The sequence below is a fragment of the Rhizobium mongolense subsp. loessense genome, from assembly GCF_900099775.1.
Classification (GTDB): Bacteria; Pseudomonadota; Alphaproteobacteria; order Rhizobiales; family Rhizobiaceae; genus Rhizobium; species Rhizobium loessense.
In genome coordinates, this window is the sequence record NZ_FMTM01000007.1 from 1 (window position 1) to 57,048 (window position 57,048).

The 57,048-nt window shown below is 60.1% G+C and carries 52 protein-coding genes, 1 tRNA gene and 1 pseudogene (1 of these 54 only partly in view); 17 read left to right on the forward strand and 37 right to left on the reverse strand.

The window, feature by feature from the left end; genetic code table 11:
- The 8 genes from BLP23_RS21115 to BLP23_RS21150 form a co-directional block, all read left to right on the forward strand.
- A partial coding sequence (locus BLP23_RS21115; protein WP_167363941.1) for a TolC family protein occupies positions 1-546 on the forward strand: 546 nt, incomplete at its 5' end.
- A 164-nt stretch (positions 547-710) separates the two neighbouring features.
- A complete protein-coding gene (locus BLP23_RS21120; protein ID WP_092586783.1) occupies positions 711-1,754 on the forward strand; it encodes a LacI family DNA-binding transcriptional regulator in 1,044 nt (347 codons plus the stop codon).
- A gap of 1 nt (position 1,755) precedes the next feature.
- Complete coding sequence (locus BLP23_RS21125) at positions 1,756-2,778, forward strand: polyamine ABC transporter substrate-binding protein (RefSeq protein ID WP_092586784.1); 1,023 nt, start codon at positions 1,756-1,758, stop codon at positions 2,776-2,778.
- 68 nt (positions 2,779-2,846) lie between these two features.
- Positions 2,847-3,674, forward strand: coding sequence for an ABC transporter permease (locus BLP23_RS21130; protein ID WP_092586785.1), 828 nt, complete (start codon positions 2,847-2,849; stop codon positions 3,672-3,674).
- Complete coding sequence (locus BLP23_RS21135; protein WP_092586786.1) at positions 3,671-4,450, forward strand: ABC transporter permease; 780 nt, start codon at positions 3,671-3,673, stop codon at positions 4,448-4,450. The genes BLP23_RS21130 and BLP23_RS21135 overlap by 4 nt, the downstream gene beginning before the upstream one ends.
- A complete protein-coding gene (locus BLP23_RS21140) occupies positions 4,443-5,465 on the forward strand; it encodes an ABC transporter ATP-binding protein (RefSeq protein WP_092586787.1) in 1,023 nt (340 codons plus the stop codon). Before BLP23_RS21135 ends, BLP23_RS21140 begins: the two co-directional genes overlap by 8 nt.
- Positions 5,466-5,469: 4 nt before the next feature.
- Positions 5,470-6,387 carry a nucleoside hydrolase gene (locus tag BLP23_RS21145; protein WP_092586788.1) on the forward strand — a complete coding sequence of 306 codons (918 nt, stop codon included), beginning with the start codon at positions 5,470-5,472 and terminating at the stop codon, positions 6,385-6,387.
- On the forward strand, positions 6,384-8,171 hold the full coding sequence (locus tag BLP23_RS21150) for an adenine deaminase (protein WP_092586789.1): 1,788 nt from the start codon (positions 6,384-6,386) through the stop codon (positions 8,169-8,171). The genes BLP23_RS21145 and BLP23_RS21150 overlap by 4 nt, the downstream gene beginning before the upstream one ends.
- Before the next feature lie 153 nt (positions 8,172-8,324).
- Here BLP23_RS21150 and BLP23_RS21155 read toward each other — a convergent pair whose 3' ends face one another.
- From BLP23_RS21155 to BLP23_RS21180, 6 genes are all read right to left on the reverse strand, one after another.
- Positions 8,325-9,500: a M20 aminoacylase family protein gene (locus BLP23_RS21155; RefSeq protein WP_092586790.1), complete on the reverse strand. Its 1,176-nt coding sequence runs from the start codon at positions 9,498-9,500 to the stop codon at positions 8,325-8,327.
- An 85-nt stretch (positions 9,501-9,585) separates the two neighbouring features.
- Positions 9,586-11,091: a tripartite tricarboxylate transporter permease gene (locus BLP23_RS21160; protein WP_092586791.1), complete on the reverse strand. Its 1,506-nt coding sequence runs from the start codon at positions 11,089-11,091 to the stop codon at positions 9,586-9,588.
- A gap of 9 nt (positions 11,092-11,100) precedes the next feature.
- On the reverse strand, positions 11,101-11,562 hold the full coding sequence (locus BLP23_RS21165) for a tripartite tricarboxylate transporter TctB family protein (protein WP_092586792.1): 462 nt from the start codon (positions 11,560-11,562) through the stop codon (positions 11,101-11,103).
- Between the two features lie 148 nt (positions 11,563-11,710).
- Positions 11,711-12,694 carry a tripartite tricarboxylate transporter substrate-binding protein gene (locus BLP23_RS21170; protein WP_092586793.1) on the reverse strand — a complete coding sequence of 328 codons (984 nt, stop codon included), beginning with the start codon at positions 12,692-12,694 and terminating at the stop codon, positions 11,711-11,713.
- 199 nt (positions 12,695-12,893) lie between these two features.
- Positions 12,894-14,222 carry a sigma-54-dependent transcriptional regulator gene (locus tag BLP23_RS21175; protein WP_092586794.1) on the reverse strand — a complete coding sequence of 443 codons (1,329 nt, stop codon included), beginning with the start codon at positions 14,220-14,222 and terminating at the stop codon, positions 12,894-12,896.
- Positions 14,219-16,012: a sensor histidine kinase gene (locus BLP23_RS21180; RefSeq protein ID WP_267890098.1), complete on the reverse strand. Its 1,794-nt coding sequence runs from the start codon at positions 16,010-16,012 to the stop codon at positions 14,219-14,221. Before BLP23_RS21180 ends, BLP23_RS21175 begins: the two co-directional genes overlap by 4 nt.
- Before the next feature lie 191 nt (positions 16,013-16,203).
- Here BLP23_RS21180 and BLP23_RS21185 point away from each other — a divergent pair, with 191 nt between their 5' ends.
- Positions 16,204-16,866, forward strand: a complete 663-nt coding sequence (locus tag BLP23_RS21185; RefSeq protein WP_092586796.1) for a sulfite oxidase-like oxidoreductase — start codon at positions 16,204-16,206, stop codon at positions 16,864-16,866.
- Here BLP23_RS21185 and BLP23_RS21190 read toward each other — a convergent pair.
- The 3 genes from BLP23_RS21190 to BLP23_RS21200 form a co-directional block, all read right to left on the reverse strand.
- Entirely contained in the window at positions 16,851-17,489 is a 639-nt protein-coding gene (locus tag BLP23_RS21190; protein ID WP_092586797.1) for a hypothetical protein, read from the reverse strand. The genes BLP23_RS21185 and BLP23_RS21190 overlap by 16 nt on opposite strands.
- A gap of 86 nt (positions 17,490-17,575) precedes the next feature.
- On the reverse strand, positions 17,576-18,292 hold the full coding sequence (locus BLP23_RS21195; RefSeq protein ID WP_092586798.1) for a CbtA family protein: 717 nt from the start codon (positions 18,290-18,292) through the stop codon (positions 17,576-17,578).
- A gap of 12 nt (positions 18,293-18,304) precedes the next feature.
- Positions 18,305-18,514 carry a CbtB domain-containing protein gene (locus BLP23_RS21200; protein ID WP_039846959.1) on the reverse strand — a complete coding sequence of 70 codons (210 nt, stop codon included), beginning with the start codon at positions 18,512-18,514 and terminating at the stop codon, positions 18,305-18,307.
- A gap of 211 nt (positions 18,515-18,725) precedes the next feature.
- On the opposite strand from BLP23_RS21200, the gene BLP23_RS21205 reads away from it, so the two are divergent.
- Positions 18,726-19,283, forward strand: coding sequence for a histidine phosphatase family protein (locus tag BLP23_RS21205; RefSeq protein WP_092586799.1), 558 nt, complete (start codon positions 18,726-18,728; stop codon positions 19,281-19,283).
- A 355-nt stretch (positions 19,284-19,638) separates the two neighbouring features.
- On the opposite strand, the gene BLP23_RS21210 is transcribed toward BLP23_RS21205, so the two are convergent.
- The 3 genes from BLP23_RS21210 to BLP23_RS21230 all read right to left on the reverse strand — a co-directional run bounded on the left by BLP23_RS21210 (position 19,639) and on the right by BLP23_RS21230 (position 23,901).
- Positions 19,639-19,974, reverse strand: a complete 336-nt coding sequence (locus tag BLP23_RS21210) for a hypothetical protein (RefSeq protein WP_092586800.1) — start codon at positions 19,972-19,974, stop codon at positions 19,639-19,641.
- 2,065 nt (positions 19,975-22,039) lie between these two features.
- Complete coding sequence (locus BLP23_RS21220) at positions 22,040-22,237, reverse strand: hypothetical protein (RefSeq protein ID WP_092586802.1); 198 nt, start codon at positions 22,235-22,237, stop codon at positions 22,040-22,042.
- Between the two features lie 1,127 nt (positions 22,238-23,364).
- A complete protein-coding gene (locus BLP23_RS21230) occupies positions 23,365-23,901 on the reverse strand; it encodes a GNAT family N-acetyltransferase (protein WP_092586804.1) in 537 nt (178 codons plus the stop codon).
- Between the two features lie 344 nt (positions 23,902-24,245).
- Here BLP23_RS21230 and ligD point away from each other — a divergent pair, with 344 nt between their 5' ends.
- Complete coding sequence (gene ligD / locus BLP23_RS21235) at positions 24,246-25,289, forward strand: non-homologous end-joining DNA ligase (protein WP_092586805.1); 1,044 nt, start codon at positions 24,246-24,248, stop codon at positions 25,287-25,289.
- A 442-nt stretch (positions 25,290-25,731) separates the two neighbouring features.
- Here ligD and BLP23_RS21245 read toward each other — a convergent pair whose 3' ends face one another.
- From BLP23_RS21245 to BLP23_RS33295, 7 genes and pseudogenes are all read right to left on the reverse strand, one after another.
- Entirely contained in the window at positions 25,732-26,019 is a 288-nt protein-coding gene (locus BLP23_RS21245; protein WP_092586807.1) for a DUF1236 domain-containing protein, read from the reverse strand.
- Positions 26,020-28,130: 2,111 nt separating this feature from the next.
- Entirely contained in the window at positions 28,131-28,361 is a 231-nt protein-coding gene (locus BLP23_RS33280) for a hypothetical protein (RefSeq protein ID WP_139187094.1), read from the reverse strand.
- A 203-nt stretch (positions 28,362-28,564) separates the two neighbouring features.
- Complete coding sequence (locus BLP23_RS33285; RefSeq protein ID WP_139187095.1) at positions 28,565-28,807, reverse strand: hypothetical protein; 243 nt, start codon at positions 28,805-28,807, stop codon at positions 28,565-28,567.
- A gap of 86 nt (positions 28,808-28,893) precedes the next feature.
- Entirely contained in the window at positions 28,894-29,181 is a 288-nt protein-coding gene (locus BLP23_RS21260; protein ID WP_092586810.1) for a DUF1236 domain-containing protein, read from the reverse strand.
- A 310-nt stretch (positions 29,182-29,491) separates the two neighbouring features.
- A pseudogene (locus tag BLP23_RS33290) lies at positions 29,492-29,614 on the reverse strand (IS481 family transposase); the annotation flags it as partial.
- A 136-nt stretch (positions 29,615-29,750) separates the two neighbouring features.
- Positions 29,751-29,972: a hypothetical protein gene (locus tag BLP23_RS21265; protein WP_092586811.1), complete on the reverse strand. Its 222-nt coding sequence runs from the start codon at positions 29,970-29,972 to the stop codon at positions 29,751-29,753.
- A gap of 228 nt (positions 29,973-30,200) precedes the next feature.
- Positions 30,201-30,422 (reverse strand): hypothetical protein, encoded by a 222-nt coding sequence (locus BLP23_RS33295; protein WP_139187096.1) that lies wholly within the window; start codon positions 30,420-30,422, stop codon positions 30,201-30,203.
- Between the two features lie 506 nt (positions 30,423-30,928).
- Between BLP23_RS33295 and BLP23_RS21280 the strand changes: the two genes are divergently transcribed.
- Together BLP23_RS21280 and BLP23_RS21285 are read left to right on the forward strand one after the other, a co-directional pair.
- Positions 30,929-31,255, forward strand: a complete 327-nt coding sequence (locus BLP23_RS21280; RefSeq protein ID WP_092586814.1) for a hypothetical protein — start codon at positions 30,929-30,931, stop codon at positions 31,253-31,255.
- Between the two features lie 466 nt (positions 31,256-31,721).
- A complete protein-coding gene (locus tag BLP23_RS21285) occupies positions 31,722-31,946 on the forward strand; it encodes a DUF982 domain-containing protein (RefSeq protein ID WP_092586815.1) in 225 nt (74 codons plus the stop codon).
- A 34-nt stretch (positions 31,947-31,980) separates the two neighbouring features.
- On the opposite strand, the gene BLP23_RS21290 is transcribed toward BLP23_RS21285, so the two are convergent.
- From BLP23_RS21290 to BLP23_RS21305, 4 genes are all read right to left on the reverse strand, one after another.
- Positions 31,981-32,057: transfer RNA gene (locus tag BLP23_RS21290), tRNA-Met, on the reverse strand.
- A 132-nt stretch (positions 32,058-32,189) separates the two neighbouring features.
- The gene (gene mnmA, locus BLP23_RS21295) at positions 32,190-33,389 is read right to left on the reverse strand and encodes a tRNA 2-thiouridine(34) synthase MnmA (RefSeq protein WP_092587045.1); all 1,200 of its coding nucleotides are present in this window, start codon (positions 33,387-33,389) and stop codon (positions 32,190-32,192) included.
- 162 nt (positions 33,390-33,551) lie between these two features.
- Positions 33,552-34,652, reverse strand: a complete 1,101-nt coding sequence (locus BLP23_RS21300; protein ID WP_092586816.1) for a mechanosensitive ion channel family protein — start codon at positions 34,650-34,652, stop codon at positions 33,552-33,554.
- A gap of 98 nt (positions 34,653-34,750) precedes the next feature.
- Complete coding sequence (locus BLP23_RS21305) at positions 34,751-36,829, reverse strand: putative bifunctional diguanylate cyclase/phosphodiesterase (RefSeq protein WP_324613770.1); 2,079 nt, start codon at positions 36,827-36,829, stop codon at positions 34,751-34,753.
- A gap of 332 nt (positions 36,830-37,161) precedes the next feature.
- Between BLP23_RS21305 and BLP23_RS21310 the strand changes: the two genes are divergently transcribed.
- The gene (locus BLP23_RS21310; RefSeq protein WP_092586818.1) at positions 37,162-38,403 is read left to right on the forward strand and encodes an erythromycin esterase family protein; all 1,242 of its coding nucleotides are present in this window, start codon (positions 37,162-37,164) and stop codon (positions 38,401-38,403) included.
- A gap of 2 nt (positions 38,404-38,405) precedes the next feature.
- On the forward strand, positions 38,406-39,074 hold the full coding sequence (locus BLP23_RS21315) for a phosphoribosyltransferase (RefSeq protein ID WP_092586819.1): 669 nt from the start codon (positions 38,406-38,408) through the stop codon (positions 39,072-39,074).
- A 135-nt stretch (positions 39,075-39,209) separates the two neighbouring features.
- Here BLP23_RS21315 and BLP23_RS21320 read toward each other — a convergent pair whose 3' ends face one another.
- Complete coding sequence (locus BLP23_RS21320) at positions 39,210-39,632, reverse strand: MerR family transcriptional regulator (RefSeq protein ID WP_092586820.1); 423 nt, start codon at positions 39,630-39,632, stop codon at positions 39,210-39,212.
- A 71-nt stretch (positions 39,633-39,703) separates the two neighbouring features.
- On the opposite strand from BLP23_RS21320, the gene BLP23_RS21325 reads away from it, so the two are divergent.
- Together BLP23_RS21325 and BLP23_RS21330 are read left to right on the forward strand one after the other, a co-directional pair.
- On the forward strand, positions 39,704-41,908 hold the full coding sequence (locus tag BLP23_RS21325) for a heavy metal translocating P-type ATPase (RefSeq protein ID WP_092586821.1): 2,205 nt from the start codon (positions 39,704-39,706) through the stop codon (positions 41,906-41,908).
- Between the two features lie 143 nt (positions 41,909-42,051).
- On the forward strand, positions 42,052-42,567 hold the full coding sequence (locus BLP23_RS21330) for a YidB family protein (protein ID WP_092586822.1): 516 nt from the start codon (positions 42,052-42,054) through the stop codon (positions 42,565-42,567).
- Positions 42,568-42,631: 64 nt separating this feature from the next.
- Here BLP23_RS21330 and serA read toward each other — a convergent pair whose 3' ends face one another.
- The 13 genes from serA to ybgF form a co-directional block, all read right to left on the reverse strand.
- Positions 42,632-44,227, reverse strand: a complete 1,596-nt coding sequence (serA, locus tag BLP23_RS21335; protein WP_092586823.1) for a phosphoglycerate dehydrogenase — start codon at positions 44,225-44,227, stop codon at positions 42,632-42,634.
- 84 nt (positions 44,228-44,311) lie between these two features.
- Positions 44,312-45,490, reverse strand: a complete 1,179-nt coding sequence (locus BLP23_RS21340; protein WP_092586824.1) for a phosphoserine transaminase — start codon at positions 45,488-45,490, stop codon at positions 44,312-44,314.
- Between the two features lie 271 nt (positions 45,491-45,761).
- Positions 45,762-46,598, reverse strand: a complete 837-nt coding sequence (locus BLP23_RS21345) for an outer membrane protein (protein WP_092586825.1) — start codon at positions 46,596-46,598, stop codon at positions 45,762-45,764.
- Positions 46,599-46,816: 218 nt separating this feature from the next.
- On the reverse strand, positions 46,817-47,149 hold the full coding sequence (locus tag BLP23_RS21350) for a cytochrome C oxidase subunit IV family protein (protein WP_039846010.1): 333 nt from the start codon (positions 47,147-47,149) through the stop codon (positions 46,817-46,819).
- Between the two features lie 8 nt (positions 47,150-47,157).
- On the reverse strand, positions 47,158-47,880 hold the full coding sequence (locus BLP23_RS21355) for a heme-copper oxidase subunit III family protein (RefSeq protein WP_092586826.1): 723 nt from the start codon (positions 47,878-47,880) through the stop codon (positions 47,158-47,160).
- Positions 47,881-47,890: 10 nt separating this feature from the next.
- On the reverse strand, positions 47,891-48,598 hold the full coding sequence (locus BLP23_RS21360) for a cytochrome c oxidase subunit 3 (protein ID WP_092586827.1): 708 nt from the start codon (positions 48,596-48,598) through the stop codon (positions 47,891-47,893).
- Positions 48,595-50,373 (reverse strand): cytochrome c oxidase subunit I, encoded by a 1,779-nt coding sequence (ctaD, locus tag BLP23_RS21365; RefSeq protein ID WP_092586828.1) that lies wholly within the window; start codon positions 50,371-50,373, stop codon positions 48,595-48,597. The genes BLP23_RS21360 and ctaD overlap by 4 nt, the downstream gene beginning before the upstream one ends.
- A 32-nt stretch (positions 50,374-50,405) precedes the next feature.
- A complete protein-coding gene (locus tag BLP23_RS21370; RefSeq protein WP_092586829.1) occupies positions 50,406-51,230 on the reverse strand; it encodes a cytochrome c oxidase subunit II in 825 nt (274 codons plus the stop codon).
- Between the two features lie 131 nt (positions 51,231-51,361).
- Positions 51,362-51,748 carry a c-type cytochrome gene (locus BLP23_RS21375; RefSeq protein WP_092586830.1) on the reverse strand — a complete coding sequence of 129 codons (387 nt, stop codon included), beginning with the start codon at positions 51,746-51,748 and terminating at the stop codon, positions 51,362-51,364.
- A 232-nt stretch (positions 51,749-51,980) separates the two neighbouring features.
- Entirely contained in the window at positions 51,981-53,333 is a 1,353-nt protein-coding gene (gene glmM / locus BLP23_RS21380; RefSeq protein ID WP_092586831.1) for a phosphoglucosamine mutase, read from the reverse strand.
- 241 nt (positions 53,334-53,574) lie between these two features.
- Entirely contained in the window at positions 53,575-55,506 is a 1,932-nt protein-coding gene (gene ftsH / locus BLP23_RS21385; protein ID WP_022715750.1) for an ATP-dependent zinc metalloprotease FtsH, read from the reverse strand.
- A gap of 98 nt (positions 55,507-55,604) precedes the next feature.
- Positions 55,605-56,954 carry a tRNA lysidine(34) synthetase TilS gene (gene tilS, locus BLP23_RS21390; protein ID WP_092586832.1) on the reverse strand — a complete coding sequence of 450 codons (1,350 nt, stop codon included), beginning with the start codon at positions 56,952-56,954 and terminating at the stop codon, positions 55,605-55,607.
- Between the two features lie 11 nt (positions 56,955-56,965).
- A protein-coding gene (gene ybgF / locus BLP23_RS21395; RefSeq protein WP_092586833.1) for a tol-pal system protein YbgF crosses the window boundary here: on the reverse strand, positions 56,966-57,048 show its end. It continues 943 nt past the right edge of the window; only the last 83 of its 1,026 coding nucleotides appear in the window; its start codon lies beyond the right edge, outside the window — the gene reads right to left on this strand; the stop codon is at positions 56,966-56,968.

Below are 57,048 nucleotides of genomic sequence, written 5' to 3' on the forward strand. Positions count from 1 at the left end.
GGCGTCGCCCAATCGCAGCTTTATCCGTCGATCGCGCTGTCCGGCTCGATCTCGCCGACCTGGGTCAACCCGGCCAGTGGCCGCGGCGGCGGCCTGACCACCTGGTCCTTCGGCCCGACGCTCAACCTGCCGATCTTCGACGGCGGCCGCCTGCGCGCCAATGTCGACATTGCCAAGTCGGACGCCAAGACCGCCTATCTCGCCTGGAAGGCAGCGGTGCTCAACGCCGTCGAGGAGGTGGAAAACGCGCTGTCGGCGGTGCGCCGCGACGCCCAGACGGTGGAAGCGCTGCGCGCCCAGGTCAAGACGACGCAGGAATCGCTGGAACTGTCGACGGCAAGCTACAAGGACGGCGCCTCCTCGCTGCTCGACGTGCTCGACGCCCAGCGCCAGGTGTCGCTGGCCCAGGCGAGCCTGGCGGCGGCCGTGCAGCAGATGGCCAAGGACTACGTCTCCCTCAACGTCGCCATCGGCGGCGGCTATGCCCCGGGCGGCAAGGTCAACTCTGTCTCCGCCACCGTGGCAAAGGGACCCACAAAGAGCTGATAAAGCCATCTCTATGAATGACAAAAGCCCCGGCAACGGGGCTTTTTTTATTGCTTCTCGAAAAATCCCGTGTGCAACACACCCCATCCCACAAAATGGATTCGACAAGCCGGTGCGCTTCAGGTACGCGTGATTAAACGATTAATCAAACGCATCATGAAACCATGGCTCAGTTGCGCCCGGGACCGAACCTCAGCAGGATTGCGACGTCGCTAGGCGTGTCGGTCGCAACGGTGTCGAACGCGCTTTCGGGCAAGGGGCGCGTCTCGGAGCAGCTCGTCGGAAAGATCAGGGAACATGCCGCGGAGCTTGGATATGTTCCAAGCCAGGCGGGTCGGGCGCTGCGCACCGGCCGAAGCGGTGTGCTGGGCCTCGTTCTTCCCGACATCGCAAATCCCCTCTTTCCCAAGATTGCGCAGGCGATCGAATTCGCCGCCGCCTCTGCCGGTTACGGCGTGCTGATCGCCGACTCGCGCGGCAATGTCTCGGCGCAGACCGAAGCAATCAACCGGCTTATCGAACGCGGGGTCGACGGTATGGTGATCGTGCCCCGCCGCGCAACGCGCATATCCGCGGCAAGCTGCCCAGTTGCCGTCATCGACACCGCGTCTACCCCCGGCAACACGGTTGCAGCCGATCACTGGCAGGGTGGCCAACTGATTGCCGCTCACCTCGCTGATCTCGGCCACAAGCGCATCCTCATCATTGGCAACAATCCGGAATCGAACGTGCAGAACGATCGGGCGGGCGGCATCCGTTCAGGTCTTTGTCCGGGCATGAGCGCCGAAACGCTCTGGATCGAAAAGCTTGAACATCAAGCCGGCAGCGGCTGCCCACTCGGTCTTGCAAGAAAGGTCGAAGAGGGCTTCAGCGCCTTTGCCGCCTTGTCCGACCTTCAGGCGCTGAGGGTGCTCACGGAGCTGCAGCGCGACGGCATCGATGTGCCTGCCGAGGCAAGCGTCACCGGTTTTGACGACCTCATCTGGTCTGCGGTCGTGACACCCGCGCTTACCACTGTGAAGATGGACATGGACGCAATTGCCGAGATCGCCGTATCGGCCTTGCTCAACAGCATAAAAACAAACCGCACCCGGGAGGGCGCACTCGTGACCGCCGAGAATGATCGCGTGCCCATGCAACTGATCATCCGCCAATCATCCGGGCCGGCGAAACCGGTTCAAGAAAACCTGCAGATGGAGAACTCATGACATGAAGACATCCCTCATCGCATCGGCAGCGCTGCTCGCGCTTTTCCCGCTCGGCGCCGTGGCGCAGGATCGGGTCCTGACTATTTCCGTCTATGCCTTTGCGCAGGACGACTTCAAGACGCTGGTCTATGATCCCTTCGAAAAGCAATGTGGCTGCAAGCTCGTCGTCGAGACGGGCAACAGCGTCGAACGCCTCGCCAAGATGGAGGCGAACAAGGCAAACCCGGTTGTCGACATGGCTGTCGTCTCGATGGCGGATGCGCTGTCGGCCTCCCGCAAGGGCCTGGTGGAAAAGATCGATCCGTCCAAGCTTACCAACTTCGGCAAGCTCTACGATCTCGCCAAGGACCCGAACGGCGACGGCATGAGCGTCGGCTACACCTTCTATGCCACGTCTATCGCCTATCGCTCGGACAAGATGAAGATCGATACCTGGGCCGATCTCCTGAAGCCGGAATATGTCGGCCACGTCGCTTTTCCGAACGTGACCACCAACCAGGGGCCGCCGGCGCTCTATATGCTCGGCCTCGCGCTCGGCAAGGATACGCCCGACCTCAAGGGACCGATCGAAGCCGTCGGCGAAAAGAAGGATGACATCGTCACCTTCTACGAGAAGTCCTCGCAGCTGATACAGCTCATGCAGCAGGAGGAAATCTGGGCCGCCCCGATCGGCCGTTTCTCCTGGGCGGGCTTCACCAAGCTCGACCTTCCGGTCGCCTGGGCGACACCAAAGGAGGGCCAGACAGGCGGTATGAATGTCATGGTCGTCACCAAAGGCTCGAAGAACCAGGATCTGGCGTTGCAGTTCATGGATTTCTGGCTCTCGACCGACATCCAGACGAAACTCGCCGAAAAGCTGATCGATAGCCCCGCAAACAAGGACGTAAAGGTCTCCGAGGCCGCCGCCAACAACCTCACTTACGGCGAAGACACTGCCAAGAGCCTCAAGCTCATTCCGTCCGCAGCAGCGCTCGACAATCGCGACGCATGGCTGAAGGTTTGGAACGACAAGGTCGGTCAGTAAAGCGCCCATGACACCCGGTTCCGGCTTGCCGGGACCGCCCATTCCGCCGCCGTTGCGAAAGGCGCATCATGTTTCAGAACCGAGCAGAAGCCCTGGCGCTTGCCCTGCCCGCAGCGGTGTTTGCCGCCGTGGTTTTTCTGCTGCCCGTTGCCATCCTGCTATCGGAAGGCTTTCGCCTGGAAGGCACCTGGACGCTTTCCGCCTATGGCGACTTCTTTTCCGGGACGCTGAACCGCACCGTCTTCATCCACACCTTCAAGCTTGGTCTTGAGGTGACGGCCGTTTCGGCGATCATCGGCTATGCCGCAGCTTTCGCCATCGTCAACTTGCCGCCCAAGGGCAAGGGCCGGATGATCGGCCTCGTTACCCTGCCGCTGATGATCTCGCCCGTTGCCCGTACCTATGCCTGGATCGTCATCCTCGGCCGCACCGGTATCGTCAACCAGGCGCTGACCGGCATGGGCCTCAGCGACGGACCACTACGCCTTCTCTTTACTGAAACGGCCGTGTTCATCGGCCTGCTGCAGCTCTTCTTGCCCCTGATGATCCTTTCGCTGATCAGCGCACTCGAAAATATGCCGAAGGATGCGATCCCGGCGGCGCGCGTCCTCGGCGCCAATTGGTTCCAGGTTTTCTGGAAGGTCATCCTGCCGCTCACCCGCGAAGGCCTCGTCGTCGGCGGCACTCTCGTCTTCACCGGTTCGCTGACGGCCTATATTACCCCCGCCGTGCTTGGCGGTTCCAAGGTGCTGATGCTCGAAACACTGCTCTACCAGCAGGTCTCCGTCGCCAATAACTTCGTTTCCGCAAGCGTCATCGCCTTCATGCTGATCGTTATGAGCTTCGCCGCGAACGTTCTGCTGAAGCGCCTGGCAACTGCAAGGAACAAGCGATGACCGCCCGTCTGTTCTCACCGATCGTACTTTTCCTCGTGCTGGCGTTCCTGATCGGGCCATTTCTGATCATCATCGCCGCATCGCTTTCGGCCGGGGATACGCTCGCCTTTCCGCCGCAAGGCCTTTCGCTTCGCTGGGTGATCAAGGTCTTCTCCATCGAGAGCTTCCGCGACAGCTTTTCGATGTCGATGTTGCTTGCAGTCTTCGGAACGCTCGCCGCCCTCGTGCTCGGCATTCCGGCCGCCTACGCTCTGTCGCGCTATTCGCTGCCCTTCGGTGAAACGGTCCGAACCATCGTCTCGCTGCCGATCATCGTCCCGGGCATCATCGTCGGCCTCGCATTGTTGCGTTACCTCGTCGTGCCCTTCGGCTTTAACCTCACACTGGCGCTCTTCTTCGCCCACACCGCGCTCGTCCTGCCCTATGCCGTGCGCGTCGTCTCCGCAAGCCTCAATAATTTGCGCTCAGACATCGAGGAAGCCGCCGTGCTGCTCGGCTCGTCGCGCCTTGGCGCTTTTTTCCGTGTGGTGATGCCGAATATCCGCGGCGGCATTCTTGCCGCCTTCATCCTGGGCTTCGTCACCAGCTTCAACCAGGTGCCGGTTTCGCTTTTCCTGTCCGGCCCCGGCGTCCGCACACTGCCAATCGATATGTTGGGCTACATGGAAACCACTTACGACCCCTCGATCGCCGCGCTCTCCTCGCTGCTCGCCTTCCTTTCCATCGGCATCGTCTTCCTCGCCGAACGTTTCCTGGGACTGTCTCGTTATGTCTGATGCCTATCTTCAACTCGACAAGCTGACGCTGGCCTACGGCGATACGGTCGCCGTGAAGGATCTCGACCTGTCGATCGCCAAGGGCGAACTCGTCGCCCTGCTCGGCCCTTCAGGCTGCGGCAAGACGACGACGATGCGCTCCATTGCAGGTCTGCTCACGCCCGCGTCGGGCCGCATCAACCTCGATGGCGCCGACATCACGCGCGTTTCGGCCAACAAACGCGCCGTCGGCCTCGTCTTCCAGTCCTACGCGCTCTTCCCGCACCTGACGGTCTATGAGAACGTCGCCTTCGGCCTCCGCCTCAAGGGCATCAACGGACAGACCCTCGATACCCGCGTCAACGCCGGCATCAAGTCAGTCGGCCTTTCCAGTTTCGCCTCTCGCAAACCCGCGGAACTCTCCGGCGGCCAGCAGCAGCGAGTGGCGCTTGCCCGTTCCATGGTCATGGAGCCGAAGGTGCTGCTGCTTGACGAGCCGCTCTCCAACCTCGATGCGCGCCTGCGCCTCGAAATGCGCGCAGAACTGCAGCGCGTTCAGAAGGAAACCGGCGTTACGATGATCTTCGTCACGCACGACCAGGCGGAGGCCTTGGCCCTTGCCGACCGTATCGTGGTCATGCTGAACGGCGGCATAGAGCAGATCGGCACGCCGGAAGAAATCTACAACAAGCCGGTCTCCGCCTTCGTCGCCGATTTCGTCGGCTTCGAGAATGTCTTCAAGCTGCAAAACGGCAAGCTTGTCACGCCGAATGGCGCCATTGAACTTTCCCTTCCCGCTCCGCAGGCAGCAGGGCTGGCCTGGCGGCCCGGCACGGTCGCGCTTGGTTCTGGTCCTTTCCAGGGCGCCGTGCGCGGCACCTCCTTTGCCGGCAACACGCGCGAATATCTGCTTGATACGCCGCTCGGGCCAATCAAGGCCGAGGTGGACGCAAGCCTGCCGCCGCACGAAATCGGCGCGGCACTTTCCTTCGACCTACCGCTTGCGGCGGCTGCAACTCTCACGCGGTTCGGGTGACATCATGGGCGTTTGGATCGATACCGATATGGGCTTTGACGACATCGCCGCCATTCTGGTGGTTGATCAGTCTAAGCTTAAGATTGACGGCGTCTCGCTCGTCTTCGGCAACGCGCCGCTGACCCAGGTAGAGGTAAACGCCGCTGGTGCCATACAAACCTTCGGCTGGACATTCCCCATCCATACCGGCCGCGCCCAACCAGTCCTTGGCAAGTTCGAGACCGCCCAGGCGATCCTCGGCGATACCGGCATCCAGACGATCGGAAGAGGCCTGCCAGCAGCGGCGCTTGCAGTGAGCGACGCCTTCACTGCTCTTTGCCGCTGGCTTGAGGCTGACGGTCCGCGCCGTATCCTGGCGCTTGGCCCGCTGACGAATATCGCGGCCGTGGCGCTCGCGCGTCCGGATCTCGCCACCCGCATCACCGAACTCACCTGGATGGGCGGCAGCGTTACTGCCGGCAATCATACGGCCTCGGCAGAATTCAACGCCTTTGCCGATCCCGAAGCGCTGGCGATCGTCATCGCCCATGGCATGCCGCTGCGCATGGTCGATCTCGACCTATGCCGCAAAGTGCTCGCCAGACCGGAAGACGCTGAACCCGTGCGCAGAGCGGGCGGCACGAGGGCCGAACTGCTGGCCGACATGTTTGCCGGTTATATCCGCATCGGCACCAGCCGCGGCCGCCCCGCCATGGCGATCTACGATCCGTGCGCCGCCGTGGCTTTCGTGGCGCCGGATGCTGTGAACTTCCGTCCTGCCCGTATCGATGTCGAGCTGGCAGGCCCATTGACCCGCGGCCGCACCGTGGTCGAGACGCGCGACACGCATGCCAGGTTTAACGCCCAGTTCGCCGCCGATATCGACGCCGAGGCGGCGCGCACCATCATCCTCGCAGCCCTGGTCAACGAGGCCCGCAAATGAACGCACAGCTTGGGCGGGAACCCGCAGACATCAATGATCCGTCGCTGCGCGCCCGCGCCGTTGCCGCCGCAAGGGGTGCTTCCCCATTCGACGCACTGATCACCAGCGGCAAACTGCTCGACGTGGTCACCGGCCGCTTCCGCGATGCGGATATCGGCCTCGTCGGCGCGTTGATCGCCAGCGTCCATGCGCCGGGCACCCGCACCGACGCGACCGAACTTATCGATGCCGCCGGGACGTTCGTTACGCCCGGCCTGATCGATACGCACATGCATATCGAAAGCTCGATGGTGACGCCTGCCGAATATACCGCAGCCGTCCTGCCGCGCGGCGTGACGACGATCCTTTGGGATCCGCACGAATTCGCCAACGTGCACGGTCTTGACGGCGTGCGCTGGGCGATCGAGGCTTCCCACGCACTGCCTTTGCATATGATCCTGCTCGCCCCGTCTTGCGTTCCTTCGGCACCCGGGCTGGAAGTGGCAGGCGCCGACTTCGACGCTTCGGTAATTGCCGGAATGCTGCGGTTGCCTGCGCTCGGTGGCGTTGCCGAAATCATGAACATGCGCGGCGTCATCGACGGCGATCCGCGCATGAACGCCATCGTTCAAGCGGGGCTCGCCTCGGGCAAGCTCGTCTGCGGCCACGCTCGCGGGCTCGAAGGCGCCGATCTCAACGCCTTCATGGCGGCCGGCATCACCTCCGATCACGAGCTGACCTCTGGCGCCGACCTTCTCTCCAAGCTTACCGCGGGAATGACGATCGAGCTCCGCGGCTCGCATGATCACCTCCTTGAGGAATTCGTCCAGACGCTGAACGGCATCGGCCATATGCCGCCAACTGTGACGCTTTGCACCGACGACGTCTTTCCGGATGAACTCGAAAGGGATGGTGGCCTCGACGACGTCATCCGCCGTCTGGTCCGCTATGGTATGAAGCCGGAATGGGCACTTCGCGCTGCGACGTTCAACGCCGCCGAACGCCTGAAACGCACCGACCTCGGCCTGATTGCCGCTGGACGACGCGCAGATATCGTGCTCTTCGAAGACCTGCAGGATTTCAAAGCCCGCACGGTCATTGCCAATGGCCGCGTGACGGCGCAGAACGGCAACCTTACGTCGCCGGTTCATTCGCTCGACTCCGCGCCGCTTACCAATTCCGTCAAGCTTTCACCGCTAAGCGAAGAGGATTTCAAAGTGCCGTCGAAGGGCAATCGCGTCCGCATCGCCACGATCGACCGGCCGCGTTTTACGCAATGGGGCAAAGCCGATGCCGAGGTTAAGGACGGTTTCGTCGTTCCGCCACCGGACTGCGCCATGATTGCCGTCGCCCATCGTCACGGCAGGGCGGATGGCCGTCCGCGCACCGGCTTCCTGAAGGGCTGGGGAAAATGGCGCGGCGCTTTCTGCACCACGGTATCGCATGACAGCCATAACCTCACCGTCTTCGGCGGAAATGCAAGCGATATGGCGCTCGCCGCGAACGCCGTCATCGCGGCCGGCGGCGGCATGGCCGTTGCCAGGAACGGTCAGATCGAATCGTTGCTGCCGCTGCCGCTTTCCGGCCTCGTCACCGAAAAATCGCTTAAGGAGACCGCCTCGGCGTTCCGCAATATTCGCAAGGCAATGGAAAACATCGTCGATTGGCAACCGCCCTACCTTGTCTTCAAGGCCTGCTTCGGCGCGACACTCGCCTGCAACGCCGGCCCGCATCAGACGGACCGAGGGATTGCAGATGTCTTGACGGGAAAGGTGCTGGAAAGCCCGGTGCTGGAGATTTTGTAGCAGACGCCAGAGCTTTGCCGCTCCCCTCATCCGACCGCTCGGGTCAAGGTTCCTCCCGCTGAGGAGAAGAGGAAGGTTAGGGCATCGCCGCGAGTCCCTTCTCCCTTCGGAAAGAAGGTTCCGGTAGGCGAATGGGGAGAAGGCCGCGAGCTCTTATGCCGCCGACGTCAGCTCCTGCTCCACGAGCTTCACCCAATAGGCCACGCCATAGCCGATCGCCGCATCGTTGAAGTCATAGGCGGTATTATGGTGTAGGGCACCGTCGACGGCAGGGCCATTGCCGAGCCACACGTAGCAGCCCGGCGCATTCTGTGCGAAGAATGCAAAGTCATCGCCGGCCGTCGAAGGCGGAAAGCTGGTGCGCACCTTCCCCCCCATTACCGCCCGTGCAGCAGCCAGGGCCTGTTGTGTCGCATAGGCATCGTTGACGACCGGTGGAATGCGCCGCTCGAATTGATAATCCACGGCAATGCCGTACATCGCCGCCGTGCCCTCAGCGAGGCGGCCGATCTCCGCTTCGAGCTGATCGCGCACGTTGGCGCAATAGGCCCGCGCCGTCCCGCCGATCTCGACCGTGTCCGGGATGACGTTGAGCGCCTTGGGGTCACCCGCCTGCAGCGAACAGGCGCTTACGACGGCGGGCTGCAGCGGATCGACGACGCGGCCGACGATCGTCTGCAACGAGGCAAGGAAGGTGCCCGCGGCGGTGATTGGGTCGCGCCCGAGATGCGGTTTTGCGCCATGGGTGCCCGTCCCGCGAAAAGTGATGCGCCAGCTATCCGAAGAGGCAAGCTGCGGCCCTTCGACCACTGCAATCTCGTCGACGGCAAGTCCCGGCATATTGTGCAGGCCGTAGACGGCATCGCAGGGAAAGAGCTCGAAGAGCCCCTCTTCCACCATCCGTTTCGCGCCGCCTCGCCCTTCCTCCGCCGGCTGGAAGATGAAATGCACGGTGCCCGAAAAGCCCTTGACCGCCGCCAGATGACGTGCCGCGCCGAGCAGCATGGCGGTATGGCCGTCATGCCCACAGGCATGCATCTTCCCGGCCACGGTCGATTTATACGACCGCTCGGCAATCTCCGGCATCGCCAGTGCATCCATATCCGCACGAAGCCCGATCACTCGCGTGCCGCTGCCGGCCTGCAGCGTGCCGACGACGCCCGTACCGCCAAGTCCGCGATGAACCTTGATGCCCGCCTCCTCAAGCAGCTCCGCCACGATGCCGCTTGTGCGCTCCTCCTCGAAGCCAAGCTCGGGATGGGCGTGCAGGTCACGGCGCAGCGATGTGAGAAAAGCCAGATCGTCCTTGATCCGCACGGGGATGTTCATGGCCCGGATGTCCTGTCATAAGAAACGGGCGCCCAAAACGGCGCCCGCATCAAGTTATCCTTTGTTCAACAAAGCGGGGCGAACTTCAACCCTCCTCGACGAAGACTTCTTCGCGCTTCTTTTTCACGCTCGGCAGGAAGACGACGATGAGGACTACTGCGGCGATCGCAAGAAGGATCGCGCTGATCGGCCGGGTGACGAAGGTCGTCGGATCGCCGCGCGAAAGGATCATCGCCCGCCTCAGGTTTTCTTCGAGCAGCGGACCCAGCACGAAACCGAGCAGCAGCGGTGCTGGCTCGCATCTCAGCTTGGCAAGCAAGTAGCCGATAAAGCCGAAGAAGGCGACGGAATAGAGATCGTAGACGTTGGAATTGACGCTGTAGACCCCAATCGAGCAGAAGGCCATGATGATCGGGAAGAGCACGTAATACGGCACTGTCAGCAGCTTCACCCAGAGCCCGATCAGCGGCAGGTTCAGGACGACGAGCATCAGATTGCCGATCCACATCGAGGCGATGATGCCCCAGAACAGCGCCGGCTGCTCGGTCGCAACGTTCGGTCCCGGCACGATCCCCTGAATGATCATCGCGCCGATCATCAGCGCCATCACCGGATTGGCCGGAATGCCAAGGGTGAGAAGCGGAATGAACGAGGTCTGCGCACCAGCATTGTTCGCCGACTCCGGGCCTGCGACGCCGGCAACGGCGCCCTGGCCGAATTCCTTCGGCTTGTTTGAGATACGCTTTTCAACAGTGTAGGAGGCAAAGGACGCGAGGATCGCACCTCCGCCCGGCAGGATGCCGAGAGCCGAGCCGATCGCCGTGCCGCGAAGCACCGGCGCGATCATCTCCTTGAATTCTTCGCGTGACGGCAGCAGGCCGGAGACCTTTGCTACCAGCACCGTCCGGGTCTTTTCCCCTTCCAGGTTGCGCAGAATTTCGGCGATACCGAAGACTCCGACGGCAAGTGCCACGAAATTCAAGCCGTCCGCATATTCGCGGATGCCGAGCGTAAAGCGCGGGGTGCCGGTATAGATATCCGTTCCGACGAGGCCAAGCAGCAGCCCGAGCACGACCATCGCCAGCGCCTTGACGACGGAACCATGGGCGAGTGCGATCGACGACACCAGGCCGACGACCATCAGCGAGAAATATTCCGCAGCACCGAAGCGCAGGGCGATATCGGTCAGCGGCGGCGCGAAGATCGCGACGAGGAAGGTCGAGACCGTGCCGGCGAAGAAGGAACCGAGTGCGGCGATGGCAAGTGCTGCCCCTGCCCTGCCGCGCCGCGCCATTTGGTAGCCGTCGATGGCCGTCACCGCGGACGAGGATTCGCCCGGCATGTTGATCAGGATGGCGGTGGTCGAACCGCCGTACTGCGCGCCGTAGTAGATGCCGGCGAGCATGATCAGCGAAGACACCGGCTCAAGCTGGAAAGTGATCGGCAAAAGCATGGCGATCGTCGCCGTGGCGCCAATGCCGGGCAGCACGCCGATCAGCGTACCGAGCAGAACGCCGATCAGACAGAAGAAAAGGTTGGCAGGCGTTGCTGCCGTCGCGAAACCGAGTGCCAGATTGCTGAAAAGTTCCATCGCGGCCTCCTAGAACCGGACCCAGGGGCCAAAACGTTCGAACGGCAATCCGAGGCCGTAGCTGAACACGCCAACGGAAAAGGCCGTCAGCACAACCGAGAGCACAATCGCGTGGAGCACCGTCATCCGATGCGAGGCGAAGCAAGCAATGAAAGCGGTCAGGAAGATCGAAGGCACAAATCCCAGCCCCCGAACCGTCAGCCCAAAAAAGATCGGCGCAGGCAGGATGAACAGCATGCCACGCCAGGCAAGCGGCCCCATCGGCTCGCCCTGCACGCGGATCGCTTGAACAAAGACGACCGCACCGAGAATGATCAGCACCGCTGAAAGCAGCAACGGGAAGTAGCCCGGGCCCATGCGAAGCGTCGTCCCCAAGTCGAGACTGTAGGATTGGATGGCGAAAAATGCACCGGTCGCGACAAGCAGCGCGCCGCAGATCACATTGGTGGTATCGAAACTAACCGATTTCATGGTGTCTCCGTAGGTTGGAGATGGTCCCTAGCGCAAATGGTGTTCCCTCATCCGGTTACCGCCACCTTCTCCCCGCCGGGGAGATGCTACCAGAATCCCTCCCCCCAGTGGGGAGAGGGTTAGCGTGAGGGGCCAAAGGCACTACGCCTCAATCCGCATATTCGCCGGCAGCGTCGATCACCGGCTTCCAGCGGGCGATTTCGCTTTCAAGCTTCGCCTTCAGGGCAGCAGGGGTAGCGTCAGCCTCCGGCGATGGCGCGGTGCCCAGTTCTGCAAAGCGAGCGGCCACGTTCTGGTCCTTCAGCGCAACTTGCAGCGACTTCGACAGACGCTCGTTGACCTCTGCCGGAGTGCCCTTCGGCGTGTAGATGCCGTGCCAGATGCCGACTTCAAAACCAGGCAGACCGGCTTCGACCGCCGTCGGGATATCCTTCATGATGTCGAGGCGCTTCGGCGAGGTCACGGCGTAGGCCTTGATCGTGCCGCCCTTGATCTGCTTGGTCGTGTTGGTCGTCTGGTCGCACATGACGTCGACCTGGCCGCCGAGAAGATCCGTCATCGCCGGGCCGGTACCCTTGTAGGGAACAGTCGTCAACGGCGTCTGGATAGCGCTCATGAACATCATGCCGCAAAGATGCGAGGCTGCTCCGATGCCGGCGTTCGCGACCGTCACGCTGTCCTTGTTGGCCTTCACATATTCAACAAGGCTCTTGAGGTCGGCTGGTTCGAAATCCTTGCGGGCAACGATCGTCATCGGAACTTCGGTGACGAGACCGACATACTCGAAGGCGCCGAGCGTGTCATAGGCGAGCTTGCGGTAAAGCGTGGCGCTGGTGGCCATGCCGATGTGGTGCAATAGGATGGTGTAGCCATCCGGGCTGGCTGAAGCCACCCGTCCCGCGCCGAGCGTACCGCCCGCACCACCGACATTTTCGACGACGATCTGCTGGCCGAGGTCCTTCGACATGGATTCGGCAACGAGGCGGGCAACCGTATCGGTCGGGCCGCCGGCCGAGAAAGGAACGACCATGGTGATGGTGCGCTCTGGATAGGCCTGCGCGGATGCGCCGTTTGCGAGAAGCGAAACGGCAACAGCAGCTGTCATGCCAAGCATGGCTTTCATGATTTTCATCTTTTTCCTCCCTGATGAAAACAAAATACCACCGACGCTTCCCACGCGCCAATGGAGATAGGGCCATTAGCACGCCGCGAACCGGCTACCGCAATCAGCCCCGCTCGGTCCTTCGCCCGAATTCTGCATGGGTGCAGCGCAGCATGGGTCGATTCGGACACAAACGGGTTTAGCGATGTGTGGAAATCCACCCATCGAACTACTCGGAAACGAGCAGCTTCTTGTCCAGGCCGTATTTCTGCATCTTTTCGTATAATGTCTTGCGGGAAATCTGCAGCGACTCGTAGACCGGTTTGAGGCTGCCGCCATGCGCAACAAGGGCGCTTGCGATCACGCTGCGCTCGAACTCGGCCACCCGATCGGCAAGGCCGCTGACCTCGCCCAACTGCCGCTCGCCGTCGAGGCCGAGTACGAAGCGGTCCGCTGCGTTGCGCAATTCGCGCACGTTGCCGGGCCAATCCCGCTGGGCGATGTCGGAAATCACCTCGGGCGGCACTGCCATCTCGTCGCGGCCGTAGCGTGCCGCTGCTTCGCGGACCAGCTGGAGAAACAGCAGCGGGATATCCGGCCGCCGCTGCGCCAACGCAGGTACGTGCAGCGTTACGACATTCAGCCTGTAGAGGAGATCGGCGCGGAAACGTCCCGCAGCGACTTCGGCTTCGAGATCGACCTTGCTGGTCGCAATGAAGCGCACATCAAGCGGCACGACCTCGTTCGAGCCGAGGCGGGAAATGACGCGCTCTTGCAGCACTCGAAGAAACTTTGCTTGGAGGTCAAACGGCATCGATCCGATTTCATCGAGCAGGATCGTGCCGCCGCGCCCGTGCTCGAACTTGCCATAACGCGGCCGCACCGCACCGGGAAAAGCACCTGCCTCATGGCCGAAGAGCTCGCTCTCGATAAGGTTCGCAGGCAGCGCCGCGCAGTTGATCGCGATGAACGGCCGGCTCGCTCGGGCACTGATGTCATGGAGCGCCCGGGCGACCACCTCCTTGCCCGCGCCGGTCTCGCCAACGATCAGCGTATCGGCGTCACTCGCCCCGATTGCCCGGATGCGGTAGCGCAATTCCACCATCACCTGCGTACGGCCCGGCAAACGCGCCTCGATATCGTCGCGCTTTCCGGCCACGGCCTTGAGCAGCCGGTTTTCCAGCACGAGGCTGCGGCGTTCCATGGCCCGCCTTATCACTCCCGCCAGCATCTGCGGCGTGAACGGCTTTTCGATGAAATCATAGGCGCCTTCGCGCATTGCCTTCACTGCCAGCTGCACGTCGCCATGGCCCGTAACGAGGATGACAGGCACTTCCGCGTCGATCTCGCGGATCTTCTGCATCAGAGTCATGCCGTCGGTGCCCGGCATGCGGATATCGCTGACCACGACTCCGGCGAAGCTATAGCCAATCAGCTCCAGCACATGGTCAGCATGGGAAAACGTCTCGACGTTGAAACCCGAAAGCTCCAGCGCCTGCGCCGTCGACCGGCGCAGCTCTTCCTCGTCGTCCACCAGTAGAATCTTCTGTTCGCTCACTCTGCGGCCTCCGGCATTATGCCCGTCGCCGATTGCAGATCGATGCGGAACACAGCACCTCCCTCCGGATGATTGGAGGCCGCCAGGCTGCCGCCGAAATCCTTGATGATGTTGTAGGAGATCGAAAGCCCGAGCCCCAGTCCCTTGCCGACGCCCTTGGTCGTGAAGAAGGGATCGAAGATGCGCTCGGCAATCGCCGCCGGCACGCCCGGTCCATGATCGCGTACCGTCAGCACCACCTTGCCCTTTTCCTCGCAGGCCGTCACCTCAATCCGCCGGTCCTCGATCCCTTCGACGGCATCTGCCGCGTTCGAAATCACGTTGACCAGCACCTGCTGCAAGCGAACGGACCCGGCCCGGACGACGGGTGGGCGGATGCCGAGATCGACCCGCAGGTCAGCATCCGCCGCCTTCAGCCGCCAGGCGATGATCTCCAGCGTATCGCGGATCGCCTCGTCGAGCGGCACCGGTCCGAGCTTCTCGTTCGGCTTGCGCGCGAAGTTGCGCAGATGCTTGCTGATGGATGCCATGCGGTCGATAAGCCCGCCGATGCGCTGGATATTGTCCTGCGCTTCTGCAGTCCGCCCGCGGTCCAGAAGCACGGCGGCGCTGTCCGTATAGGTCTTTGCGGCGGCAAGCGGTTGGTTAAACTCGTGGGAGAGTGCCGCCGACATCTGGCCGAGGCCGGCAAGCTTGCCTGCCTGGATGAGGTCGGCCTGCGTCTGGCGAAGCTGTTGTTCGGTCAGCCGCCTCTCTGCGATCTCTTCTTCGATGCGGCTGTTGACGCGGGCAAGGTCGGCCGTGCGCTCCTCGACGCGCCGCTCCAGCTCGTTGCGCGCTTCCGCCTGCAAATGCATGCGCTCGTTGAGCCGCATCCGCCGCTGCCGGAGAATCGCGATCGCCAGCCCGGCGATGCAGAGAATGAGGAAGACGGCGCCAAGTGCGGTGCGCGCCTGCGTACGAATGGAACCGGTGTCCATCAGCACGTTCACGGTCCAATCCTCGGCCGGCATATAGTGCGAGAGCACCAGATATTCCTTTTGCACACCTTCTTCGACGAGCGACATCAACTCATGCTCTTCGAAATGGCTGCGCGTGATCGGCAGCGCGGTCAGCCTCGCATTCGCGTAGCGGCGGGACGCCCCGGTGCGCGCGATGCGGTCTGAGGTCAGGGGCAGAATGCCGTTGTAGAGCCAATCCGGCTTGCCCGACATGAAGATGATGCCCTCGGGGTCCGATACGAAGATGCGGTATTCGCCGCCACCCCACGAAGCTTCGATCATGTCGATATCGACCTTGAAGACGATGACGCCGCGGATTTGCTCGCCTGCATGGATCGGCGAGGCAAAATAATATCCGCGTTTCAGCGAGGTGGTTCCGAGCGCATAGAACCGGGACTGGCGCCCGGCAACGGCATCCTGAAAATAGGGGCGATAACTGAAATTCTCGCCGACGAAGCTGCCCGGCAGGTCGAAATTGCTTGCTGCAATCGTCTCGCCATCCGGCTTGATCACATAGATATCGGAGGATTTCAGAAGCCCGTTGATCTCCTTGAGATAGAGATTAGCCGCATCGCGCAGCGCCTGGTCCTGCGGGCGGCTGACCAATTCCTTGATGTTGTCGTGATCGGCAATCAGCGCCGGCAGCGCCTCATAGCGGTTCAGGTGTCCGCTGAGCGCGGAAACAGCGAGCCGCAGCGCAGTTCCCGCCTGCGATGACGCCTCGCCCATATAGGCGCGTGTTGCCACCGCCCCGCCGTAGTAGAAGAACGCGAAGACGACGAACGGCACCAAAAACAGTGCGGCTATCAGCCTGTATCTGGACGACAGGTCAGCCTCCTCCCCTTCCTGCCTCCACTCCTGGGAGGCATACCCGACGCTGCAAGTCTAGTGACCGGATAACGGATTTCCAAGAGGCGCCTTGCCTTGACTCATCCGGAGCCCGGATGTCCTATTGCGCCAACGCGATGAGGACACCCCGCATGAGCGACGAGCAAACCCCCGCCGACAGCAAACTCACCACCTCGAAGCGCCGCTGGGCCGCCGAAGGCAAGTTCCTGACAGGTCGCATCAGCCGTCCGGAAACCGAGCGCCTGCCGCCTGGCCAGCATCTCGTCAAGAACTGGCCCGTCCTTGACCTCGGCCAGCAGCCGGTCATCTCGCTGGACACATGGCGTCTGGAAGTGCGCGGGCTCGTCGAGACACCGCTCGACCTCACCTGGGCGGCCTTTCAGGCGCAGGAGCAGAGCACCAAGGTCAGCGACATTCACTGCGTCACCACATGGTCGCGCTATGACAACAAATGGAAAGGCGTTTCGACACGCGATCTTCTCGATCTCGTAATGCCGAGGCCGGAAGCCAATTACGTCATGCTGACGAGCTATGACGGTTATACGACCAACCTGCCGCTTTCCGATTTCGCGGCGGAGGATGCGATCCTCGCGACATCATGGGAAGGCCTGCCGCTGACGCGCGATCACGGCGGCCCCATGCGCTTGGTCGTGCCGCATCTCTACTTCTGGAAAAGCGCCAAGTGGCTTCGCCGCATCGACCTCATCCCGGCCGACGAGGCCGGCTTCTGGGAAAAGAACGGCTACAACATGTACGGCGACCCATGGCGCGAGCAGCGTTATACGGACGACTGACGGCCAAGCAGGCGCTTGGCCGCAAAGTACACGCCGAAGAGAATGCCCACAAGCGAAGATAGCACCGCCATGCTTGCTGCGTGCATCGGGATTTCGCTCCAGCGCGGGCGCACGATATCCGCCGTGTTGAACGCCTCGCCGCTGAAACGGCAGGTGATCAGCGAAAGCCCGCGCCGCACCATCTCGGCATCGGCATCCGCAATGATCGCCGATGCGGCCCCGGCTTCCTGCGGCATGGCGCGCATGGCGATCAGCACGGCCTTGGCCGCCGCCAGATAAGCATGGGCGCATTCGTTGAACGGGCTCCGCTCGTCGGCGACGCTGCCGGGCATCCGCCCCCAGAAGCAGTAGGAATACTGGATCTGCGCATAGTTCAGCACGCGCCTGAACGGCTCGTTCGTATCGGTCGCCTGCGAGGCGAGATTGATGATCCGGTTCCGATAGCCGGCGATAACCGCCATCTCGCCATGCGAAATTTCGGGGATGGGGATGCCGGCATGGCTGCCAGCGGAACTGCTGTTGTGTGCTGAGGCGTTTCCGGCGGCGGACAAGAGAAGTGCTGCAAGACCTAGTTTCGCGAGCCATGGCTTCGCGGAATTTGGATATTGAGATTGCCGCAACATTGCCAAGCTTTCCCTCATCCCTGTGAACCACAGTGATGAGGAGTTCTCTTTTGACGAGCCACGACGAGGCAACGCACTAGCCTGGATTACCGGAATGCCGGACGCAGTCGCTTTTCGGCCAGCACTCCGAAGACAATCCCAAGCGCCGCCCACAGAATGACATGCATGCCGAGCGAGGCGGTGCGAAAACGCCAGAGCACCATGGCCGAATAGTTTTCCGGCACCTCGTTGATTGGCGGCAGCAGGTACTGAACCAGGCCGATGAAGACGAGATAGGCGGCACCTGCGAGGATCGCCGCATTCCAAATGCCGAAGCGCGCAGAGAGATTGCGCGCCAGCCCCACTGCGGCAATCAGCGAGGCAACGGAAACGAGGATCATCAAGAAGAACACCTCGGTGCGAACGCCGATCGTATCGGGATTGCCGACCGCAGGCGGGTTGGCGGGGTACTTGATCGCCGGAACGAGAACGATCGCCACAAAGGCGGCAAGCGCAATAACTGCGGCCGTTCCGCGCGCGCCGAGCCGGCTGAAACGCCCATGAACGAAGGCGAAGGCAAGAGCAAAGAGGCCACCAACCGCAATTGCATAGGTCATGACGCCGGTGAAGAGGCCCAGACCGGCCTGTGTGGCGCGGCTGACGAGTTCCGGCTCAGCGGTTTCGCCTGCGGCCAGGGCAGCGGCTTCTTCGAAGGCAATCGCCTGATCGACCAGCGGCTCACCGAATGTATAGGCAAAGGCAAAAACCAGGATGCCAGCGATCGCCCCCGCGAGCATGCCACGGAGCAAAAGATTTCCAACCATGTCTGTCGTCCTTTAGTGGCAGGGGAAGCCGAGAAGGTGGCGGCCGTCATGCACGAATTCGTGGACGTAGCCGCCGGAAAACAGCGCCATTGCGCCTTCTTCCGTGCCGACGAAATAGATGGCGATGATCATCAGCAAGCCCCCGAAGATCGCCCAGGGCAGGATTTCTCCTACCGGGATCGGCGCCGGTGCTGCGATGGGCTGAAGAGCGGTGTCAGACATGTTTTCCTCCTGGAAGACGCGTTCAGTCGAAAGAGCGTTGTGCGGTAGGGTCTGACTTCCAGCCTGCTTTCGCATCCTGGTCACAGTGGCGCGACCGCGCCGGATTTTCACCGGCTTCCAAACCCGCAACATGACCGTTATATCTGCGCGCGGAGAACTGTCAACGAGACTTGATCTCGCTCCCCACTGCATTTCCGGAGATCGAAGGAACGTGCATACCCGGCTCACCTGGATCTGCCACGGCGTAACAAGCGCCGGTCGCAACGGTCGCTTTCCACTCGACGAACCGCTTGAAGAAAGCGCCGTCGCGCAGACGCGGGCAATTGCCGGTTGGCTGCAGCTTGCCGATCGAGTCCTGACGAGTCCGGCGCTGCGCGCGCGCCAGACTGCGCAAGCGCTCTCGCTCGACTCTCTTCCCGATCCTCTGCTTGCCGATTGCGATTACGGCCGGTGGGGCGGGATGGCGATCGCCGATCTGCAAATGCAGGAACCCGAAAATCTGCTCGCCTGGATGAGCGATCCGGAATCGGCCCCGCATGGCGGCGAAAATATTAGGCAGCTCGCAAGCCGGGCAGCCCAATCGATGGAAACGCAATCGGTGCTCGGCGGCCACGTCATCGCCGTCAGTCACGCCGCGCTCATCCGCGCTGCGATCCTGAACGTGCTTCAGGCGCCGCTTTCCTCTTTCTGGCTCGCGGATATCGAACCGCTGGCCATCATCCGCATGACCCATAACGGCCGCCGCTGGGCGCTTCGCTTCGGCGACTGAAGCCGCTATATAGCTAATTTTTCAAGCAATAAATTAGATCAGCCTTACGCAAGCAAGTTGCGTCATAGCTATTGAACCCGGTTTACCGGGCGCTAAGTCCTTGCCCCGAGGAGACCGGCCATGACCTATGATTGGAGTGGGGAGCGTACACGGCGCATGCGTCTTTTGCGGATCGCGACCGCCGTTGTTCTCGTCGCCCTGGTTGTCAGCATTCCATTGCTGATGACATAGGCGAAAAAGGCGAGCAGCCGTCAAGCTGCTCGCCATTCTTTAACTCTGTCGAACGGGAACGCACGCAGCACTCTGCGATCAAACGATGATCACCAGGATTTCTTGGACTGTGGCGACATTCCTTTTAGTGCTTGATAGTCGTGCCGGTCACCGACACTGGATCGCTGGCCGGAAACGTATCCTCGAGCCCCTCGTCAAGCTGCTCCTCGAGGGTCGATCGATCATGGGACGCGCGCGCACTCAGCCTGACGCTCATCGTTTCGCCCTCCGGGGCCTTGGAAGAGGCGATTTGGCTCATCACCTCCTTTGCCTTTTCTATGGCATTCTGCCGATTGAGCGAACGTTCGGCATCGTTCTTCAACTGCACGGAAACGACCTCGCCGCCGTCGCCGACGAATTCGACCGTAAAGCCAGCCTTCCCGCCGCCGACGGGGATAACCTGTGTTCCAACGACCTGCATTGGGGATTTCCTCTTTTTGAACGCCAAAAAGGAAAACGAAGATACCGCCCGCTTGGTTCCAAGCACTGAGGATCATCGCGGCTACAACATTGGAGTGCCTGACCTCTGCGATAGGTGAAGTTTTGTACCGGATACATAGGTGACACTTTTCGCGTTGCCGGAAGGGCTGGAAGAATTATTTCTCGGCGCCATTTACTGGATTCTAATAAAGGCAATGGAGTTTAGGAGCATGATTCGGTGAGGTCCCACGTTTTGTCAGCCCGAGAGACGTCGAAATCGAAGGCAACGGCGATATCGACACGCTGAGAAAGCCGAAGACCTCGCCGGTCATGCTTCTAAGCAGCAAGTGGCGAGTGCCGCTATGACTTCCGGGGCGTGGCGCACGAGACATGTTGACGCGCGATGCGCGTGATGACGCATTGGGAAAAGAAGCCCCGCAAGGGGACGGGGCTCAAGATATGATGAGCAGCGCCCTAGAGCGGGCGACGTCGGAAAGTACGCTTCATAGCTCGCATCTTCAAGATGCAGAACTAAGGCAAAAAGCTGCGTCTATGGCCAAGTCTCCTCGTTCGAAGCCTCTTCTTTCCACCGAAAGGCCTCTCCGGCGTCGTGCATCGACGGCAAACGATCGCCTGCGCCGTGCTGGTAAGATGATGGTGGCCGTGCGGCATGTCGTCGACGGCGAGCCTTTCGTGGGCAGCGGCGTGTTTTTCAGATGGCTCATAGTGCCGCGTGGCGACTGCAACGGCGCTCTTTCGGCTTCCTGCAGCGGCACTGCCCGCAGTTCGTGGACACCTGAAATTCCAGATCAGCAGCCGGCGGGAATTCAAACCCCCCAAAAGTTGCGCCTCCGCCACTTTGACAGACCTCGCTCCATATATCTGCAGAAATCCGCATTCGGTGGAAAGCTTGCGGGCAGAATTTCGGCGTCGATACGACCGGCCAGGCACGCCTTAAGCTCACCAGTGCTGGCACTATGATCCAATCCTCGAATTTGATCTAGAAAAGGTCGGACTTACCAAGGAGCTTTGATTTCAGATGCCCGTCGGGTCTCGTGCAGAGATGCGCTCGTTATCGGTGGGCGCTTTTGCAGGAGAAACCAGTTCTCAGGAACGCGGCCACGAATAGATCGTGCCGGGCCTCCAGCCCCGTGGAAGGCTGCTACCAAGCAGTGGGTTATCACGCAGTTGCGAGCGTCGCTTGCTGGAGCTGCGTTAGTCAGTCGGAGGCCAATGGTATCTTTAGTGGAACGCTAATATACTTAGACGCTCGAACGAGCAGCGCCTGCCGAATGCTTGAGGAATGCCATGCGAAGATTCATCTTCACGGCAATGTGTATCGCCACTGCAACGGCCGCTAACGCCCATGATTGGTACGAAGACAAGATTGACCCACAGATGAAATTCAAGTGTTGCGGTGGTTCTGATTGCCGCGCCATACCTCGGTCTTCGGTGCGGTCCAGGATCGACGGTGGTTACACTTACTTGCCGCATAATTTCACCATCCCACGGGACCGTGTACAGGACTCCCCAGACGATCAATACCATATCTGCGAGAATACCTACGTCATAACTAATCAGCTGTATTTGCGTTGCTTTTTTGCACCTCGCGTCAAGGTCTCTCTACTTCACCCACGTTAAGGTAAATACTGCGCGTCGCTGCCGGAATCGAAGAGATGGCCACAGACACGCATAAGCGGCGGGCTCCACACCGTCGATGCTCGCGGCAGACCTGAGAAACGCCCAGGCTTTGAAAGGCCTTTGATTTTGACGCGTGCGATGTGATCGACGTCTTTTGCCACCGATGCAAAAGCGGCCGAGGCCCATTCGGCCGGAGTGGACAAGCTCACGCTGCGCGGCGAATGCGTTTGCAGCCACGTTGGAAGGAAACGACGCAATAGTTATAAGCTGGGGTTGTGACTACGCTTCAACGACGACCGGCCGGAGACGCTCTTTTACCTCGATCCGCCGTAGTTCGGCAGCGAAGGCGACTACGGGGCGCTGTTTAGCCGGGAGCAGTTCGAAGTGATGGCGGAGCGCCTCGGTCGCATCAAAGGCAACGTCACCTAGTCCTCTGACCCTCCGAAGTGCCCGCCATGAGCTTCATCGTAACGGTGGAGCGCATTCAGATAGCCTGAAAGCGCTTCTGCTAGCGGACGCGACAAGCCTGTCTGGAGATGGCTCTTCCAGGTGGCTATCTCGTCGGTATCACTGTCGACAACGCGGTATTTGGCGTTGCCCTCTGCCTCGATGCGATACTTCATGACCCAGTCACCCAGCGGGTTTTGATGATGAACTAGATATCGCCAGAACGATTTCAACCGCCCTTGTCGAACAGTTCGAGCGGCGAAGCGGATTAATTAATCCGGCCGACTTGGTTCCAACATCATGTCTCGAAAGGAGAGCGAGCCACGAACTTAGGGGCGCTCACCGCTTCTGCCGGCACAATGACAGACGATCAAAAGAGAGCAAATTAGCCAAAACGGCTTAGGCCCTCGTGCCTTCGGCGGAGGCGCCGGGTTCTCCGAAGCCGAATGCCTCCTTCTCAGGGCATCGATAATCTCATGGCGCTCGCTTCATCAAGATGTCCTAGCGGCAGAGTTTCAGCAATAACAGCGACCTTGTGCGTCTGCGTATCGACAATCGACCAGCTGCCATCCCGTCGCGTCTGGCGTAACACTGCGGGCGTATTCGCATATTCACGTCGGCCTCTGCCTCTCGGTCATGCTCACGACTAGCTGTTGCAAGCTATCTTCGATAGTGACGCCGTGCTGATAGAAATAAATGATCTGGCTTGCGAGTTCGACGCGCTCATAATCGCTCGTTATGTGCCCGCTAGCGCAGATATCATCAAAGACCCTCTTGCAGATCTCAATATCTTCGGTAGCGAAATAGCCTCTGCTCATGCTCGGTTCCCTAAACCGCGGGTAAAGCGGCCTTCACGAGAACATATGGTGGCAAGGGCTCGTAAGAGAGGGCAAAGCGAGCCCAAGCCACTGGCTCAGTACTTAGGGATCATCCCCACAGATCACGCAGCTTCAGCGACTGGTGGGAAGATGAAACGCGTGATCGCAATAAACCGGCGGGGGAGGGAAAAGTTCCCTGCGCGCATCCTATCATCACCGTGCGCCGGCGGTTTGAAGAGAACCACCCTCGTCCGTTGGCGATCCGATGGTTTCTCAGAATCAGCCAGGAAGAAAACTCTTTCCTGCTACAATCTACGAATATCCTCAGCGGCCGGCGTTGGCAGCGGCTTCGTGAACCACGAAGATCCACGCTCTGACCGATGGCCAATGCCGGCCGATCGCTTAAGTCGGCGACGAACTTCTTTGCCTCCGTTTGCCTCGCAGCTACCTCTACTACTGGCTACGAGTGCAAGCCGGCGGATCGTTCACAAGACCTTCCTCATCCGCAACATTGGTACGCCCGCTCCGCCTCTATGGTCGATGACTTCTTCAATCGCCTCAAAGCCGCAGGCCCGATAGAGCGGTTCGCCGGCCATTGTTGCCATAAGCTCGACACTTGTGAAGCCTTCGCCGCGGGCGGCGTCCTCGCACAGCGTGAGGATTAGACGACCCACGCCTCGGCGGATGAAGCTTGGATGCGTATACATGGCACGCACGCGCGCAGCGTCTTTCGTGGCGTCAAGCAGCGCTGCATCGCGCCCGGGTGAACGGTCGCCGCCGTAGAGGGTTGCGCGCCGGCTCCATCCGCCGCACCCGGCTAAGACGCCATTTTGCTCCACAATAAAATATGTTCCATCATCAATGAGTTGCGTATCGAGCCCCATGATTGCTCGGCTCGAAGCGATCTGCTCCTCTGTGAGGAAAGGCTTCTGAAGCTCGCCGATGGCTGCATCTATCAGTACAGCCAGCGCCGGCATATCGGCAGGTGTGGCCAAGCGATGGTCTAGTCTGATCCTCGACATTCTTCCGCAAGTCCAGTGCAACCGCTTGAAGCTAGCACAAGATCGTCACAATGATGAGAAGAAACCTAAGGCATAGTCGGGGTTGAAGCTTCCTGATGACCTGTCATGAGTCCGAATCCGAGCGTCCGAGCCGCCCTTCGATTTTTGCTCGTAAAGCTCTTCGAGCTTCCTCGATGCCTCTCGCCCGGTGGGCGCCCAGTCGACTCTCGCCATCGTATTCGTCTCAAGCGCTCGCCGAAGCTCTCGGCCGCGCTATGCGGATCGAGCAGTTCAAGCGGCCGATAGAATAGTATCCCCGCTGAATTCGCGGTGGATATTTGCGCATTGCGTGATTTAATTGTCGGATGGCAAAGCCCCCGCGTTCCAGGCCTCTTCAGGCCAACGACCAACCATTGCGAACGCGACCGCGAAAGCCTCGCGATCCGGCGCAGCCGAACCTTCCCCTCGATCCCATGCCGGACCGCATCGAGCCGTGCCTGGCTCTTCCCAAGCCGAAGCCGCCGAAGGGTGAGCAGTGGTTTTATGAAATCAAATGGGACGGGTATCGCCTGGCGGTGCATATCGAGCCTCAGCGCGTGCGCATCATCACGCGCGGCGGCCATGACTGGACGCATCGTTTTCCCGCGATCGAGCTGGCCGCCAAGCAGCTCGACGTCGCGACAGCGATCCTCGATGGCGAGGCAATCGTGGTCGATGAGCGTGGCCGGTCCGATTTCGGGCTGCTGCAGCAATCGCTCGGCGGCCGGAGCGGCAAGCGGACTTCCAGCGAAGCGCTTTTCGTGGCGTTCGATCTGCTCTATTTCGACGGGCATGATCTGCGGCAACTGGAGCTATCTTCGCGACGCCATCTGCTCGAAGGGCTGATCATCGATCGGGAGGGCGTCATTCGGCTGTCGGAGGAGTTCGAGGCGGACGGCGACAGGATGCTGGAGCTTGCCTGCGAGCATGGGCTCGAAGGCATCATTGCCAAGGATCGCCGTAGCGAGTACCGCTCCGGCCGTCTCGGCGACTGGGTGAAAATCAAGTGCTTGCAGAGCGACAGCTTCGTGATCGTTGGCTATGAACCTTCCACGGTCGCGCGGGCCGGCATCGGCTCGTTGCTACTGGCAGCGCGCAAGGGTGACGGCCTGGTTTATGTCGGCAATGTCGGGACCGGCTTCAACGAACGCACGGCGCGGGAGCTGCGCGAAAAGCTCGACCGGCTGAAGGTTACGAAACCGCCGGTCACATATGACGGAAGACGCAAGGGGCTGGTCTGGGTGCGGCCTGCGATGATTGCCGAGATCGAGTATCGCGCGTGGACGCACGATGGGAAGCTGAGACATGCTTCTTACAAAGGTCTGCGGGATAAAGAGGACGACGCCACGATTTATGTGCTGGACCAGTAGCGTTCTTCGAATCGCCTTTGAAGGCTCCGAGCAAATCGGACTAGAACTCGACATCTACGCTCAGGCGATGAACTAATGATGGCCGGGGTAACCTGGAAATAGCCCCGCCTTAACGTTCTACGATCTCGAAGTCGTTAATGGCCGCAACTGCCCTTATGACTGCGATGCGGGCCTGCGCGCTTCGGTTCAACGCGAGCCCTTTTCGCACCGCGCGACAGGGGACTCTGATAATCTCCATGGCGGTGGGTTCATCAAGGCGCCTTAGCGGCAGTGTCTCAGCAATGACAGCGATCTTGTGCGTCTGCATATTGACGATCGACCAGCTGCCATCCCGTAATACTGCGGGCGTATATTCACGTCGGCCTCTGTCTTTGACCTTGGACGAAGGTGGATTGATGGGGAGGAATAGCGGGCCCGGGGGCGGGCCCGCAGTGCATTCAAGTTATTCGACGACCTCGATCACCGCGCGGGTCTTTGGATTGACGAGCACGCGCTTTTCGTTGACGATCACATAGCCGTAATCGGGCTGATCGGGGATCGTGTGGATCTCGACCGTGTCAGGAAGCGCCGTACCGACTGCAACTTCACCTTCAAACGTGACCGATGGCGATTTCTGCTCAATAACGTAGGTTCTCACCTCGCCGGGAACGGTGACCGTCGTTGTCTGCGCGACCGCCGCTCCCCCGAGCGACAGAAACAGCGATACGGCAGTGATGACCAATTTGTTCATGTTATCCTCCCAGGATCTAGTGTCCGGATAAAACGCTACCGATAGGATATAGTTCCTCCGGTGCACGGAATGAGTGCGGCGACGCGGCCTTGTGTTCCGGCCGCGCTCGTAGCCTGGGTAGCGTGTGAATAGCCGTGGCCTTAACGTTCTCAGCTGAATCTGGAAGTCGCTGATGGGCGGTCTGCCTTGATGAGTCCGATGCCCTCGGCAGCGCCATGCGGATCGAGCAATTCAAACGGCCGATAGAATAGTATCCCACTGAAAACAAAAAAACCGCTGTCGATCGGCGGGGTAAAGAGGAGTGACGAATACCGCTCATAGGGGTGTGCGGCTCTTGTAAGATGGGTGAGACGATCTCTCGTTAAACTACCCCAAAGGTATTAGTGCGATTCCGCACAAAAAGCGGCCCTGCGTACGGGGTGTTGAGCAGGGCCAGGTCGCCGGCTAGATGCGCGAGCGTAGATGGTGCCGCGCATCCACTCAATTCAACGACTTAACCGCCGAGAGTGTTCCGCCAGCACATAAAAAAGCCCCGCCAAATGAAGCGAGGCAGGCCCTTGGAGAGGATTAGTCCTACAGGCACAAGTGTCTGCTGGCGGATCGCACAGCCATGTGCAAGGGCTAAAGCACGATTACAGGAGATTTTGGCCGTGCGATCCATTCCGCCGAACATTCGAGGCGGTTGAATGTTCCTAGTCGTCCGCTTCTCCCGATCAGCATTTCATCGTCGAGGAGCTGAATTTCCTCGCGAATAATACTGCTGAGGCTGCCGAGAAGAGCAGCTAGTTCGAAATCACGATCGTCGGTTGCCCTCGGCCCTTTCGACGTAAAACTGGCAAATGTGCCGCTTTCCCTTCAGCACTTCTAAACTCGGCATGACACTGGTCTTCTGCGTCGGTGTTGAGCATGCATACTCGCTGTATCGGGAAGAGCAAAGACCCCACGGACCCTCTTAGCCGTGGTTACAAATCGAAAAGCGCGGCGGAACACTTCTTCGACTCCCATTAGGTCGTCAGGCTTACCGAGCATTAAGAATGGAGAACCACGATGAAACGAATCTTATTTGCATCGGCTATGCTGGCCCTGTCGGCAGGCATTCCGCTTGCCCAGACGAGCACAACGACCGGCACGACAACAACGACGACGACTACGACCAAACCCATCACTACCGATAAGGGAACCGACACTACTACCACTGGCAGCACTACGAACTCGAACTCGGCTAAGGACTGCGCACCTGGCCAACAGCCCGGAAGCGCGAAGCAGGCGGCACCGGGGCAGCAGGACACTGACGCCAACACTGCCGCTCCCGGCCAAATGAAGAAGACGACTAAGTGTTAATAGGCCAATATCCGCGGGCACGGCCATGCTCCTTGGCCGGGGAACGTGGGAACAGCCCCGGCCTAAATTCCGTTACCGTCCATGCAGCGCTTTGATCTGCTCGTATAGGTCTTCGAACTTTCTTAAAGCCTCTCCGGGCCGTTGTGGCTGACGACTTAACCCTTTATCGATTTCTTACCTGCGGCTTTTCCGGAAGCTTCTTTCTGCGGGAAGCTTCTTTCTTTCGGTACGGCATGGGCGTCACCTTCGCGGATGCTATCCGGAGGATCGGGACGATTATCTGGGACGTTGAACCACGACGCAAACGGGATCATCTCAAATCCCTGCCCTGCAAGGGGCTAGTTGCCCAGGTAGAGGTCAAATCCCTTTCGCGCAGAGCATCCATGATTTCCATCATCGTGGACTCTTCGAGATGCTGGAGCGGCAGAGTGCTTTCCGCGATGAGAACGATCTCCCTGGTCCTCATGTCAACGATCGACCAAGTGGCGTCGCGGCCACGTTTCGCAAAGTAGGGAGCGCATACTCGAATAATCACGTGCGATCCTTCATTACAAAGAGCCCCGACGAATCGGGGCTAGTTGTTGACGAAGAGGAACGTCGGTCGACGTTCTGAAGATAAACGCATGAGAGGGATCATTGGTTTCGGCACGCTACCGAAACAAGAAGCACTGAGGCGGATCGCACGGCCGCGTGCAAGGGGTTAAAGCAAGGTGACAGGAGACCTTGGCCGCACGATCCATCCGCCGAACATCCCAGGCGGTTGGATGATCCTAGTTGTTCTCTTCATATTCCTGATCAACAATTTCATCTTCGAGGATCTGAGTGTCCTCGCGAGTATTGCGAGGGCTGCCGAGGAGATAGGCCAGCTCAAAATCACGATCTTCGGTAGCGTTTGCGGCTCGCGCTCGACCTTCTCGACGTAAAATTGACAAATGTGCCGCTTTTCCTTCAGTACTTCTAAACTCGGCATGATAGTGGTCCTTTGCGCCGGTGTTGCGCATAGGCATACCCACTGCATAGGGAAGAGCAAAGCACCAGGATAAGGATGAGCGAGAGCTGGCTATGAATGTTCCCGCTTGAATAGAAGGAGGCTCGCGCTGGCCATCGATCAACGCGAGCCCATTTCGCGCCGCGTGACAAGAGGGGAAGGGGTTCGCCTCCGTCACGCACTAATCAGAATGACAGCCGATCAAACGAGAGCAAATTAGTTAAAACGGCTTAGGCCGTCGTGCCCTCGTGCCGTTGTGCTGTCGGCGGAGGCGCCGGGTTCTCCGGAGGCCGAATGCCTCTCTCTCAGGGCATCGATAATCTCCATGGCGGTGGATTCATCAAGGCGTCTTAGCGGCAGAATTTCAGCGATGACAGCGACCTTTTGCGTCTGGGTATTGACGATCGACCAGCTACCATCCCCGTCGCGTCTGGCGTAATAATGCGGGCGTATATTCACGTCGGCCTCTGTCTTTGACCTTGGACGAAGGTGGATTGATGGGGAGGAATTAGCGGGCCCGGGGGCGGGCCCGCAGTGCATTCAAGTTATTCGACGACCTCGATCACCGCGCGGGTCTTTGGATTGACGAGCACGCGCTTTTCGTTGACGATCACATAGCCGTAATCGGGCTGATCGGGGATCGTGTGGATCTCGACCGTGTCAGGAAGCGCCGTACCGACTGCAACCTCACCTTCAAACTTGACCGATGGCGATTTCTGCTCAAGAACGTAGGTTCTGACTTCGCCGGGAACGACGACCGTCGCTGTCTGCGCGACCGCCGCCGCGCCGAGCGACAGAAACAGCGATACGGCGGAGATGACCAGTTTTTTCATGTTATCCTCCAGGATTTTCAGTGTGCCGGTAAAACGCTACCGATAGGATATCGTTCCTCCGCTGCACGGAATGAGTGCGGCGCGACCCTGAGTACCGGCCGCTTTCCTTGGCCGGGGTACCATGGGAAATAGCCCCGGCCTTACCGTTCTAAGCTGAATCTGAAAGCCGCTGAAGGGCGGTCGCCCTGATGAGAACGATGCGGGCCCGCGGGCATCGGTTCAACGCGAGCCCTAGCACCACGCGACACAGGGAGCTAGCCTTGTTCCTGCCGCGCGCCCGTAAGATGACAGACCAGCAAAAGACAGCAAACTAGCTGTGGAGCCTCAACAGGTTGTTCCCGGTCAGACCGAGTCGGCTGATGGGTGGTTTTGAGCCGATACTGCCATGAGGTCTATGCCAATTGTAGCGGTGAAGCCATCGCGGCAGTTCGGCGGTGGTTTCTCAAGACGTTTGAGCGGCAGAGTTTCAGCAATGGCAGCGACCCTGTGCGTTTGCGTATCGACAATCGACCAGCTGCCATCTCCGTCGCCTCTGGCGTAGTACTGCGGCCATGTTCGAATAGTCACGTCTACCTCTGTTTCTCGACAATGCTTACGAGTAGCTGTTCCAAGCTGTCTTCACTCGTGACGCCGTGCTGATAGAAATAGATGATCTGGGTTGCGAGCTCGTCGCAGGCGTCGTCACCCGTTATGTGCCCAGTCGCGCAGATATGATCGAAGACTCTTTTGCAGATCACAATATCTTCGTTCTGCAATGGTGCATCGTTCGCAGCGAACTCATCTCTGGTCATGGTCCAGCACCTCCCAAAAGATGGTCCATTTTCGAAGATCGATCCTGAACGCAGCATGAAAGTAAATCGGTTATCGTTCATGCAGCGATTGTCAATCGCGGTTTCCCATTGCCCTTGATGGTATCGGGCGTACACTGTCCATGCCGGCCCCGATTAACGGCTGAGACCGGTTGGGAGATTATACGTGCTCTTGCCATCATGGAGGAGCACGAGATGTCTCTTCAGGATTTACTTCCCCTCGATGAAAGCCATATCGACACGGTCACCACGGTGGTTCACCAGTGGTGCAAATTTCATCGTGTTGCGATAGACAGCGGCCGTGGCCGTGTGGCGATGACGACCGCTGTTAGGCTCGCAATCGGTGGCAAACATTCGTCCCCAGCGCTCGCTGAAGCTCTCGGCCGCTCTATGCGGATCAAGCAGTTCCAGCGGCCGGTAGATTAGTATCATCGGCCGCTTTGCTGATTCGAGGAGCCGCCGGTTGTGACTACTTCGACAGCCGGGGCGACGCTTCAAACGCTGACTATTATACCGTTAAAGTCGATGGCAAGAGCAGCTCGGAGTGGAGCTGGACAGGGTAAGGGAGTTGATCAATTGACAGGTGGGGACGCGCTTTGCATCTCAATACTGGGTTATGGTTCCGGGTCGCTCGGGCGAAGATGTTGAAAGCTCAGTGTCAAACTTAAGCGCCGACACCTAACTGAAAGCCAAAGGGCGATGGTTGCGGCGAAGCTGGCCAAGATGCTGCGGGGCGGAGACCGAAAGAGTGAGGATTTCGATCAAACCGCAAATTTGCTGAATGATCAGGCTGCCCAGAGGTTGAACATCTCCACTCGAGCCGTCGAGATCGCCAAACATTTCCTTGACTCAAGCTTGTGCCATCAACCATTCTACCCTCATTGGATGTAACGGAAGGTGATCCTGTCACGCCGAAATTCCTGTGATGGAGGAAAGACATGGCAGTTGATTGGTTTGCAACATTGGCAGAGCAAGGGGACATTGCGAAGAGCAAGGAGGTACAGGTGACAACTCTCCTAGCCATGCCAAGTCTTCCAATTGAGATGGCGACCCTACTTTACAGCGATGTTGAGAAAGGCGCTCAAGCATTCGGTCGGATCCTCTCTGAGATGGAAAACGCCGATATCGATGACGAGCTTCTCGAGGCGGCTGACACTCTCGCTGATATCTGGAGCCGGCTTTCTGTTGCATCGGTAAACAAGGTCCGCGAGCTGCAAGGACTTCCCGTAATCACGGGCCAGAGGGCAATTAACTCTCGTCGATAGGACCGGAACATTCTTTCGTTCCCTACCCGGGAGCCGCCGCCTTAGAAGGTCTCCAACCGTACTAGCGCGTTATAGCTACTCCCGCGACCTTGTCCTCTGCCGGACTCGTTTTCGGTCCGGCAGGAATGCCGGAACGTTGCCGCGGGTATCCGACAGGCTCGCGTTTTTTTGATAGCCCAACGCAGGCCCGTGTCGCAAGTGACGCGACGGCAAAGACGCCTTCAAAGATGCAAGCCTTGCTCAATCGAAAAGGCCCGCCGGGGTGTTGGCGGGCCTTCGAACAGGGTGGTCATTAAAAGGCCACCGCTCCGCCTTCTGCGACGGAGACAAAGCGGTGGCCGAGAACCGACCAAAGTTCTATTAACCTTAAAGCGTGAAGGCCCTGTGTATGGCAACTAGCTAATATGGGCTATACGCATCCTAGGGAACGAACCTAGATCGATGCACTTACGTTCGGAGTTCGATCATGTTGATACAACGTTGGAAGGAGCCCCTCGTCTTGGGAGACGGCCGTATCCGGATTGTTCTCGGCTCGGCTGAGGAGGCGATGAACTGGCTTATTCACGAACCCAATCAGAACAGCGAAAAGTGGCGCAACGCGTGGCGCACCTGCAATGCGGCTCACGAAGGACGACTGTCTGCCGAGGAGGCTAGGTCCGCCGTTCAGCTTGCGGCGGCTGGCAGTCGCTAATCGGCTGTTCGTCGCCCGACGCTGTCGATAAAGATGGTAGCGGAGGAGGGATTTGAACCCCCGACACAAGGATTATGATTCCTCTGCTCTGACCTACTGAGCTACTCCGCCACTGGTCAACGATGCCGTTCGCGAAGCGGCGGCTCGTGGGATGAGCGGCTTATAAGGTGCGGTCCGGCTTGGTGTCAAGCAGGTGACATCAAGAAAACGGCGAGCATTGTTGCATACCGTTTCGCGTCCGGTTCAGGCGGCGACGGGTCTGGAAAGGAGGGCCCTCAGCGAGGCTTCGGCCGCCGGCTCGCGCTCTGAACGCTCGACAAAGCCGCCGCCAAAGACGCGGGCGTCATCACCCGGCGCCGAATAAAGCGCGCAGGCCTGGCCGGGCGCCACGCCGGCTTCGCCGACGGTCAGGTCGACACAGATGCCGTGCGCATCGGCACGAAGAACGGCCGGTGTCGGCGCCCGGGTAGAGCGAACCTTCGCGTAGCAGGCAAAACCTTCGCCGGACGCGGCTTCGGCAAGCGGTTCGTCGCCGAGCCAGTTGACGTCTCGAAGATAGACGCGGTGCGTTTCCAGCGCTTCCTTGGGGCCGACAATGACACGGCGGGAGCGCGCATCGAGAAAGACGACATAGAGCGGCTCGCCGGTCGCAACACCGATACCGCGGCGCTGGCCGATCGTATAGTGAAGGATGCCGTCATGGCTGCCGAGCACGCGGCCGTCGAGATGCACGATCTCGCCCGCCAGCGCCGAGTTCGGCTTCAGCTTGGTGATAATATCGGAATACTTGCCCTGCGGCACGAAACAGATGTCCTGGCTGTCGGCCTTCTTCGCAACGACGAGCCCCATCTCTTCGGCAAGCCTGCGGGTCTCGGCCTTCGGCAACCCGCCGAGCGGGAAGCGCAGATAGTCGATCTGCTCCTGAGTGGTCGCGAACAGGAAATAGCTCTGGTCACGATCGGCATCGGCCGGGCGGTAAAGCGCGCGGCGGCTGGGGTTGCCGGATGCCGGGTTCGGGCGCGAACGGATGTAATGGCCGGTCGCCAGCGCATCGGCACCGAGTTCCTTGGCGGTCGCCAGAAGATCGGCAAACTTCACGGTCTGATTGCATGATACGCAAGGGATCGGCGTTTCGCCTGCGACATAGCTTTCCATGAAGGGATTGATGACGGTGTCGCGAAAGCGCTTCTCGTAATCGAGCACGTAATGCGGAATGCCGAGCGTTTCGCAGACACGGCGCGCATCGTCGATGTCCTGCCCGGCGCAGCAGGAGCCGGCGCGGTGAACGGCCGCGCCATGGTCATAAAGCTGCAGCGTGATACCGAGCACATCGTATCCCTGGCGCTTCAAGATGCCGGCAACGACGGAACTGTCGACGCCGCCCGACATGGCGACGACAACGCGCGTATCTTCCGGCTTCTTGTCAAAATCCAGTGTGTTCACGGGTGCTGCCAGTTCAGTGCTTGTTTCGCTCCGCCGTTTGCGCTGCAAATGCGGCGGAATTTCCTGCTCTTCCGGCAGGCTGGTCCGCCGGGCTTTCGTGGCCGTGGATATAGAAAGGATTGCGACTTCGCGCAAGAGGCGGGGATTTGCAGCCATGCCGCGCTATTCCGCTGCTGCCTTGCGCCCCCTCTCCTCCCGGCCCTCCAGCACTGCTCTGACCTGCGGCAAGGCCTGCGGATGTTCGCGTTGGATGAAATCGATCAGCTTTTCGCGGATTTCGCAGCGCAGGTCGAAGGTTCGCCCGGAATTCGAAGCCGAGGCGAGGATGCGGATTTCCATGACGCTCTCCCTGAAATCGGTGACGGCGACGTTGGCTACCCTCCGATCCCAGAGCTTGGAGCCGGCCAGTATCTCCTCCGCCTTGGCGCGGATCGCGGAAACCGGCACGCTGTAGTCGAGATAGATCATGACCGTGCCGATCAGCGATGCGCTCTCGCGCGTCCAGTTCTGAAACGGGTTCTCGATAAAATAGCTGAGCGGCAGGACGAGGCGGCGCCAGTCCCATATTTTCACGACGACATAAGTCGAGGTGATCTCCTCGACATTGCCCCATTCGCCCTCGACCAGAAGCGCATCGTCGATGCGGATCGGCTGCGTGATCGCAAGCTGAATGCCGGCGAAGAGATTTTTCAGGACCGGCTGCAAAGCCAGACCGACGACGATGCCGGCAACGCCGGCGGATGCGAGCAGGCTCACGCCATATTGCTTGACCGCGTCGAAAGTCATCATGCAGGCGGAAATCGTCACGACGACGATGATCATGTCTGCGATCCGCTCGATGATCCGCGACTGCGTGACATGCTTGCGCGCGAACAGATTATCCTCGGCGTCCAGCTTGAAGCGCCGCAGATAGACCGTCATCCAGATATGCTTGGCGGTCTTCCCCATCCAGGCAACGAGGATGATGAAGGCGATCAGCAGCACGTGGCGCAGCGTCGAGGCCTGATATTCCGTGAGCGGTGAAATCGTGGCGGCAAAACCCAGCGCCGCAGCTAGGATAGCCAGCCGCGCCATGCCCTCGAGCCGGGAGACAAGCGACCGCCAGATGATATCGCGAGAAGCGACGAGGCGTGCCAGAAGCCGGAAAGCGACGCGATGGAAGAAAAGCGAGAGCGCCACCACGACAGCGAAGATGCCAATGCTTGCCACCCAATCAGGCAGCCAGATGCCTTGGGCGCGAATATCGTTCACAAGGTCGGACATGAGCTGGCACTTAGGGTGCTCTGCAATATGGAAAAGGGCAAAAGTTCATGCGACCGCTTGGAACGCAGCAAGGCCGCGGAGCCTTCCGATGGGAGATCTCAGCCGTTGACGGCGATGCGCCGCTTTAAGGCCGTGCCGTATATCAATTCTTCGGCTTGCGCCCGTGGCGTGGGCTTGCCGAGCAGATAGCCCTGGACTTCCCCGAAACCCTCCTGCTTGAGCCTCTTGAGCTGCTCTTTTGTTTCGACACCTTCGGCAAGCGTCGTCGCATTGAAGCCCGAACCGATGCCGACGACTGCGCGGATGATGGCGAGACTGCCGGCATCGCTCTCGATACCGGCCACGAAGCTGCGATCGAGCTTGATCTTGTCGAAGGCGAAGGCGCGAAGATAGCTGAAGGAGGAATAGCCGGTGCCGAAATCGTCGATCGCGATACGGATGCCGAGTTCCTTCAGCGCGCGCAGCAGCGGCAGGCTCAATTCGACGTCGTCGAGGAAGACGGATTCCGTGATCTCTATTTCCAGCCGCTCCGGCCGCAGGCCGCTGCCGTCAAGGGCAGCGACAACGGTCGACAGAAGACTGGTGTGGCGGAACTGGCTGACGGAGAGATTGACCGCAATCTTCAGATGACCGGGCCACGAAGCGGCGGTACGGCATGCATCGCGCAGCACCCATTCGCCGATCGGAACGATCAGCCCCGTCTCCTCTGCAATCGGAATGAACTCCGTCGGTGCGACCAGGCCGCGCAGCGGATGGTGCCAGCGGATGAGCGCTTCGAAGCCTGCAAGACCGTCATCTTCCAGCCTGACAATCGGCTGATAGTGCAATTCGAATTGATTTTTCACCAGCGCATCGCGAAGCTCTGCACTCAACTGGTGCCACCGCTCGGCTTCAAGCCGCATCTCGGGCTCATAGAAGCGATAGGTCGACCGGCCGCTCGCCTTCGCGGCGTAAAGCGCAAGATCGGCATGGCGCATCAGCACGTCGGCATCTTCGGCATGCTCCGGTGCCAGTGCAATCCCGATGCTGCAGCTGACATGCTCGTTGGCGCCATCGAGATCAAAAGGCGCGGAGAGCAGCGCGAGAAGCTGTTTGGCAAAGCGCTCAGCGCGGCTAATCTCCGCAAGCTTCAGGACAAGAGCAAATTCGTCACCGCCAAGGCGGGCGACGAGATCACCCTCCTGCGCCAGCGCGGAAAGGCGCTTCGCAACCTGGCGCAAAAGCGTGTCGCCAGCAGCGTGGCCCTTGCTGTCGTTGATGTGCTTGAAATGATCGACATCGAGATAAAGAAGCGCGATCGGGGCAGTCGCCGTCGCTGCGGCGGCATGCAATTCGATATGCTGGGCAAAGGCCGCGCGGTTCGGCAGGCCGGTCAAGGAATCGTTCATGGCCATGTATGCAAGCTTCGCTTCGAAGGCCCGCTCTTCCGTCACGTCCTGTGAGATGCCGAGCAGATAGCGCGGCGGACCGCCTTCGGGAGCAGGCAGCGCCTTTTTCGCCGTCCTCAGAATACGCTGCACGCCGTCGAGACCCTGGATCGTTTCCTCGAAGGTGATCGTGCCTTTGGCATCAAAGGCGCGGCTGTCCTGTTCGCGGAGGGTCGCCATCTGCGCCGCCGGAAAGATCGTGCGGTCGGTGCTGCCGAGCACGTCCTCCGTGGAACGGCCGACAATGACGCTGCAGGCCTCGTTGAAAAGGATGTAGCGGCCGTCCTCCTCCATGTCCTTGACGAAAACGCCGACTGGAAGGTTATCGACGATGCTGTCGAGCAGCGAGCGCGTATCCGTCACCTGCCGCCTTGCGGCATTGACCTCCGTGCGGTCCTGCACGATCGCCAAGATGGCGCTCTTTCCGTCGAAGCGTACCTCGCGTCCATAGGTTAGCACTTCGAAGGTCTCGCCATTGGCCTTGAGATGCGCCCAGCGCTCGGCCTTTTCGATGTCGGTGCGCGTTTCGACAGCCTTCAGCATGCGCGCTCGCTCGGCAGCCGGCCGGATGTCGAGCACCGTCATGGCAGAAAATTCCTCCGGCGCAAAACCGTAAAGATCCAGCGCGGCATCGTTGACGATCAGGAAATGTAATGTTTCGGGATCATAGACCCACATCGGCGACGGATGCGTCTTGAACAGCGAGCGGAAATCGTCGTTCGGAGCTACGATCTCATCGGGCTTTTTCACGGTTACGGCCATGGATAGAGGATGGGTTCGAAAAATATCCGGGCTGTTTATAGAGAAAAAAACTAAATAAAATCAGAATCATAGATCGCCCAAACTTTGGGCGGAAGCATGTTGATTAGGCAATTGGATGCCGTTTGATGCCGCAGGAACAATCCCCGCGGCAATTTGTTTCTAGTGAGACGATACGGAGCCAACGGCGTCGAACCGCCTTCGCGAACAACGGACAAATAACCGATCACATTTCGAAAAGGAGGCTCATGTAACCGAACCAGGCGGACGGCATCGCGCATGCAATTCGCCATGCATGCGAACCGCTGCCTGATCCCGCTCATATGATCGAATTCGGCGTCTTCTTCGATCCATATATCGACAGCTCGAAGGTCGTCCTCCTCGGCGAGGCGTCGCACGGCACCGCTGAGTTCTACCAGGCGCGCGCGGCAATCACCCGAAACCTCATCGAAAATCACGGTTTCAACATTGTTGCCGTTGAAGCTGATTGGCCCGACGCCGAAAGGATCGACCGGCATGTGCGCCACCGGAACGTACGAGCCTACGACGCAGAGTCGTTTATACGCTTTCCCGATTGGATGTGGCGGAACGGCGAGTTCGAGCAGTTCGTCTCATGGCTGCGCAACTACAATGAGAGCCTCGCGCCGGGCCGGCGCGTCGAGTTCCGTGGCTTGGATATCTACTCACTGAACAGCTCGCTCAAAGCGGTGCTCGATTACCTCCAGCGTATCGACCCCGCCGAGGCGATAGAAGCCCGCCGCCGTTACGCCTGCCTGACGCCATGGCAGGAGCGGCCGGCGGGCTATGCCCATGCCATCCTTTCCGGCCTTCAGGAGGAATGCGAACCGGCCGTCGTCGCCCAATTGCAGGAACTGCTCGCCCGCGAGCTCGATTATGCAGCCGCTGACGGCGAGGACTTTCTCGATGCAGCTCAAAATGCGCGTATCGTCGCAACCGCCGAACACTATTATCGTGCGATGTACCGGAGCGGCAACGATTCCTGGAACCTGCGCGACAAGCACATGTTCGAAACGCTCCAGAAGCTGATGGAGTATCGGCCAGATGCAAAGGCTGTCGTGTGGGCCCACAATTCGCACATCGGCAATGCGGCCGCCACCGCCATGGGCTGGGACGGCCAGTTCAACATCGGCGAGCTTGCCCGGATCGCGTACGGCGAGGAGGCTCTTCTCGTGGGCTTCGGGACGGACCGCGGTACTGTGGCCGCCGCCGACGACTGGGATCAGCCGGTAAAAGTCAAGACCGTCAATCCTTCGCGTCCAGACTCCTACGAACGTGTTTTCCGGCAGACCGCGATACCGAGATCGCTGACCGACCTGCGCGGAACTCGCGATCGGGCAGTGCGCGAGATATTGTCGGAACGACGACTTGAACGTGCCATCGGCGTTGTCTACCGGCCGGAAAGCGAATTCTACAGCCACTATTTCGAAGCCGTGCTTCCGGAACAGTTCGACTGCTACCTTTGGTTCGAAGAAACGAAAGCCGTGAAGCCGCTTGCTGCCGTGCGCCCGCAAGGTGTACCTGAAACCTATCCGTTCGGACTGTGACGATGCAGAGCGCTCTCCGCTTTCACAATCGTGCCGACGCGGGCAGAAGGCTCGCCGAAGCCATTGGCGCACGAAGCGATAACCCGGTCGTGCTCGGTCTGCCGCGCGGCGGCGTGCCTGTGGCATTCGAACTCGCGTGCTGCCTGCACGCGCCGCTCGATATTCTCCTGGTCCGCAAGATCGGGGCGCCTGGCTATCCGGAATATGCCATCGGCGCTGTCGTCGACGGCAAAAATCCACAACGTGTGATGAACGAGGACGTTCTTGCCTATTGCGGTGCGTCCCTGGATTATTTCGAGAAAGAGGCCGCCCGCCAGTTCGAAGAGATAGAGAGGCGTCGAAAGCTTTATCTCGGTGATCGCCCACCGACTGATCTTGCGAACCGGAGCGTCATTCTCGTCGACGACGGCATTGCCACCGGCGCATCGGTAAAGGCTGGATTGAAGGCGCTCCGCCAGGCGGGCGCGGCCCATATCACGCTTGCGGTCCCGGTTGCGCCGCGGATGGTCATCGAGGAACTGAAGACGCAAGTCGACGAAGTCTTCTGTCTATCCGCCCCTGAAGACCTCCAGGCGGTCAGCCTTCACTATGACGATTTCAAACAGACCAGCGATGGTGAGGTCACCGGGTTGCTTGCAAGGACTACCTACGGCGACCTTCCGAAGGGCTGAGGCGTTTTCAGCTTCAGCACCACTTCTCCACGTTCTTGCCATTCCAGTAGTGAGGGAAATCGTTGGAAAGGATCATCTGCGCATGGATCGGTGTTCCTTCTGGTTGGAAATGAGAACGATCTGCGCCGTTTAAGTTCAGTGGTGCGGATGCATGCACTGCCCGTGATCGGCAAGGACTTCGATGACCCGGCACTGATCCACACGGCCGTGGCCGCAGCCTTCGACCATGATCTCCAGCTCGGTTTTCAAGGCCATGAGACTGCGGATGCGCTGTTCGACCTCGATGAGCCGCGCTTTGGCGATCGCATCGGCTGAAGCGCAGGATTGATCGGGATCATCCTGCAACGCCAGCAAGGTTCGGATGGAACCGACCTCGAAGCCGAGCTCGCGGGCATGGCGGATGAAGGCAAGGCGGCGGATATCGGCAGGTTCATAGGAGCGCTGGTTACCCTGGCTGCGGCTGGGCGCCGCCAGCAGCCCGATGCTCTCATAGTAGCGGATCGTTGGAACCTTCACCCCGCTCTGGCGGGCTGCATCGCCGATTGTGATCTTTTTCATGATTTTTCTCTTGCACCTCTAGTCGCTAGAGCATGTAGGAAGAATGCTGCTGAAGAACAAGGAAATCCGAAATGGCTGAAGCGGCTCGGGCGAAATACAAAGTTGGCGGCATGGACTGCGCATCCTGCGCGGCGAAGATAGACACGGCAGTCCGCCGCATTGCCGGCGTCGAGGACGTTTCCGTTTCCGTGACCGCCGGCACGATGACCATCAGCCATGATGGTACCAGTGATCTGAAAGCGATAGAGAAGAAGGTGACCGGTCTCGGCTATTCGGTCGTGCCAATGCCGGCAAGGGCGCGGGATCACGATCACGCTGTGCAAGGCTATAATCATGGCCATACCGATCACCATGGACATACTCATCCTGAAAAGGACATCACAGAGCTGCACGGCCACGACCATGGGCCGATGGGCGGCCTTTGGTGGCAAAGCAGAAAAGGGCGCCTGACGATCGCAGCCGGTGCGGCTCTTGCCGCGGCTTATGCTGCCGGGCATCTCATCCCGGCGATCGCCCCTTACGCCTTTGTTGCCGCCGTGCTGGTCGGTCTTGTACCGATCGCCCGCCGCGCGATCTCGGCGGCACTTTCCGGGACCCCGTTTTCGATCGAGATGTTGATGACGATCGCGGCCATCGGCGCCGTCATCATCGACGCTGGAGAGGAGGCCGCAGCCGTCGTCTTCCTCTTTCTTGTCGGCGAGTTGCTGGAAGGGGTTGCCGCCGGACGCGCTCGGGCGAGCATTCAATCGCTGACGGCGCTCGTGCCGAAGAGCGCCTTGCTGGAGGAAAACGGCCAAACGCGCGAAGTGCCGGCGGAAAAGCTCGCTGTTGGCTCCACCATCCTCGTCCGCCCCGGCGACCGGATTTCCGCTGACGGCGTCATCGTCTCGGGCGAAAGCGAGATCGACGAGGCGCCTGTGACGGGGGAAAGCGTTCCGGTGCGCAAAGGTACCGATGACACGGTCTTTGCTGGAACGGTGAACGGTGATGCCGCGCTGCGTATCAAGGTCACCGCCGCAAGTGCCGACAACACGATCGCTCGCGTCATCAAACTCGTCGAGGAAGCGCAGGAATCGAAGGCCCCCACCGAGCGTTTCATCGACCGATTCTCGCGCTACTATACGCCAGGCGTCGTCGCGGCCGCGGCATTGGTCGCGATCATCCCGCCGCTCCTTGCTGATGGCGCCTGGGACGAATGGATCTACAAGGGGCTTGCGATCCTGCTGATCGGATGCCCTTGCGCTCTGGTGATCTCGACGCCCGCTGCAATCGCCGCTTCGCTGTCGGCAGGCGCGCGGCGCGGATTGCTGATGAAGGGTGGTGCCGTGCTGGAAACGCTCGGCAAGGTCACCGCCGTCGCACTCGACAAAACCGGTACATTGACCGAAGGTAAGCCGAGGGTGACCGACATCGTGCCTTTCGAATTGACGGAGGCTCAAGTGCTTTCGCGCACAGCCGTCCTGGAAAGAAACTCCAGCCACCCTCTCGCACTGGCGATCCTCGATCGCGCAAAGAGCGACAAGGTGCCCGTACCGCCGGCCTTCGAGGTGGAAGCCATTCCCGGCAAGGGCATGACCGGCCGCGTTGGCGGTGAAAGGCTCGATCTTCTCTCTCCGTCTGCCGCCCGCGCGACGGGCGCCCTGACGGCCGAACAGGGCGAGCGCATCGCTGCATTGAACGAACAGGGCAAAAGCGTATCGGTTCTACTCGTCGACGGCAAAGCCGCCGGTTTCATCGCCATGCGCGACGAGCCGCGCGGGGACGCAAAAGCCGGCCTCAAGATCCTGACCAATGCCGGGGTCCGGATCGTCATGCTGACCGGCGACAACGAACGCACTGCAAAGGCGATCGGTGAACAGCTTGGTATCGATGTCCGGGCCGAACTCATGCCCGGAGACAAGCAGCGTATTGTCGGCGAGCTGAAGCGCGAAGGCTTCATCGTCGCCAAAGTCGGCGACGGCATCAACGACGCCCCTGCCCTGGCGGCTGCAGATGTCGGCATCGCCATGGGAGGCGGCACGGACGTAGCGCTGGAGACGGCGGATGCGGCGATCTTGCACGGCCGCGTCGGCGATGTGGCAGCGATGATCGAGCTTTCCAAGCGGACGATGCGTAACATCTTCGAAAACATCGCAATCGCGCTTGGCCTGAAGGCGGTCTTTCTCATAACGACCGTCATCGGCCTCACCGGCCTCTGGCCCGCAATCCTCGCCGATACGGGCGCAACAGTGCTGGTGACACTCAATGCGCTGCGGCTGCTACGTCCGATCCGATAGTGCATCTCTGCCGGTGGCGAGCCAACCATAGCTTGTGATGTATTTTCGATGACACGGGAACCATGTTGCCGTCCGCGCATTCCCGCATTCGGGCTGTATTCGTCGAATGCGGCGCCCGGGCAAATCTCGATGGGGAGGATATCATGGATCGCAGAAATCTTACGGCATTGCTCGGCATACTTGCCGTCGCCGGCTACCAGAACCGCGACAAGATCGCCGCAGCACTCCGCGAACTCACGCAAGGCGGCGCACAGCCGCAAACTGCCGGCACAGAGCCCGGCGCAGTGCCCTCGCAGCCTTCTGGAGGAGGTTTGGGCGGACTTCTCGGCGGCCTTGCAGGCGGTGGTCTTGGTGACCTCGTCAAGGGCGGCTCTGCCGGCGGTGTCCTGAGTGGCGGCCTTGGCGGCCTACTCGATCAGTTCACCAAGAACGGCTATGGCGATACCGCGGATTCATGGGTATCGCCCGGTGCGAACAAGCCGATCGACGACCGGCAGCTTTCGCAAGCGCTCGGCCCCGACGTTCTCGAAGAACTTTCTGCAAAGACAGGGTTGAGTGAGGATGAAATCCTGAAACGCCTTTCAAAAGACCTACCGAGGGCCGTCGATGACCTGACACCGCAAGGTCAGATTCCGAACAGCGCCAACTTTTCGATCTGATTGAAAGTTTTGCCCGGCGCAGTCCCCCACGCCGGGCATTCGCATTCTTCCTTGGGAGGAAATCTTAATCGACCGCGAAGACCAAGGGCTTGGCCTGGCGGATTGCCGGGTGCGCCGTCAGCTTGGCGAGAACGTCATCGCCGATCGGACCATCGACATAGAGAAGCGCGATCGCATCACCACCCTGCTTGTCGCGGCCGAGCTGGAAGTTGGCGATGTTCACACCGGCTTCCCCGAGCGTCGTGCCGATGAAGCCGATCATGCCGGGAACGTCGGTGTTGGCAATATAGACCATGTGGCTGCCGACATCGGCATCGAGGTTGATGCCCTTGATCTGGATGAAGCGCGGCTTGCCGTCGGAAAAGACGGTACCGGCGATCGAGCGCGTCATGCTCTCGGTCGTCACCGTGAGCTTGATGTAGCCGTCGAAGACGCCGGTCTTGTCGCGCTTGACCTCGGAGAGCACGATACCCTTTTCCTTGATCATGATCGGCGCCGAAACCATGTTGACGTCGGCAACCTGCGTGCGGATCAGACCGGCAAGCAACGCGCTCGTCAGCGCCCGGGTATTCATGTTCGCCGTGGCGCCGTCGTAGAGGATCTCGATTTCCTTGATCGGCTCCTCGGTGACCTGGCCGACGAAGGCGCCGAGAACGTCCGCGAGCCTGATGAACGGCTTCAGGATCGGCGCTTCTTCAGCCGTGATCGACGGCATGTTGATAGCGTTGGAAACGGCACCCTTGACCAGATAGTCCGCCATCTGCTCGGCAACCTGCAGGGCGACGTTTTCCTGCGCTTCCGTGGTCGATGCACCGAGATGCGGCGTGCAGACGACGTTCGGCAGACCAAAGAGCGGGCTTTCCTTGGCGGGCTCGATCTCGAAGACATCGAAGGCAGCACCGGCGACATGGCCGGACTTGATCGCGTCTGCAAGCGCAGCCTCATCGACGAGACCGCCGCGGGCGCAGTTGATGATGCGCACACCCGGCTTCGTCTTCGCCAGTGCTTCCCTGTTGAGGATGCCGCGCGTCTTGTCCGTCATCGGCACATGCAGCGTGATGAAGTCAGCCTTGGCAAGCAGTTCGTCGAGCTCGACCTTGACAACGCCCATTTCCTCGGCGCGCTCCTTGGACAGGAACGGGTCGTAGGCGAGAACGTGCATCTTGAGACCAATGGCGCGAGCACAGACGATCGATCCAATGTTGCCGGCACCGATCACCCCAAGCGTCTTGCCGGTGATTTCGACACCCATGAACTTCGATTTCTCCCACTTGCCGGCCTGCGTCGAGGCATCAGCCTGCGGTAGCTGGCGGGCAACGGCGAACATCAGCGCGATTGCGTGTTCGGCCGTGGTGATGGAGTTGCCGAAGGGCGTGTTCATGACGATGATGCCGCGGCGCGAAGCAGCCGGGATATCGACATTGTCGACACCGATGCCGGCACGCCCGATGACCTTGAGGTTGGTCGCGGCTGCAATCAGCTTTTCCGTCGCCTTTGTGGCGGAGCGGATGGCAAGACCATCATAGTTGCCGATGACTTCGGCGAGCTTGTCCTTGTCCTTGCCGAGTTGCGGCTGGAAATCGACTTCGACGCCGCGGTCGCGGAAGATCTGGACGGCGGTTTCTGACAATTCGTCGGATACGAGAACGCGAGGTGCCATTGGGGGCTTCCTTCAAAAGTGTTCAGCGATGATAAATGAGAATGCGGAGGCCCCGCTCAGTGAGCGGAGCCGGATGCGATCACGTCAGGCAGCAGCCTGGGAAAGCGTCGCCTTCTGCGTCTCGAAGGCCCAGGAGAGCCAGGGCATCAGCTTCTGCATGTCGGCGGTTTCGATCGTGGCGCCTGCCCAGATACGGAGGCCCGAGGGCGCATCGCGATAATGGCCGATGTCGTAAGCGACACCTTCCTTCTCGAGCAGCGAGACGATGCCCTTGGCAAAATTCGCCTGGCCGTCGGCGTCGAGTGCCGCAACATCCTTGTCGACGATCTTCAGGCAGACTGACGTGTTCGACGCGGTCTCCGGCTTCACCGCCAGGTTGGCGATCCAGTCGTTGGCCGCAACGAAATCGGCGATGACCTTGGCATTCGCATCGGCACGCGCCATCAGTGCCCTGAGGCCGCCGAGCTGCCTTGCCCAAAAAAGCGCATCGAGATAGTCCTCGACGCAGAGCATCGAAGGCGTGTTGATCGTCTCGCCCTGAAAAATGCCTTCGGAGAGCTTGCCGCCGGAGGTCATGCGGAAGATCTTCGGCAGCGGCCAGGCCGGCGTATAGGTCAGCAGGCGCTCAACCGCGCGCGGCGAAAGGATGATGACGCCATGTGCGCCCTCGCCGCCGAGAACCTTCTGCCAGGAAAAGGTGACGACATCGAGCTTGGCGAAATCGAGGTTCTGCGCAAAAGCGGCAGACGTCGCGTCGCAGATCGTCAGTCCCTTGCGGTCGGCCGGGATGAAATCACCGTTCGGAACGCGAACGCCCGATGTGGTACCGTTCCAGGTGAAGACTACGTCCCGGTCGAAATCGACGGAGGAAAGGTCTGGCAGCTCGCCGTAACCGGCTTCGAGCTTGCGGACGTCCTTGAGCTTCAGTTGCTTGACGACATCGGTGACCCAGCCCGCGCCGAAGCTTTCCCAGGCGAGCATGTCCACACCGCGCTCACCGAGCAGCGACCAGAGCGCCATTTCAACGGCACCGGTATCGGAAGCGGGAACGATGCCAATGCGGTAATCCGCCGGCACTTCCAGGACTTCGCGGGTAAGATCGATGGCTTGCTTCAGCTTTGCCTTGCCGACTTTCGCGCGATGCGAACGGCCGAGAGCCGCGTCAGAAAGGGCATCGAGCGTCCAACCGGGGCGCTTCGAGCAGGGGCCAGAAGAGAAATGAGTATTTTGCGGACGTACGTCCGGCTTTGCGGTCTTCGCCATGTGCTATCCTTCCAGATAGATAGCTCCTCGTTGGGGAGGAGTGTCCCGCCGCCGTGGATATAGATGGCGCGCATCATAGTCAACGTAGAAGTGTCGCATCCGGACGATTTTTTGACGCAGGCGCGATCAAGTCCGCTTCATCCGCGCGGGGCCGACAGGGCGGAGAACGGCCCGAAGACAATGGCACAGATCGCTGAACGTGCTCGATCTGCATCCATGACGAAAAAGCCGCCCCAACGGGCGGCTTTCGATCAGCAGCTGAGACTTCGGATCACTTGTAGACCGACGGCTGCAGCGGAATTTCCGGCGGCGGCTCGTAGCTTGCCTGCTGGCAACCGCCGAAGAGGTAACGAGCGCCGACACGGGCTTCATGAACATTGAAGCCCTTGTCCCGGCCAGGACCACCATTGCTCGCGTAACCGAACATGCTACCGCCGTCGACATGCAGGAAGCGATAGCCGACATCCGCCTTGACGTTACAAGTGACGTCGATCGAGGCGCCGGCCATGAGCGCGTAGCTGAAGCGCCAGTTGCCGCGGCCGCCATGGATCACTTCGTCATCGCAACCGCCGCCATCATCCTGGCAGGATTCGTTACGAAGGTTTTTCCATTTGACATAGGTACCGCCGATACCGCCGCCGACATAAGGAGTGAAGACGCCGTAAGTGCCGAGGTCGACATAGGCATTCGCCATCAGCGACCAGGCCGTGAGCGACGAGACATCGCGAGATGTGCAGGCCTCGAGTGGGGCACCGCACTGGCCGGTCGTTGAGCCGCGGAAATCAGCCTTGGTCAGGTAGTCGAGCGTGAGGTCGGTGCGGAAATAATTGTTGATCTGGTAACCAACGCCGCCGCCGACCGTCCAGGAGTCGCGCAGCTCGGCGCTGTCGAAATCGACCTCATTGGCGTTGCTTCCCTGGAAGTAGCGGGCGCCGCGCATGTCGGTAAAGCCATAGCCGACATCGCCGCGCAGATACCAGCCGGTCGATTCGGCTACCGTGACTTCTGGCGGCATTTCCGGCGCGGGCTCGATAGGAGCGAGATCGGCGGCGAAAGCATTTGATGTGACAAGCAATGCGGCAAAGACGCCGGACAAGCTTCTTTTCATGATCCACTCCAAAATCCAGTTGCATCGGCAGAGCGGACTCCCTGCCAATCTGATAGGCTTTGCATGGATAATGAATTGGAAACGTTAAAAGCTGCTTAACTGTAAAAATTAACTACGTTTTCTGCCTCGCAACATGGCCGAGTAACCCGTTGAATTTAACGGAAACATGTTGGAGCCAAACAATGCTTCGATCTTCTAAAGTTAAACAAGTGATCGCGTCAGAGGCCTACACTGGAGAAGGTCAGCCGCGTGAAGATCGTATAGTTCGATTCCGAAACCATCATGGCGACGAAGACAAGCACCAGAACCGGCGGCACCAGGATTGCATAGACAAGCGCCAACCGCTCCCAAGCCATGTGCATGAAGACGGCGACGATCAGTCCTGCCTTCAGCACCATGAAGAACAGGATCAGGAACCATCGCGCGTAGCCCTGGATAGCGAAATAGTCGACCAGGTACGAGAAGGTGCTGAGGACGAAGAGCAACCCCCAGACCAGGAGATAGAGCTTGACGGGGTGTTGTTGTCCGGAATGCGTTTGCGCATGTGCCATGGCAGTCCTCACCACAAATAGAAGAATGCGAAAATGAACACCCAGACGAGATCGACGAAGTGCCAGTAGAGACCCATGATCTCGACGATCTCGTAATCACCCTTGCGGCTGGTAAAAAAGCCCCGCCGCTCCGTGTCGAAATCACCCCGCCAGACCTTGCGGGCGACGATGAGAAGGAAGATCACGCCGAAAGTGACATGGGTGCCGTGGAATCCGGTGATCATGAAGAACGACGAGCCAAATTGCGCCGCACCCCAGGGATTTTCCCAGGGCCTTACGCCTTCCGAGATCAGTTTAGTCCATTCGAACGCCTGCATGCCGACGAATGTGGCGCCGAGAACCGCTGTCAGCAGCATCAGGGCGGCCGTCCGGCCGCGTTCGCGGCGATATCCAAAATTGACAGCCATCGCCATCGTGCCAGAACTGCTGATGAGGACGAAGGTCATGATGGCGATCAGGATCAGCGGCAATTCCTGCCCGCCGATATGAAGTGCGAAGACCTCGCTGGGATTCGGCCACGCGACAGGCGTAGACATGCGCGCAGTCATATAGGCAAGCAGAAAGCAGCCGAAGACGAAGGTGTCGCTGAGGAGGAAGATCCACATCATGGCCTTCCCCCACGAGACGTTCTTGAATGCCCGCTGGTCGGAAGAGAGATCGGCCGCGATCCCACGCAGGCCTTCGGGCCGCTGGAGTGTTCCGCCGGTTTCCGCTTGCGTATATTCAGCCATCCTTCATCCCTCACGAAATCAGCTGGCGGCAGAGATCGACGAAATCATTCGCCCAGCCGGCAAAGAGTGCGAAGAGAACCACCCAGACGAAAAGCATGAAATGCCAGTAGACGGCGCAGAGCTCGAGGCTGAGCTGCAGCCTGCGGGCAGGAAAGCGATCGTCGAATGCCCTGCCCGTCGTGCGGCCGAGCACCGCCAGACCGCCCAGGATGTGCAGGCCGTGCAGGCCGGTCAGCATATAGAAGAAGCTGTTGGCAGGATTGTCGGCAAGCACGTAACCGGCCGCCGCAAGCTCCCGCCACGCCATCACCTGCCCGGCGAGAAAGAGGAACGCCGTCGCCAACCCCAAAAGGAGCGCAATCCGCATGATGTCGCTGCGACCGCGGCGTGCCTCGCCCTTGGCCCATTCGAGAGCGGCGCTGCTGAGCGCAAGCGCGGCGGTGTTGACCCAGAGCAGCCGGGGAATGGGCGTCGCCCACCAGTCGGCTGCCGCCATGCGCATGAAGTAGGCACTAATCAGAAGCGCAAAGAGCGCACCAACTACGGCGAGGAAAATGCCAAGCCCGACCCTGGCGGGCGCGATCGGCAACCGCTTTTCGCCGGCCGACTCGGTCACCAGTCCCACCTCCAGCCACGGCTTGGATGTCAGCCGGTGCTGGGTCATCCACCAGAGTACGATGACTGCGATGACCGCCAGGAAAATCAAGATGACGCTCATGAGGCTGCTCCCGCCGCCGTACGGGCAGTGCCCGGATCATTCTGCGCAAGGAAGTCCTGGCTATTGCCCGGCACGCTGTAATCATACGCCCAACGATAGACCACCGGCAGCTCCTTGCCCCAGTTGCCGTGCACCGGCGGGGTCTGGGGCGTCTGCCATTCCAGCGTTGTCGCACGCCAAGGATTGCCGCCGGCTTCCCGGCCCCTGAAAAGGCTCCAGACCAGATTGAACAGGAAGACGATCTGCGCTGCCCCGACAATCAGCGCGGCAGCGGTGATGAAAACGTTCAGCGTATCGGCGGATGGCGGAACGAAAGCCGTCTCGCCCATCTCGTAATAGCGGCGCGGCACGCCCACCAGGCCGAGATAGTGCATGGGAAAGAAGATCGCATAGGTGCCGAGGAACGTGGTCCAGAAATGGATATGCCCCAGCGTCTCGTCCAGCATGCGTCCGGTCACCTTCGGATACCAATGATAGATTGCACCGAAAATGACCAGGATCGGTGCCACGCCCATCACCATGTGGAAATGCGCCACGACGAACATCGTATCGGACAGCGGTACGTCGACCACCACATTGCCGAGGAACAGTCCCGTCAGGCCGCCATTGACGAAAGTCAGAATGAAGGCGAGCGCAAAAAGCATCGGCAGCGTCAGGTGGATATCGCCGCGCCAGAGCGTCAGCACCCAATTATAAACCTTGATGGCGGTCGGCACCGCAATGATGAGCGTCGTGACGGCAAAGAAGAAGCCGAAATTCGGGTTCATGCCGCTGACATACATGTGATGCGCCCAGACGATGAAGCTGAGCGCCCCGATGATCAGGATCGCCCAGACCATCATGCGGTAGCCGAAGATATTCTTTCGCGCATGCGTGCTAATGAGATCGGAAACGATCCCGAAGGCGGGAAGCGCCACGATATAGACCTCGGGATGACCGAAGAACCAGAAGAGATGCTGGAAAAGAATGGGACTGCCGCCACCCTGCTGCAGCTGCGTGCCCATCTCCACGATGGCAGGCATGAAGAAGCTCGTCCCGAGCAGCCGGTCGAAAAGCATCATCACGGCGGCAACGAAAAGTGCGGGAAAGGCAAGAAGCGCCATGACCGTCGCGGTGAAAATTCCCCAGACCGTCAGCGGCATGCGCATCAGCGTCATGCCGCGCGCGCGTCCCTGCAGCACGGTCACGACATAATTCAGGCCGCCCATCGTGAAGCCGATGATGAACAGGATCAGCGACGACAGCATGAGAATGATGCCCCAATCCTGTCCGCCCGGCGTCCCCGAAAGAATGGCTTGCGGCGGATAGAGCGTCCATCCGGCGCCGGTTGGTCCGCCGGGCGCGAAAAATCCGGCGACGAGCACCAGCACGGCGAGCAGATAAATCCAGTAACTCAGCATGTTGGCATAGGGAAACACCATGTCCCTGGCGCCGAGCATCAGGGGAATGAGGTAGTTGCCGAAACCGCCGAGAAACAGCGCGGTGAGAAGATAGATCACCATGATCATGCCATGCATGGTGATGAACTGGTAATAGTGCTCCGCGTCGATGAAAGCGAAGTAGCCGGGAAAGGCAAGCTGCAGGCGCATCAACCAGGACAGGACGAGCGCCACGAAACCGATCGCCATCGCCGTCACAGAGTATTGGACGGCAATAATCTTCGCATCCTGGCTGAAGACATATTTCGTCCACCAGCTCTTCGGATGGTAAAGTTCCACATCTTCGACTTCTGCAGGTGGGATGACCTCCCCGGCGCCCGATCGAATATCGACCATGATATGTCCGTCCTCCCTATTCCTCCGATAGGCTACTTCGCCTGTTCTGCCGGCTGGCCTTCCCCCGATGCCAGCATTTGGGTGAATGTCGTCTGCTCCGCCAGCCAGGCCTGGTAGGCGACTTCCTCATCGATCATGACCGTTCCGCGCATTTGCGAATGCCCGACGCCGCACAGCTCGGCGCAAAGAATTTCGAACGTTCCCGTGCGCGTCGGCGTAAACCAGAAATAGGTCACCATGCCGGGGATCATATCCATCTTCGCCCGAAACTCTGGCACGTAGAAATCATGAAGGACGTCGATCGAACGAAGCAGGACCTTGACCGGTTTGCCGATCGGCAGGTGCAATTCACCTCCCTCGACGATCACATCATCGAGCCCTGCGGTATCGTTCTTGTTCAGGCCAAGGGGATTTTCCGGACTGACCTCACGGGTATCGGACTTTCCCAGCCGCCCGTCTGCGCCCGGCATGCGGAAACTCCACTGCCACTGCTGAGCGACGACCTCGATCTGGTGCGCATCGGCGGGGACGGTGATGAACTGGTTCCACACGACGAGCCCAGGCGCGAGCATCGCGGCAACCCCGACGGAGGTTACCACCGCAAGCCATATCTCCAGCCGCCTGTTCTCCGGCTCATAGGCGGCCTGGTTTCCGGGTTTGTGCCGGAACCGGAACACGCAATAGGCCATGAAGGAACCCACCGCCACAAACACCAGACCGGTGATCGCAAAGGTGATCAGCAGGGTGTTGTCAATGTAGCTCCAGTTGGAGGCGATCGGCGTCCACCACCACGGGCTCAGCAAATGGAACACGACGGATCCCACGACCAGCAGAACCAGAACCAGCACGATAGCCATTGCCTGCTCCTTGAACCGTGACTTGCCACAGGGCGAAATCCGCAATCCGTCGGTGTATTTTTAGCATTATCTCACGAACAAGTCGTGTGGACAATGACCGGCGGAAGCGGCGCTGCGGTGACCGTCAGGCTCTATTGGGAAAACTGCTTGAGGTAAGCGATGAGATTGTTGATCTCGCTGTCGTCCTTCAGCCCGGCAAACACCATCTTCGTTCCCTTTATCTTTCCCTTGGGATCGTGGAGATATTCGCGCAGAGTTGCCTCGTCCCAAACGAGCCCGCCCTCGCCTGCTTTCTTCATTGCCGGAGAATAGCTGAAATTCGGATGTGTCGCCGCCTTCCTGCCGAGGATCCGGTTCAACGACGGGCCGACCTTGTTCTTGTCCGTATCGGCCACATGACATATGGCGCATTTTTTGAAAACAGTAGCGCCGGCCGTCGCATCGCCCTCCTGGGCGTTCACGCCAAAAGCAGGAAGCATGGCAACATATAAGCCGGCTAAAAGAACGCGATACCGCATGACAACCCAATCCTCCCAGGTTGCCTGAAACGACGGCCGGCGCCATCTTTCTATCGCAGTATGGCTTGCCGTGTTCTCGTCGCTGCAGGCGGGTGACACTTGTGCGATCAAGAAAAAGCTATGCCTCCACGCCGATAAGTCAATTCATCCAATAAGATTGTGCTGAAGCGAATGACGCGGGCAAAAAAAGCCGGCGCACTGGCGCCGGCTTGATTGATCATTCAAGGCAGAATTAAGCGGCGGTACGGACGCCGGAGATCGTGCCGATCAGCTCGTTGACAATGCGCTCGATCTGCGCCCGGTCGTCGCCTTCCGCCATGACGCGGATCAGCGGTTCGGTGCCGGAGGGACGGATGACGAGGCGGCCGTTCTTGGAAAGCTCGGCTTCGGCATCGGCGATTGCCTGTTGGACCTGGAGGTCTTCCAGCGGCTTGCCGCCGGAAATGCGGACATTGCGCAGAAGCTGCGGCACCGGCTCGAAGCGGCGGCAGACCTCGCTGACGGTCTTGCCAGTGCGCTTGACGGCCGCAAGAATCTGCAGCGCGGCAACAAGACCATCGCCGGTCGTGCCGTAGTCCGAGAGCACGATATGCCCGGACTGTTCACCGCCGACGTTGAAATTGTGCTGGCGCATGTGCTCGACGACATAGCGGTCGCCGACCTTGGTACGGGCAAGACCCATCCCCTTGCTTTCGAGAAAGCGTTCCAGGCCAAGGTTCGACATCACGGTCGCAACGATGCCGTTGCCGCGAAGCTGTTGGTTCTCCGCCCAGGTTTCGGCGATCACCGCCATCAGCTGGTCGCCGTCGACCATCGTGCCGTTTTCATCCACGATGATGACCCGATCGGCGTCGCCATCGAGCGCGATACCGATATCGGCCCGCACTTCGTCGACCTTCTTCTGCAAGGCGACGGGGCTGGTGGAACCACAGTTGAGATTGATGTTGATGCCGTTCGGCTCGTTGCCGATCGTAACGACATCGGCGCCGAGTTCCCAAAGCACGGCCGGTGCCACTTTATAGGCGGCACCATTGGCGCAGTCGATCGCAATCCTCAGACCCTGCAGCGTGACATCGCGCGGGAGCGTGCGCTTCGCATGCTCGATATAGCGGTCATGCACGCCATCGATGCGCTTGGCACGGCCGATGTCGTCGGACTTGGCAAGTTGCGTGTGGAGATCCTTATCCATCAAGTCTTCGATCTGCATTTCGATATCGTCGGAAAGCTTGTAGCCGTCGGGACCGAAGAGCTTGATGCCATTGTCCTCGTATGGATTGTGCGAGGCGGAAATCATGACGCCGATATCGGCACGCAGCGAACGCGTCAGCATAGCGACGGCGGGCGTCGGGATCGGGCCAAGAACGAATGCATCGACACCTGCGGCCGTGAAGCCCGCCACCATGGCATTTTCCAGCATATAGCCGGAGAGACGCGTGTCTTTACCGATGACCACGCGATGGCGGTGATTGCCGCGGCGGAAGATCGTACCGACTGCAATGCCGACCCGCATCGCCAGATCCGGCGTCATCGGGAAGATATTCGACTGCCCGCGAATGCCGTCTGTGCCGAAGTAACGTCTTTTCATATGCTCCCCTATGCTTTCAGCGCGCCAAGAAGGCAGCGCGTTGCGCCAAGCAATTCAAGCCGCAGAGACGATTTGCCCCAATACAAAGCCTCATTGCGGCCTCTTCATGATAGCGGCATGCCACAAATCCTAAGCGCCATCATGTAAATTACCAAGAAAATTGATTATATCCCGTTACCGACGGAAAAAGGCCGGATCTTCTGCTGGAAAATCCGGCCTTGTTCGTTCGAGTTGCTTTCCGTCAATGCGGCTGGGGCTCGAGCCCTGCTTCCGGCTCATCGCCCTTGGAAGCCGGGCGCGCGCCGGCTTTCGGCACGGCCGAGCCGCGGCTCGGCGGAGAGTCGTCGCCAAGGTCGCGAGCGGGCTTTTCACCGCGGAGCAGCGCCTTGATTTCCTCGCCGGTCAGCGTTTCGTACTCAAGCAGGCCTTCGGCAAGCGCGACGAAATCGTCGTGCTTTTCGGTGAGGATGTCGCGCGCCTGCGTGTATGCCTCGTCAATAAGCCGACGCACTTCGTTGTCGATCTTTTGAGCCGTGGCCTCGGAAACGTTCTTCGATTGCGACACGGAATGGCCGAGGAAGACCTCCTGCTGGTTTTCGCCATAGGCAACCTGACCGAGCTGGTCGGAAAAGCCCCACTGCGTGACCATGGCGCGGGCAAGCTTGGTTGCCTGCTCGATATCCGAAGACGCACCGGAGGTGATGTTCTCCTTGCCGAAGGTGAGTTCTTCCGCAACGCGGCCGCCCATCATGATGCAGAGGCGCGAGACCATCCACTTATAGCTCATCGAGTAGCGGTCGCCTTCGGGCAGCTGCATGACCATGCCGAGAGAACGGCCGCGCGGAATGATCGTTGCCTTGTGCAGCGGATCGGCGACGGCCACGTTGAGCGCCGTGATCGCATGTCCGGCTTCGTGATAGGCCGTGAGCTTCTTTTCCGCTTCGGTCATCGCCGAAGAGCGGCGCTCGGCGCCCATCATGATCTTGTCCTTGGCGTCTTCGAACTCCTGCATGGTGACGACGCGCTTGTTGCGACGTGCGGCCATCAGGGCGGCTTCGTTGACGAGGTTCATCAGGTCAGCACCGGAGAAGCCGGGCGTACCGCGGGCTAGAACCTTGAGGTCGACATTCGGCGCCAGCGGAACGTTGCGGGCATGTACCTTGAGGATGCGCTCGCGGCCGACGATATCCGGGTTCGGAACGACGACCTGGCGGTCGAAACGGCCCGGACGCAGCAGCGCGGGGTCGAGAACGTCAGGACGGTTGGTCGCGGCGATCAGGATGATGCCTTCATTGGCCTCGAAGCCGTCCATCTCGACCAGCAACTGGTTGAGCGTCTGTTCGCGTTCGTCGTTACCGCCGCCGAGACCGGCGCCACGATGACGGCCGACGGCGTCGATTTCGTCGATGAAGATGATACAGGGCGCATTCTTCTTCGCCTGCTCGAACATGTCGCGGACGCGACTTGCGCCGACGCCGACAAACATTTCGACGAAATCGGAACCCGAGATGGTGAAGAACGGAACGTTGGCTTCGCCGGCGACGGAGCGGGCGAGCAGCGTCTTACCGGTACCCGGAGGGCCGACAAGCAGCACGCCGCGCGGGATCTTGCCGCCGAGGCGCTGGAACTTCTGCGGATCGCGCAGGAATTCGACGATTTCTTCCAAGTCCTGCTTGGCTTCGTCGACGCCTGCAACGTCATCGAACGTGACGCGGCCATGCGCCTCCGTGAGCAGCTTGGCCTTCGATTTGCCGAAGCCCATCGCGCCGCGCGAGCCGCCTTGCATCTGCCGCATGAAGAACAGCCAGACGCCGAGAATGAGCAGCATCGGCAACAGCGTGCCGAGATAGCTCAGGAAGCCTGACGAACCATCGGTTTCAGGTCGGGCCGAAACCAGGACGTTCTTCGACTGCAGGCGCTCGAGCAGGTTGTCATCTATGACAGGAGAATAGGTCTGGAAGGTGGTGCCGTTTTCAACATAGCTTCCCGACACACGGTTGCCCGTGACGACGACTTCCTTGACGCGGCCCGCATCAACCTCACGCAGGAACTGCGAATAGGGTATGTCGCGCGAGCCGGTCTGCGCCGGCGTCGTCTGGAACATGCTGAAAAGGGCAATCAGCAGAAGCGCTATGATTGCCCACAAGGCGAAATTACGTAAGTTAGGGTTCATTGAACTCCCCAGCACTGCAACAACCGCCTCATGGCAGCCGTCTTATTTGGCTTCTAACATAGGGTTGCGCTGTGCCGTTGCCAAGGCGATACACTCTGTCAGATGGCTTTTCCGTCAATAAGACTTAAAGGCGGGCTTGGATAGGGGCGCATTCCAAAAGCCGCCGCGAGCCTTTCAGCAAAGATGAGATCAAATCGTGTCAAAAAGCGGTCGAACAGCGCAAAATAGCGCGTGAGACTGACATCGGGATGAGAATTCATGCACACGTTCGCGTCACCGGCGACTAAAATGCGTGGTTGCGCTGCCAAAGCCCGCTTGAGCGCAGCTTTGGGCAAATGCGCCGCCCGCCCCGGTTGGATTCCCGTGACAACCAAGGGGGTGGCGGACCGCGCGAGAACCGTCAGATCATACGACGAGCTATTCTCGATAACAAACCGGCCATCCCAAATGGCGTGCTCCCCAGGCGCAACGACCAGTGGCAAGATGCCGCGGCTTTCACGGGCAAGGTAAAGGCCGTCGCGTCTTAGATCGAGAACCGCTCTGCTTGCGGTCATGCGTCCGGGCATGCCGGCACTTACGAAAGCGAGAATGCGGTCCATCTGCATGCGGCCTGGCGCAAAGCGCTGTCCGCCAAAAACGGCCGCAAGACGGCCGAGCGCATAGCCGAGCACGTCCGGGGGCGCCTCAAGTCCCTTTCCCGCCACGCGGCCCAGCCCTTCGCACGGAAGCGTAAAATGACGGCCGAGCCATAGGGCCGCCTGTCGTGAAAGCTCCAAGCGGATATCGGCGCCGTAAGCTTCTGGCTCCGGGGCGCCCTCACCCGCCAATGCCGCGCGCGTCCGCACGCGCTCGTATTGCAGATCCTCATTGCTTGGATCATCGAGCCAAGGCACGGCTCGGGCCGAGAGAAATGCGCGGATATCGGCGCGCAGGCACGAAAGAAGCGGCCGGGCGATCCAGACCCGGCGCTCAAAGAGAACGGCATCGGCGATCCCGGTGGAGGGATTGCCGCTGCGCGCGCCGCGCATCGCTTGCGTCTCCCGCTGATCGTCCAGCGTATGCGCCGTCACGATGAGATTGGCGCCAAGTTCCTCCGCGGCACCTGCGAGCAGTTCGTAACGTGCCTCGCGGGCGGCCCCCATGATGCCGGTTTTTGGTTTGGGTTCGCGCCAGACACGGATCACATGGGCAATGCCGAGCGATTTGCATAAGGCTGCGACATGGCGCGCCTCATCTGCCGATTCTGCGCGCAGATCATGGTCGATCGTCGCCGCGCATAGGGAAATCTTGGAATTGGGTTCGGCCTTCAGCGCTTCCAAAAGGGCAAGAAGCAGACCGGTTGAATCGCTGCCGCCGGAGATCGCGACGAGAATGCGCGCTGGGCTTTCAAGCGAACGGAGAAAGCGGCGGACCGCTGCCTCGGGCGAAAGCACGATTTCCGGAGACAAACCGGAAATCCTCAGCAGGAGAGGCGCTTCTGTTCGCTCGCGACCTTGCTTATGACAGCGCGCGAAGCCTTCGGGTAACGCTTGGTGACTTCCT

What these genes read in the sequence shown, in the direction of transcription:
- BLP23_RS21120 (WP_092586783.1), top strand. Translation starts at nt 711, where the DNA reads ATGGCTCAGTTGCGCCCGGGACCGAACCTCAGCAGGATTGCGACGTCG.
- BLP23_RS21125 (WP_092586784.1), top strand. Translation starts at nt 1,756, where the DNA reads ATGAAGACATCCCTCATCGCATCGGCAGCGCTGCTCGCGCTTTTCCCG.
- BLP23_RS21130 (WP_092586785.1), top strand. Translation starts at nt 2,847, where the DNA reads ATGTTTCAGAACCGAGCAGAAGCCCTGGCGCTTGCCCTGCCCGCAGCG.
- BLP23_RS21135 (WP_092586786.1), top strand. Translation starts at nt 3,671, where the DNA reads ATGACCGCCCGTCTGTTCTCACCGATCGTACTTTTCCTCGTGCTGGCG.
- BLP23_RS21140 (WP_092586787.1), top strand. Translation starts at nt 4,443, where the DNA reads ATGTCTGATGCCTATCTTCAACTCGACAAGCTGACGCTGGCCTACGGC.
- BLP23_RS21145 (WP_092586788.1), top strand. Translation starts at nt 5,470, where the DNA reads ATGGGCGTTTGGATCGATACCGATATGGGCTTTGACGACATCGCCGCC.
- BLP23_RS21150 (WP_092586789.1), top strand. Translation starts at nt 6,384, where the DNA reads ATGAACGCACAGCTTGGGCGGGAACCCGCAGACATCAATGATCCGTCG.
- BLP23_RS21155 (WP_092586790.1), bottom strand. Translation starts at nt 9,500, where the DNA reads ATGAACATCCCCGTGCGGATCAAGGACGATCTGGCTTTTCTCACATCG.
- BLP23_RS21160 (WP_092586791.1), bottom strand. Translation starts at nt 11,091, where the DNA reads ATGGAACTTTTCAGCAATCTGGCACTCGGTTTCGCGACGGCAGCAACG.
- BLP23_RS21165 (WP_092586792.1), bottom strand. Translation starts at nt 11,562, where the DNA reads ATGAAATCGGTTAGTTTCGATACCACCAATGTGATCTGCGGCGCGCTG.
- BLP23_RS21170 (WP_092586793.1), bottom strand. Translation starts at nt 12,694, where the DNA reads ATGAAAATCATGAAAGCCATGCTTGGCATGACAGCTGCTGTTGCCGTT.
- BLP23_RS21185 (WP_092586796.1), top strand. Translation starts at nt 16,204, where the DNA reads ATGAGCGACGAGCAAACCCCCGCCGACAGCAAACTCACCACCTCGAAG.
- BLP23_RS21190 (WP_092586797.1), bottom strand. Translation starts at nt 17,489, where the DNA reads ATGTTGCGGCAATCTCAATATCCAAATTCCGCGAAGCCATGGCTCGCG.
- BLP23_RS21195 (WP_092586798.1), bottom strand. Translation starts at nt 18,292, where the DNA reads ATGGTTGGAAATCTTTTGCTCCGTGGCATGCTCGCGGGGGCGATCGCT.
- BLP23_RS21200 (WP_039846959.1), bottom strand. Translation starts at nt 18,514, where the DNA reads ATGTCTGACACCGCTCTTCAGCCCATCGCAGCACCGGCGCCGATCCCG.
- BLP23_RS21210 (WP_092586800.1), bottom strand. Translation starts at nt 19,974, where the DNA reads ATGCAGGTCGTTGGAACACAGGTTATCCCCGTCGGCGGCGGGAAGGCT.
- BLP23_RS21220 (WP_092586802.1), bottom strand. Translation starts at nt 22,237, where the DNA reads ATGAAGTATCGCATCGAGGCAGAGGGCAACGCCAAATACCGCGTTGTC.
- BLP23_RS21230 (WP_092586804.1), bottom strand. Translation starts at nt 23,901, where the DNA reads ATGTCGAGGATCAGACTAGACCATCGCTTGGCCACACCTGCCGATATG.
- ligD (WP_092586805.1), top strand. Translation starts at nt 24,246, where the DNA reads ATGGCAAAGCCCCCGCGTTCCAGGCCTCTTCAGGCCAACGACCAACCA.
- BLP23_RS21245 (WP_092586807.1), bottom strand. Translation starts at nt 26,019, where the DNA reads ATGAACAAATTGGTCATCACTGCCGTATCGCTGTTTCTGTCGCTCGGG.
- BLP23_RS33280 (WP_139187094.1), bottom strand. Translation starts at nt 28,361, where the DNA reads ATGCGCAACACCGGCGCAAAGGACCACTATCATGCCGAGTTTAGAAGT.
- BLP23_RS21260 (WP_092586810.1), bottom strand. Translation starts at nt 29,181, where the DNA reads ATGAAAAAACTGGTCATCTCCGCCGTATCGCTGTTTCTGTCGCTCGGC.
- BLP23_RS21265 (WP_092586811.1), bottom strand. Translation starts at nt 29,972, where the DNA reads ATGACCAGAGATGAGTTCGCTGCGAACGATGCACCATTGCAGAACGAA.
- BLP23_RS33295 (WP_139187096.1), bottom strand. Translation starts at nt 30,422, where the DNA reads ATGATACTAATCTACCGGCCGCTGGAACTGCTTGATCCGCATAGAGCG.
- BLP23_RS21280 (WP_092586814.1), top strand. Translation starts at nt 30,929, where the DNA reads ATGGCAGTTGATTGGTTTGCAACATTGGCAGAGCAAGGGGACATTGCG.
- BLP23_RS21285 (WP_092586815.1), top strand. Translation starts at nt 31,722, where the DNA reads ATGTTGATACAACGTTGGAAGGAGCCCCTCGTCTTGGGAGACGGCCGT.
- BLP23_RS21300 (WP_092586816.1), bottom strand. Translation starts at nt 34,652, where the DNA reads ATGTCCGACCTTGTGAACGATATTCGCGCCCAAGGCATCTGGCTGCCT.
- BLP23_RS21310 (WP_092586818.1), top strand. Translation starts at nt 37,162, where the DNA reads ATGATCGAATTCGGCGTCTTCTTCGATCCATATATCGACAGCTCGAAG.
- BLP23_RS21315 (WP_092586819.1), top strand. Translation starts at nt 38,406, where the DNA reads ATGCAGAGCGCTCTCCGCTTTCACAATCGTGCCGACGCGGGCAGAAGG.
- BLP23_RS21320 (WP_092586820.1), bottom strand. Translation starts at nt 39,632, where the DNA reads ATGAAAAAGATCACAATCGGCGATGCAGCCCGCCAGAGCGGGGTGAAG.
- BLP23_RS21325 (WP_092586821.1), top strand. Translation starts at nt 39,704, where the DNA reads ATGGCTGAAGCGGCTCGGGCGAAATACAAAGTTGGCGGCATGGACTGC.
- BLP23_RS21330 (WP_092586822.1), top strand. Translation starts at nt 42,052, where the DNA reads ATGGATCGCAGAAATCTTACGGCATTGCTCGGCATACTTGCCGTCGCC.
- serA (WP_092586823.1), bottom strand. Translation starts at nt 44,227, where the DNA reads ATGGCACCTCGCGTTCTCGTATCCGACGAATTGTCAGAAACCGCCGTC.
- BLP23_RS21340 (WP_092586824.1), bottom strand. Translation starts at nt 45,490, where the DNA reads ATGGCGAAGACCGCAAAGCCGGACGTACGTCCGCAAAATACTCATTTC.
- BLP23_RS21345 (WP_092586825.1), bottom strand. Translation starts at nt 46,598, where the DNA reads ATGAAAAGAAGCTTGTCCGGCGTCTTTGCCGCATTGCTTGTCACATCA.
- BLP23_RS21350 (WP_039846010.1), bottom strand. Translation starts at nt 47,149, where the DNA reads ATGGCACATGCGCAAACGCATTCCGGACAACAACACCCCGTCAAGCTC.
- BLP23_RS21355 (WP_092586826.1), bottom strand. Translation starts at nt 47,880, where the DNA reads ATGGCTGAATATACGCAAGCGGAAACCGGCGGAACACTCCAGCGGCCC.
- BLP23_RS21360 (WP_092586827.1), bottom strand. Translation starts at nt 48,598, where the DNA reads ATGAGCGTCATCTTGATTTTCCTGGCGGTCATCGCAGTCATCGTACTC.
- ctaD (WP_092586828.1), bottom strand. Translation starts at nt 50,373, where the DNA reads ATGGTCGATATTCGATCGGGCGCCGGGGAGGTCATCCCACCTGCAGAA.
- BLP23_RS21370 (WP_092586829.1), bottom strand. Translation starts at nt 51,230, where the DNA reads ATGGCTATCGTGCTGGTTCTGGTTCTGCTGGTCGTGGGATCCGTCGTG.
- BLP23_RS21375 (WP_092586830.1), bottom strand. Translation starts at nt 51,748, where the DNA reads ATGCGGTATCGCGTTCTTTTAGCCGGCTTATATGTTGCCATGCTTCCT.
- glmM (WP_092586831.1), bottom strand. Translation starts at nt 53,333, where the DNA reads ATGAAAAGACGTTACTTCGGCACAGACGGCATTCGCGGGCAGTCGAAT.
- ftsH (WP_022715750.1), bottom strand. Translation starts at nt 55,506, where the DNA reads ATGAACCCTAACTTACGTAATTTCGCCTTGTGGGCAATCATAGCGCTT.